Origin of the sequence: Hungatella hominis (genome assembly GCF_014288005.1) — a bacterium.
GTDB lineage: Bacteria > Bacillota > Clostridia > Lachnospirales > Lachnospiraceae > Hungatella > Hungatella effluvii.
In genome coordinates this window covers 346,028-403,698 of record NZ_JACOPB010000005.1, presented here as the reverse complement: position 1 = coordinate 403,698, position 57,671 = coordinate 346,028, and the positions used below count along the sequence as shown (strand labels likewise).

Annotated in this window: 54 protein-coding genes and 1 tRNA gene (1 of these 55 cut by a window edge); 40 read left to right on the top strand and 15 right to left on the bottom strand. The window is 49.1% G+C overall.

Annotated elements, in window-relative coordinates:
- The 8 genes from H8S75_RS14285 to H8S75_RS14250 all read left to right on the top strand — a co-directional run.
- A protein-coding gene (locus H8S75_RS14285) for a DNA gyrase/topoisomerase IV subunit A (RefSeq protein ID WP_187022195.1) crosses the window boundary here: on the top strand, positions 1 to 2,216 show its 3' portion. Its footprint begins 22 nt before the window's first position; 2,216 of the gene's 2,238 nt are visible here — the last part of the coding sequence; its start codon lies off the left edge, out of view; the stop codon is at positions 2,214 to 2,216.
- 36 nt (positions 2,217 to 2,252) lie between these two features.
- Positions 2,253 to 3,104 (top strand): DegV family protein, encoded by an 852-nt coding sequence (locus H8S75_RS14280; protein WP_187022194.1) that lies wholly within the window; start codon positions 2,253 to 2,255, stop codon positions 3,102 to 3,104.
- A 152-nt stretch (positions 3,105 to 3,256) separates the two neighbouring features.
- On the top strand, positions 3,257 to 4,342 hold the full coding sequence (gene asd, locus H8S75_RS14275; RefSeq protein ID WP_187022193.1) for an aspartate-semialdehyde dehydrogenase: 1,086 nt from the start codon (positions 3,257 to 3,259) through the stop codon (positions 4,340 to 4,342).
- A 34-nt stretch (positions 4,343 to 4,376) separates the two neighbouring features.
- The gene (locus H8S75_RS14270) at positions 4,377 to 5,435 is read left to right on the top strand and encodes an aldose epimerase family protein (protein WP_187022192.1); all 1,059 of its coding nucleotides are present in this window, start codon (positions 4,377 to 4,379) and stop codon (positions 5,433 to 5,435) included.
- 99 nt (positions 5,436 to 5,534) lie between these two features.
- Complete coding sequence (locus H8S75_RS14265) at positions 5,535 to 6,419, top strand: DMT family transporter (RefSeq protein ID WP_187022191.1); 885 nt, start codon at positions 5,535 to 5,537, stop codon at positions 6,417 to 6,419.
- 25 nt (positions 6,420 to 6,444) lie between these two features.
- A complete protein-coding gene (locus H8S75_RS14260) occupies positions 6,445 to 7,248 on the top strand; it encodes a nitroreductase family protein (protein ID WP_187022190.1) in 804 nt (267 codons plus the stop codon).
- A 449-nt stretch (positions 7,249 to 7,697) separates the two neighbouring features.
- Positions 7,698 to 9,086, top strand: a complete 1,389-nt coding sequence (locus H8S75_RS14255) for an ABC transporter ATP-binding protein (protein ID WP_187022189.1) — start codon at positions 7,698 to 7,700, stop codon at positions 9,084 to 9,086.
- Positions 9,076 to 10,854 (top strand): ABC transporter ATP-binding protein, encoded by a 1,779-nt coding sequence (locus H8S75_RS14250; protein ID WP_187022188.1) that lies wholly within the window; start codon positions 9,076 to 9,078, stop codon positions 10,852 to 10,854. Before H8S75_RS14255 ends, H8S75_RS14250 begins: the two co-directional genes overlap by 11 nt.
- Positions 10,855 to 10,985: 131 nt before the next feature.
- Here the strand turns inward: H8S75_RS14250 and H8S75_RS14245 are convergent, their stop codons facing one another.
- Positions 10,986 to 11,291, bottom strand: a complete 306-nt coding sequence (locus H8S75_RS14245) for a hypothetical protein (protein WP_187022187.1) — start codon at positions 11,289 to 11,291, stop codon at positions 10,986 to 10,988.
- 127 nt (positions 11,292 to 11,418) lie between these two features.
- Positions 11,419 to 11,907, bottom strand: coding sequence for a YbaK/EbsC family protein (locus H8S75_RS14240; RefSeq protein WP_187022186.1), 489 nt, complete (start codon positions 11,905 to 11,907; stop codon positions 11,419 to 11,421).
- Between the two features lie 124 nt (positions 11,908 to 12,031).
- Here H8S75_RS14240 and H8S75_RS14235 point away from each other — a divergent pair, with 124 nt between their 5' ends.
- The 3 genes from H8S75_RS14235 to H8S75_RS14225 all read left to right on the top strand — a co-directional run bounded on the left by H8S75_RS14235 (position 12,032) and on the right by H8S75_RS14225 (position 16,208).
- Positions 12,032 to 14,092, top strand: coding sequence for a DNA topoisomerase (locus H8S75_RS14235; RefSeq protein WP_187022185.1), 2,061 nt, complete (start codon positions 12,032 to 12,034; stop codon positions 14,090 to 14,092).
- A gap of 13 nt (positions 14,093 to 14,105) precedes the next feature.
- Complete coding sequence (locus H8S75_RS14230) at positions 14,106 to 14,792, top strand: acyltransferase (RefSeq protein ID WP_187022184.1); 687 nt, start codon at positions 14,106 to 14,108, stop codon at positions 14,790 to 14,792.
- An 84-nt stretch (positions 14,793 to 14,876) separates the two neighbouring features.
- A complete protein-coding gene (locus tag H8S75_RS14225) occupies positions 14,877 to 16,208 on the top strand; it encodes a sodium-dependent transporter (protein WP_187022183.1) in 1,332 nt (443 codons plus the stop codon).
- 103 nt (positions 16,209 to 16,311) lie between these two features.
- Here the strand turns inward: H8S75_RS14225 and upp are convergent, their stop codons facing one another.
- The 3 genes from upp to H8S75_RS14210 form a co-directional block, all read right to left on the bottom strand.
- Positions 16,312 to 16,941, bottom strand: a complete 630-nt coding sequence (upp, locus tag H8S75_RS14220; protein ID WP_055653124.1) for a uracil phosphoribosyltransferase — start codon at positions 16,939 to 16,941, stop codon at positions 16,312 to 16,314.
- A 30-nt stretch (positions 16,942 to 16,971) separates the two neighbouring features.
- On the bottom strand, positions 16,972 to 18,297 hold the full coding sequence (locus H8S75_RS14215) for a uracil-xanthine permease family protein (protein WP_432764186.1): 1,326 nt from the start codon (positions 18,295 to 18,297) through the stop codon (positions 16,972 to 16,974).
- Positions 18,298 to 18,374: 77 nt separating this feature from the next.
- Positions 18,375 to 19,253 (bottom strand): polysaccharide deacetylase family protein, encoded by an 879-nt coding sequence (locus H8S75_RS14210; protein WP_187022181.1) that lies wholly within the window; start codon positions 19,251 to 19,253, stop codon positions 18,375 to 18,377.
- 187 nt (positions 19,254 to 19,440) lie between these two features.
- On the opposite strand from H8S75_RS14210, the gene H8S75_RS14205 reads away from it, so the two are divergent.
- Positions 19,441 to 19,659, top strand: coding sequence for a hypothetical protein (locus H8S75_RS14205; protein WP_187022180.1), 219 nt, complete (start codon positions 19,441 to 19,443; stop codon positions 19,657 to 19,659).
- A gap of 110 nt (positions 19,660 to 19,769) precedes the next feature.
- On the top strand, positions 19,770 to 20,939 hold the full coding sequence (locus H8S75_RS14200) for an immunity 26/phosphotriesterase HocA family protein (protein ID WP_187022179.1): 1,170 nt from the start codon (positions 19,770 to 19,772) through the stop codon (positions 20,937 to 20,939).
- A 121-nt stretch (positions 20,940 to 21,060) separates the two neighbouring features.
- Here the strand turns inward: H8S75_RS14200 and H8S75_RS14195 are convergent, their stop codons facing one another.
- Positions 21,061 to 21,345 (bottom strand): helix-turn-helix domain-containing protein, encoded by a 285-nt coding sequence (locus H8S75_RS14195; RefSeq protein ID WP_002604265.1) that lies wholly within the window; start codon positions 21,343 to 21,345, stop codon positions 21,061 to 21,063.
- A gap of 156 nt (positions 21,346 to 21,501) precedes the next feature.
- On the opposite strand from H8S75_RS14195, the gene H8S75_RS14190 reads away from it, so the two are divergent.
- Positions 21,502 to 21,738, top strand: coding sequence for a hypothetical protein (locus H8S75_RS14190; RefSeq protein ID WP_002604264.1), 237 nt, complete (start codon positions 21,502 to 21,504; stop codon positions 21,736 to 21,738).
- Between the two features lie 138 nt (positions 21,739 to 21,876).
- Here H8S75_RS14190 and H8S75_RS14185 read toward each other — a convergent pair.
- Positions 21,877 to 21,959 (bottom strand) — tRNA-Leu (locus H8S75_RS14185).
- 132 nt (positions 21,960 to 22,091) lie between these two features.
- Between H8S75_RS14185 and H8S75_RS14180 the strand changes: the two genes are divergently transcribed.
- The 8 genes from H8S75_RS14180 (at position 22,092) to H8S75_RS14145 (ending at position 30,190) form a co-directional block, all read left to right on the top strand.
- Positions 22,092 to 22,439, top strand: a complete 348-nt coding sequence (locus H8S75_RS14180; RefSeq protein ID WP_002604263.1) for an anti-sigma factor family protein — start codon at positions 22,092 to 22,094, stop codon at positions 22,437 to 22,439.
- An 11-nt stretch (positions 22,440 to 22,450) separates the two neighbouring features.
- A complete protein-coding gene (gene polA / locus H8S75_RS14175; RefSeq protein WP_187022178.1) occupies positions 22,451 to 25,093 on the top strand; it encodes a DNA polymerase I in 2,643 nt (880 codons plus the stop codon).
- A gap of 42 nt (positions 25,094 to 25,135) precedes the next feature.
- Entirely contained in the window at positions 25,136 to 25,726 is a 591-nt protein-coding gene (coaE, locus tag H8S75_RS14170) for a dephospho-CoA kinase (RefSeq protein WP_187022177.1), read from the top strand.
- Complete coding sequence (locus tag H8S75_RS14165) at positions 25,723 to 26,520, top strand: MBL fold metallo-hydrolase (protein WP_187022176.1); 798 nt, start codon at positions 25,723 to 25,725, stop codon at positions 26,518 to 26,520. Before coaE ends, H8S75_RS14165 begins: the two co-directional genes overlap by 4 nt.
- 17 nt (positions 26,521 to 26,537) lie before the next feature.
- Positions 26,538 to 26,810, top strand: a complete 273-nt coding sequence (locus tag H8S75_RS14160) for an ACT domain-containing protein (RefSeq protein ID WP_002604259.1) — start codon at positions 26,538 to 26,540, stop codon at positions 26,808 to 26,810.
- 33 nt (positions 26,811 to 26,843) lie between these two features.
- Positions 26,844 to 28,208, top strand: a complete 1,365-nt coding sequence (locus tag H8S75_RS14155) for a PFL family protein (protein WP_187022175.1) — start codon at positions 26,844 to 26,846, stop codon at positions 28,206 to 28,208.
- 82 nt (positions 28,209 to 28,290) lie between these two features.
- Positions 28,291 to 28,932: a histidine phosphatase family protein gene (locus H8S75_RS14150; RefSeq protein ID WP_187022174.1), complete on the top strand. Its 642-nt coding sequence runs from the start codon at positions 28,291 to 28,293 to the stop codon at positions 28,930 to 28,932.
- Positions 28,933 to 28,999: 67 nt separating this feature from the next.
- Positions 29,000 to 30,190 (top strand): class I SAM-dependent methyltransferase, encoded by a 1,191-nt coding sequence (locus H8S75_RS14145; protein ID WP_187022217.1) that lies wholly within the window; start codon positions 29,000 to 29,002, stop codon positions 30,188 to 30,190.
- A 114-nt stretch (positions 30,191 to 30,304) separates the two neighbouring features.
- Here the strand turns inward: H8S75_RS14145 and H8S75_RS14140 are convergent, their stop codons facing one another.
- Both H8S75_RS14140 and H8S75_RS14135 read right to left on the bottom strand, forming a co-directional pair.
- Positions 30,305 to 31,897, bottom strand: coding sequence for a response regulator (locus H8S75_RS14140; protein WP_187022173.1), 1,593 nt, complete (start codon positions 31,895 to 31,897; stop codon positions 30,305 to 30,307).
- 11 nt (positions 31,898 to 31,908) lie between these two features.
- Complete coding sequence (locus tag H8S75_RS14135) at positions 31,909 to 33,723, bottom strand: sensor histidine kinase (protein WP_187022172.1); 1,815 nt, start codon at positions 33,721 to 33,723, stop codon at positions 31,909 to 31,911.
- Positions 33,724 to 33,937: 214 nt separating this feature from the next.
- Between H8S75_RS14135 and H8S75_RS14130 the strand changes: the two genes are divergently transcribed.
- The 8 genes from H8S75_RS14130 to H8S75_RS14095 all read left to right on the top strand — a co-directional run bounded on the left by H8S75_RS14130 (position 33,938) and on the right by H8S75_RS14095 (position 41,437).
- Complete coding sequence (locus tag H8S75_RS14130) at positions 33,938 to 35,224, top strand: ABC transporter substrate-binding protein (protein WP_187022171.1); 1,287 nt, start codon at positions 33,938 to 33,940, stop codon at positions 35,222 to 35,224.
- A 17-nt stretch (positions 35,225 to 35,241) separates the two neighbouring features.
- Positions 35,242 to 36,150 (top strand): carbohydrate ABC transporter permease, encoded by a 909-nt coding sequence (locus H8S75_RS14125; protein WP_187022170.1) that lies wholly within the window; start codon positions 35,242 to 35,244, stop codon positions 36,148 to 36,150.
- 10 nt (positions 36,151 to 36,160) lie between these two features.
- Positions 36,161 to 37,000, top strand: a complete 840-nt coding sequence (locus H8S75_RS14120) for a carbohydrate ABC transporter permease (RefSeq protein WP_187022169.1) — start codon at positions 36,161 to 36,163, stop codon at positions 36,998 to 37,000.
- A gap of 62 nt (positions 37,001 to 37,062) precedes the next feature.
- Positions 37,063 to 38,406 carry a cupin domain-containing protein gene (locus tag H8S75_RS14115; protein WP_187022168.1) on the top strand — a complete coding sequence of 448 codons (1,344 nt, stop codon included), beginning with the start codon at positions 37,063 to 37,065 and terminating at the stop codon, positions 38,404 to 38,406.
- On the top strand, positions 38,403 to 39,341 hold the full coding sequence (locus H8S75_RS14110; RefSeq protein WP_187022167.1) for a sugar phosphate isomerase/epimerase family protein: 939 nt from the start codon (positions 38,403 to 38,405) through the stop codon (positions 39,339 to 39,341). Before H8S75_RS14115 ends, H8S75_RS14110 begins: the two co-directional genes overlap by 4 nt.
- Complete coding sequence (locus H8S75_RS14105; RefSeq protein WP_187022166.1) at positions 39,329 to 40,477, top strand: Gfo/Idh/MocA family protein; 1,149 nt, start codon at positions 39,329 to 39,331, stop codon at positions 40,475 to 40,477. The genes H8S75_RS14110 and H8S75_RS14105 overlap by 13 nt, the downstream gene beginning before the upstream one ends.
- A gap of 99 nt (positions 40,478 to 40,576) precedes the next feature.
- Positions 40,577 to 40,921 (top strand): phenylpyruvate tautomerase MIF-related protein, encoded by a 345-nt coding sequence (locus H8S75_RS14100; RefSeq protein ID WP_187022165.1) that lies wholly within the window; start codon positions 40,577 to 40,579, stop codon positions 40,919 to 40,921.
- Positions 40,922 to 40,933: 12 nt separating this feature from the next.
- Positions 40,934 to 41,437: an NUDIX hydrolase gene (locus H8S75_RS14095; protein ID WP_187022164.1), complete on the top strand. Its 504-nt coding sequence runs from the start codon at positions 40,934 to 40,936 to the stop codon at positions 41,435 to 41,437.
- Here the strand turns inward: H8S75_RS14095 and H8S75_RS14090 are convergent.
- Positions 41,432 to 42,691, bottom strand: a complete 1,260-nt coding sequence (locus H8S75_RS14090; RefSeq protein ID WP_187022163.1) for a nucleotidyltransferase — start codon at positions 42,689 to 42,691, stop codon at positions 41,432 to 41,434. The two genes, H8S75_RS14095 and H8S75_RS14090, sit on opposite strands and share 6 nt — an antisense overlap.
- Positions 42,692 to 42,858: 167 nt before the next feature.
- Between H8S75_RS14090 and pduL the strand changes: the two genes are divergently transcribed.
- From pduL to H8S75_RS14060, 6 genes are all read left to right on the top strand, one after another.
- On the top strand, positions 42,859 to 43,428 hold the full coding sequence (gene pduL, locus H8S75_RS14085) for a phosphate propanoyltransferase (RefSeq protein ID WP_002604252.1): 570 nt from the start codon (positions 42,859 to 42,861) through the stop codon (positions 43,426 to 43,428).
- 21 nt (positions 43,429 to 43,449) lie between these two features.
- Positions 43,450 to 44,646 (top strand): acetate/propionate family kinase, encoded by a 1,197-nt coding sequence (locus H8S75_RS14080; protein WP_187022162.1) that lies wholly within the window; start codon positions 43,450 to 43,452, stop codon positions 44,644 to 44,646.
- Positions 44,647 to 44,732: 86 nt separating this feature from the next.
- Positions 44,733 to 45,260 (top strand): YceD family protein, encoded by a 528-nt coding sequence (locus H8S75_RS14075; RefSeq protein ID WP_187022161.1) that lies wholly within the window; start codon positions 44,733 to 44,735, stop codon positions 45,258 to 45,260.
- A gap of 2 nt (positions 45,261 to 45,262) precedes the next feature.
- Positions 45,263 to 45,445 carry a 50S ribosomal protein L32 gene (gene rpmF, locus H8S75_RS14070; protein WP_002604249.1) on the top strand — a complete coding sequence of 61 codons (183 nt, stop codon included), beginning with the start codon at positions 45,263 to 45,265 and terminating at the stop codon, positions 45,443 to 45,445.
- A 320-nt stretch (positions 45,446 to 45,765) separates the two neighbouring features.
- Positions 45,766 to 47,223: a Y-family DNA polymerase gene (locus H8S75_RS14065; protein ID WP_187022160.1), complete on the top strand. Its 1,458-nt coding sequence runs from the start codon at positions 45,766 to 45,768 to the stop codon at positions 47,221 to 47,223.
- A gap of 17 nt (positions 47,224 to 47,240) precedes the next feature.
- Positions 47,241 to 47,693, top strand: coding sequence for a YolD-like family protein (locus H8S75_RS14060; RefSeq protein WP_187022159.1), 453 nt, complete (start codon positions 47,241 to 47,243; stop codon positions 47,691 to 47,693).
- A 17-nt stretch (positions 47,694 to 47,710) separates the two neighbouring features.
- On the opposite strand, the gene H8S75_RS14055 is transcribed toward H8S75_RS14060, so the two are convergent.
- From H8S75_RS14055 to H8S75_RS14035, 5 genes are all read right to left on the bottom strand, one after another.
- Positions 47,711 to 48,457 carry a hypothetical protein gene (locus tag H8S75_RS14055; RefSeq protein WP_187022158.1) on the bottom strand — a complete coding sequence of 249 codons (747 nt, stop codon included), beginning with the start codon at positions 48,455 to 48,457 and terminating at the stop codon, positions 47,711 to 47,713.
- On the bottom strand, positions 48,450 to 50,639 hold the full coding sequence (locus H8S75_RS14050) for a M1 family aminopeptidase (RefSeq protein WP_187022157.1): 2,190 nt from the start codon (positions 50,637 to 50,639) through the stop codon (positions 48,450 to 48,452). The genes H8S75_RS14055 and H8S75_RS14050 overlap by 8 nt, the downstream gene beginning before the upstream one ends.
- Before the next feature lies 1 nt (position 50,640).
- Positions 50,641 to 51,501 (bottom strand): ABC transporter ATP-binding protein, encoded by an 861-nt coding sequence (locus H8S75_RS14045; RefSeq protein WP_187022156.1) that lies wholly within the window; start codon positions 51,499 to 51,501, stop codon positions 50,641 to 50,643.
- A 65-nt stretch (positions 51,502 to 51,566) separates the two neighbouring features.
- On the bottom strand, positions 51,567 to 53,078 hold the full coding sequence (locus tag H8S75_RS14040; protein WP_187022155.1) for a sensor histidine kinase: 1,512 nt from the start codon (positions 53,076 to 53,078) through the stop codon (positions 51,567 to 51,569).
- Positions 53,059 to 53,724, bottom strand: coding sequence for a response regulator transcription factor (locus tag H8S75_RS14035; protein ID WP_187022154.1), 666 nt, complete (start codon positions 53,722 to 53,724; stop codon positions 53,059 to 53,061). Before H8S75_RS14035 ends, H8S75_RS14040 begins: the two co-directional genes overlap by 20 nt.
- A 235-nt stretch (positions 53,725 to 53,959) precedes the next feature.
- Between H8S75_RS14035 and H8S75_RS14030 the strand changes: the two genes are divergently transcribed.
- The 4 genes from H8S75_RS14030 to bioA are packed head-to-tail and all read left to right on the top strand — an operon-like array spanning position 53,960 to position 57,396.
- On the top strand, positions 53,960 to 54,547 hold the full coding sequence (locus H8S75_RS14030) for a biotin transporter BioY (protein WP_187022153.1): 588 nt from the start codon (positions 53,960 to 53,962) through the stop codon (positions 54,545 to 54,547).
- The gene (gene bioB / locus H8S75_RS14025; RefSeq protein ID WP_187022152.1) at positions 54,544 to 55,512 is read left to right on the top strand and encodes a biotin synthase BioB; all 969 of its coding nucleotides are present in this window, start codon (positions 54,544 to 54,546) and stop codon (positions 55,510 to 55,512) included. Before H8S75_RS14030 ends, bioB begins: the two co-directional genes overlap by 4 nt.
- The gene (gene bioD / locus H8S75_RS14020) at positions 55,505 to 56,209 is read left to right on the top strand and encodes a dethiobiotin synthase (RefSeq protein WP_187022151.1); all 705 of its coding nucleotides are present in this window, start codon (positions 55,505 to 55,507) and stop codon (positions 56,207 to 56,209) included. The genes bioB and bioD overlap by 8 nt, the downstream gene beginning before the upstream one ends.
- Positions 56,206 to 57,396: an adenosylmethionine--8-amino-7-oxononanoate transaminase gene (bioA, locus tag H8S75_RS14015; protein WP_187022150.1), complete on the top strand. Its 1,191-nt coding sequence runs from the start codon at positions 56,206 to 56,208 to the stop codon at positions 57,394 to 57,396. The genes bioD and bioA overlap by 4 nt, the downstream gene beginning before the upstream one ends.
- Positions 57,397 to 57,671: the final 275 nt, after the last annotated feature.

Sequence of the window (57,671 nt, the reverse complement as noted above, 5' to 3'; positions counted from 1 at the left end):
CAGAATATTCCGAGGAAATGCAGAAGAGCTACATGAACTATTCCATGAGCGTTATCACTGCCAGGGCAATCCCGGATGCGAGAGACGGATTAAAGCCGGTACAGCGGCGTGTATTATATGATATGAGTGAGCTTCGGTTAAATCACGATAAGCCGCACCGAAAGTCGGCGCGTATCGTGGGCGATACCATGGGTAAGTACCATCCCCACGGCGACAGCTCCATCTATGAAACCCTGGTCGTGATGTCCCAGGTATTCAAGAAGGGAATGCCCCTTGTAAACGGACACGGCAACTTCGGTTCCATCGAGGGCGACGGCGCGGCTGCCATGCGTTACACGGAGGCCAGGCTGGAGAAGTTTGCAGAGGAAGTCTATTTAAAGGATCTGGATAAGACGGTTGAATTTATCCCCAACTACGACGAGACGGAAAAGGAGCCGGAGGTGCTTCCGGTCCGTGTGCCAAATCTTCTGATTAACGGCGCGGAGGGAATCGCGGTCGGTATGAGCACCAGCATTCCGCCTCATAACCTGGGGGAAGTCATCGACGTCGTCAGAGCCTACATTGACAATCCTGAGATTACGACAAGGGAACTGATGGAATATATGCCGGGCCCGGATTTCCCAACAGGCGGCATCATCGCCAATAAGAGCGGTCTCGCGGAGATATACGAGACGGGAAGCGGAAAGATCAAGCTTCGCGGAAAGATCGATATCGAACTGGGAAAACGGAAGGCCGACAAGGACAAGATGGTCATTACGGAGATTCCGTATACCATGATCGGCGCGGGTATCAACAAGTTCCTTGTGGATGTGGCGGAACTGGTGGAATCAAAGAAGCTGACCGATGTGGTGGACATTTCCAATCAGTCCAACAAGGATGGCATCCGCATCGTGCTGGAGTTGAAAAAAGACGCCGATGTGGAAAAGATCCGCAACATCCTCTATAAGAAGACGAAACTGGAGGATACGTACGGCGTCAACATGCTCGCCATCGCCGGCGGCCGGCCGGAGACCCTGAATTTAAAGGGAATCCTCAAAAATTACCTGGACTTCCAGTATCACAACGCAACGCGCAAATACCAGGCGCTGCTGGAGAAGGAACTGGAGAAAAAGGAGATCAAGGAAGGCTTAATCAAGGCCTGCGATATCATCGATCTGATTATCGCCGTGCTGAGAGGCTCCAAGAGCTTAAAGGATGCCAAGGCCTGCCTGATGACAGGAGATATCTCCAACATCAAATTTCGGACAGCCGGATTTGAAAAGGATGCGGAGAAGCTTCATTTTACGGAGAAGCAGGCCAGCGCCATTTTGGAGATGCGCTTATATAAGCTGATCGGTCTGGAGATTCTGGCCCTGGAGAAGGAGTATAAGGAGACTATGGTGAAGATCGCCGAGTACCAGCATATTCTGGAGAGCCGGACAAATATGGACGTCGTGATTAAGAAGGACTTAGAGGCTATCAAAGAGGAATTTGCCACACCGCGCCGCACGCTCATCGAGGATGGAAAAGAAGCTGTTTACGATGAGACAGCCGTGGCCGTCTCGGAGGTGGTGTTCGTCATGGACCGGTTCGGCTACTGCAAGCTGCTGGATAAGTCCACATACGACCGCAACAGAGAGACCATCGAGACGGAGAACGTTCACGTGGTATCGTGCTTTAATACAGACAAGATCTGTATTTTCACCAATACCGGCAACTTACATCAGGTGAAGGCCGCCGATATCCCTTACGGAAAGCTGAGGGACAAGGGCACGCCGATCGACAACTTAAGCAAGTATGACGGCACAAAAGAGCAGATTATCTATCTCTGCAGCGCGGAATCCATGAAGGGCAGCCGCTTCCTCTTCGCCACGAAGCAGGCGCTTGTGAAGAGAGTGCCGGGAGAGGAATTCGAGACAAACAACAGGACCGTAGCCGCTACCAAGCTTTTAGAAGGCGACGATGTGGTATCGATTCAGATTCTCCGGGCGGAGACCGAGGTGGTGCTTCAGACCTCAAGCGGCGTATTCCTGCGTTTTGCACTGGAAGAGATTCCTGAGATGAAGAAGAATTCCAGAGGCGTGCGGGGGATTAAGCTGGCCCAGGGAGAAGAACTGGAGACGGTCTACTTACTGGGAGAGGATCCGGTGATCGAATACAAAAAGAAGGAAGTTCATTTGAACCGCTTAAAGATCGGAAAGCGTGACGGAAAGGGCAGCAAGGTCCGTCTTTCGTAAGAAGGAGCCTGCGGCAGTCACGGGAAAGGAATCACGGTGAAGAGAATAGGGATATCTGCCGACAGCTCCTGCGATCTGTCGGCAGAAATTGCAGAACAGTATGGAATTACGGTAATCCCTCAGGCCATTATCATGGAGGGAAGGACATACCGGGATGGAATCGAACTGAAACCGGCCGATATCTTTCGCCATGTTTCGGCGGGAGGAGAGATCTGTAGTACGACCGCCATCAATACGGCGGAGTACTGCGGCGCTTTTACGGAGCTAAGGAAGGAGTGCGGCGCGCTGATTCATTTTACCATCGGTTCGGCGCTGTCCAGCTGCTATCAGAACGCAGTTCTGGCCGCCGAGGAAGTTCCTGGCGTCACGGTGGTAGACTCCATGAATCTTACCACCGGAATCGGTTATCTGGCAGTAGCCGCCGCAAAAATGGCGGAGGCAGGCATGGAAACGGAAGCGATTGAGGCAAAGCTGGAGAATTTGAAGACCCGCATGGATGTGAGCTTTGTCATCGACAAGCTGGACTATTTACGAAAGGGCGGACGCTGTTCGGCGGTTACCGCGTTCGGCGCCAATCTGCTGAACATCAGGCCCAGCATCAGCGTGAGGGACGGGGAACTGACGGTGGACAGAAAGTACCGCGGCGCGTTCCGGCAGTGTGTGAGAAAATACATCGGTGAACGGCTCGACGCGGTGCAGGGGCGCTGCATGCCGGACGTAATCTTTCTCACCCACGCGGCCTGCCCGGAGGCGGTGGTGGAGGAAGCCAGGGAGCTGATCCGGAGCCGGGGAATCTTTTCGGAGATACTGGTGACGGAGGCCGGATGCACCGTGTCCAGCCACTGCGGCCCAAACACGCTGGGAATTATATTTGCTGTAAAATCATAAAATAAAAGCGTGCGATTCTTTTCCAGGACGTACATTCCAGGAAAATGTCTTTCATAGACGCACAAATGTATTTTTGTGACGAATAAACCTTGATTTTTTTTTAACTTTGTTATAGGATAGTCTGAAAAAAGAAATGAAATGAGGAGAAAACTATGGAAAAGAAGTTAAAGGTTGGTGTGTTAGGTGCGACAGGTATGGTGGGACAGAGATTTCTTTCTCTGCTCGAGAATCATCCCTGGTACGAGGTGGTGACCGTGGCCGCCAGCCCCCGTTCTGCCGGAAAGACGTATGAGGAGGCTGTGGGAGACCGTTGGAAAATGACGACTCCGATGCCGGAAGCAGTAAAGAAGCTGACTGTGATGAACGTAAATGAGGTGGAGAAAGTTGCCGCCAGCGTGGATTTCGTATTCAGCGCCGTTGATATGACGAAAGAAGAGATCAAGTCGATCGAGGAAGCGTATGCGAAGACGGAGACACCGGTCGTTTCCAACAACAGCGCGCACAGATGGACACCGGATGTGCCGATGGTAGTACCGGAGATCAACCCGGAGCACTTCGAAGTGATTAAGGATCAGAGAAAGCGGCTTGGCACAGAGCGCGGCTTCATCGCTGTAAAACCGAACTGTTCTATCCAGAGTTACGCTCCCGTATTAACCGCCTGGAAAGAGTTTGAGCCGTACGAGGTTGTGGCTACAACGTACCAGGCAATCTCAGGCGCAGGCAAGACCTTTAAGGACTGGCCTGAGATGGAAGGCAACATCATCCCATACATAGGCGGTGAGGAAGAGAAGAGTGAGCAGGAACCGTTAAGACTCTGGGGAAAGGTAGAGAACGGAGAGATCGTCAAAGCGAGTGAGCCGGTTATCACCTGCCAGTGTATCCGTGTTCCGGTCTTAAACGGTCATACAGCCGCAGTTTTCGTGAAATTCCGCAGAAAACCGACCAGGGAGGAATTGATCGAGCGCCTCGTAAGCTTCAAGGGGCTTCCTCAGGAACTGGAGCTTCCAAGCGCTCCAAAGCAGTTTATCCAGTATCTGTATGAAGACAATCGTCCGCAGGTTACCATGGACGTGGATTTTGAAAATGGTATGGGTGTTTCCATCGGACGTCTCCGTGAGGACACGGTGTACGATTATAAATTTGTCGGCCTGTCCCACAACACGGTCCGAGGCGCGGCCGGCGGCGCGGTGCTCTGCGCAGAGCTTTTAACAGCGCAGGGATATATTCAGGCAAAATAGTGACACAAATAAGAGAAACACGGAGGTAGCTGAAATGGCTTACAGGAAAGAACAGTGGGGAGTTATGCCTTCCGGAGAAGCGGTCACTCTCTATACGCTGTCTAATGACAACGGCGTGTCGGCCTCTTTTACCGATTTGGGCGGCACATGGGTGACGATGAACGTGCCTGACAGGGACGGAAAACTCGTCGATGTGGTTCTGGGATATGACAGTGTGGAGGCGTACCTGGAGAATCCGCCCCACTTCGGAGCACCGATCGGCCGCAACGCCAACCGCATTGCAGGGGCGAAATTTACGCTGAACGGGAAAGAGTACCAGCTGGCGGCTAACGACGGAACGAATAATTTGCACAGCGCGCCGGATCTGTATCACGACCGTCTCTGGGAGGCCGAGACAGAGGAGGGCGCTCTCGGAACCGTCATCAGCTTTTCACTGTTCAGTCCCGACGGTGATCAGGGATACCCGGGAAACGCCAACATCACGGTGAGCTACACGCTGACACCGGATGACAGCCTGGTCATCGCTTACCATATGGTTTCCGACAGCGATACGGTTGCAAACTTTACGAATCACAGCTACTTTAATCTGGATGGCCAGGACAGCGGAAATGCCATGGGCCAGAGAGTATGGATCGACGCGGATACGTATACGGCGGCGGACGCAGGTTCCATTCCGACCGGAGAGATCGTGCCGGTGGCTGGTACGCCTATGGACTTCACTGTCATGAAGGTAATCGGCCGTGACATCGAAGAGGAGTATGAGGCTCTGATTCTCGGCAAAGGCTACGATCATAACTGGATCTTAAACCATGCTCCCGAAGAGACTGAACTTTCCGCGGCAGCTGAATCCGACAAAACGGGGATACGCATGGAGGTCTACACGGACCTTCCCGGAATGCAGTTCTACACCGGCAATTTCCTCGGCGCAGGACCGGCCGGCAAAAACGGCATGGTATATGCTCCGAGATACGGTTACTGCTTTGAGACACAGTACTATCCGAACGCAGTGAATATGCCGGAATTTCCTTCGCCGGTATTGAAAGCGGGAGAGGAATACCGGACTACTACGATATACCGGTTTACACGCTGGTAACGCTTTAAACACTGCAGCACCATAGAAAGCAAAGGGCTGCCACGGCCATAATCCGGCCTTGGCAGCCCATGTGTATGTGAAAGGACATTAGGGAGACCTATGAGTACGAAAGACGGAAAAGGAATCAAAATACTGGCGGCCATCGGGCTGATCATCACGACCATCATCTGGGGAAGCGCATTTGTTGTCATGAAAAATTCGGTGGACATCATTTCCCCCACCTACTTACTGGCGCTTCGCTTTACCATAGCGGCTATCGCACTGATCCTGGTATTCTGGAGAAAGGTGATGAAGATCAACAAATCGGATTTATTCTGCGGGGGACTGCTGGGCGTGTTTCTCTTTGTCAGCTATTTCTTTCAGACGTATGGATTAAAGTACACGACGGCCAGCAAAAATGCGTTTATCACCACACTATATGTGATCCTCGTACCTTTTCTTCACTGGTTCTTTAACCACAAGAAACCGAAGCGAAATAATATCATCGCCGCCTGTATCGCGGTTGTGGGCCTTACGCTGCTGTCGCTGGAAGGGGATTTATCCATCAACCTCGGAGATTTACTGACCCTGATCTGCGGCTTATTCTTCGCGGTCCACATTGTATTTATCGACCGCTATACGACGGATCATGACCCGGTCACGATGACGGTGCTGCAGATGGTGGTGGCAGCGGCCTTAAGCTGGATGATCGCGCCGATTCTGGAAGGGCCGTTTGACGGCGGGGTAATTGACAACACGATGATGATCGGTCTTTTGTATCTGGGAATTTTCAGCACAATGATCGGGTTCCTGCTCCAGAATGTGGGACAGAAATATTTAACGCCGAACACCTCATCCATTCTCTTATCGTTTGAATCGGTATTCGGTCTTATCTTTTCCGTGATCTTCCTGGGTGATCCGCTGACAGTCCGGCTGATGGCCGGCTGTGTATTCATGTTTGCGGCAGTGATTCTCTCCGAATACAGGAAAAAAACGGCATCTTAAAATGAAGTGGGAAAAGGAGAACTGAATGATGAACAGTGCAGTTATAATTGATGAAGAACAGTGTATCGGATGCGGTCTCTGCGTGCAGGACTGTCCGGGAAACGCGATTGTTTTAAACGAGAAAAAGGCCGCTGTCAAATGGCCCTGCATCACCTGCGGCCACTGTGTGGCAATCTGTCCCTCCGAGGCGGTTTCCATACCGGAGTATGATATGGCGGGGGTGGAAACGTATCAAAAGGATTCGTTCACCGTATCTCCGGAAAACTTTCTTCACGCGGTAAAATTCCGCCGGAGCATCCGCAGCTATAAGGATACACCAGTCAGCCGGGAAGTGCTGGAGCAGATCATCGAAGCGGGGCGCTATACGGCAACGGCGAAGAACGCACAGGCGTGTACCTTTGTGGCAGTACAGACACGTCTCCCCGAGTTCAAGGAACTGTTCTGGTCAGAATTTCCATACATTCTGGAGATTCTGCGGGAGACGAAACCAGACTACGTGCGCGCCTTTACACGTTTCTATGATAAATGGAAGAAGGACCCCAAGGAGGATACATTCTTCTTTAATGCGCCGTGCCTGCTGATTACGGCAGCAGATAATCCGCTGGATGGAGGTCTGGCGGCGGCCAATATGGAAAATATGGCGGTGGCCGAGGGCGCAGGCGCCCTATACAGCGGCTATCTGCAGAGAACAGTCAGCGTGAGCCCGAAACTGATGGAGTGGCTGGGACTTGAAGGCAGAACGCTTGCCTGCTGTATGCTTCTGGGATATCCGGCCGTGAAATATCAGAGAACAGCACCACGGAAGACGGGCGACATCCGGTTTTTATAATCTTCATAGAGCTTATAAGAGACGGTTTTAAAGGCTGGACCATTTCCCGGTATTAACGATTGAAAAGATTATAGGAAAGTGCTGCAAAGAACCTGTTTCCAATGAATTGAAACACTGGAAATGAGGCTTTTGCAGCACTTTTTTTCGTTCCTGACCATTTGGAAGTCAAGTACAGAACGATTTTTAAATAAAATTATCAGAATTTAGGACGATACATTGACAAGAGAGAGAATATCAGATATGATTAGTGAAATTTACCTAATGCTGGTAAAGGAGTGGGGAAAGATCATAAAAATAGTCTGATAGGAGTGAGAGTATGAAAAGAAAAAAGAAAAGCAGAGGGAACTTCCTTTATTTGCTGAAGGAAGCTGGAAGACCCCAAATACTTAAATGAATTCTGGCGTGTCACCTCGGCCACCTCCGATATCGAATTCGGGGTTCAGGGAATTTTGACCCAGTTATTTGTGCTGTCGGCAAATGGTGTCTCAGCCGTGTTTTATTTAAGCGTTTTAGGAAAACTTAATTTTCTGATCGTTCTCCTGCTGATCGCTGATATTTACATGGTCTATCTCTTAAGGGAAAAAGCCAGTAAGTATGAGGTGGAGATATCAAGGAAGGCATCACCGTTTGGAAGGCGTCAGCGCTACCTGACGAATGTTATGGGCAACCTGGCTTATGGAAAGGATTTGAGAATCTACGGCCTCTCCAACATTTTGCTGGAGAAGCTGATACTTAACCACAAATCCAGACGAAAGATTGATGTGGATATCCAGAAACACCATTATGGTGCAGACCTTGCAGAAAGCATCCTTTCCTGCGTCCGTGATATCATTATTTACAGCTATCTGATCTGCAGCGTCCTTGAGGGACGGATTTCCATTGCTGATTTTACTATGTGTTTTATGGCGGCAGCAACACTTACGGTTACGCTGGAAAAGGTATTTGAGGATATGGCATTTGTAAAGAGCGATTTATTCCGGATTGACGAGATGAGAACGTTTCTGGACCTTCCCAATGAGGATGAGGGCGGACCGAAAGAACCGGTACCCGTTCCGCAGGCGGATCACTATGAGATCACCTTTCGCCATGTGAGTTTTCATTATCCGGGGACGGATGAAAATGTGTATACAGATTTCAATTTTACGATAAAAGCTGGTAAGAAGCTGGCAATCGTCGGTATCAACGGTGCTGGAAAAACGACGCTGGTCAAGTTGGTTACACGGCTCTATGACCCGACGGAGGGGGAGATCCTTCTAAATGGAACCGACATCCGCCGTTTTGCACTTCAGGACTACAGAAATCTGCTGGCAGCTGTATTTCAGGACATCAACTTATTTGCCATGACCTTCCAGGAAAATATCACCTGTGAGGAGGGCGGTGCGGATGGAGAACGCCTTTTGGCCGCCATAGAGGAAGCCGGGCTTTCGGCGTTTTATGAACAGCACGGGAAGAATCCGGATCTTCCGCTGACAAAGTATCTCTACCATGACGGCGTTGATGTATCCGGAGGAGAAAAACAGAAGATTGGAATCGCCCGGGCACTTTACAAAAATGGAAAGATCCTGATTTTTGACGAGCCGACGGCGGCCCTCGACGCCCATGCGGAATATACTCTGTACCATGAGCTGGCGGAAATTTCAAAAGGCCGGACACTGCTGTTTATATCCCATCGACTGGCCTCCACCAGATTCTGTGATGAGATTGCACTGATCGACGGGGGACGTGTGGCGGAGCTGGGAACTCACGAGGAACTTCTGGAAAAGAAGGGAAAGTATTACCAGATGTTTATGGCTCAGAAGAAATATTATGAGGAGGGGGAGGCGGCGCATGAAGCATAACATAAAAAAAGAACTTTATAATTTGAAATTTCTGGCTAAAAAAGTAGTTCAGGCATCGCCAGGCTACGTTCTGGCCGCGTTTGTGGAATCCATGCTGGAGGCGGCGCTTCCATTTGTGGCAATACTCTTTCCCAAATACATGATCGATGAGATGATGGGAGAGAAACGTCTTTCCCTTCTGGCCGGGTATGTGGCGGCGGCCGCATTATCAGCGCTGTTTTTATCGATGGCGGCAGGCGCGCTGAAACGGTATATGAATGCGGTGACAAGGGATATTCTGGTTAAGATTGAGTATGACATCGGCAGCCACAACATGGGGGTGGCCTACGAGAATCTGGAGGATACGAAGTACATAGAGCAAAAGGATAAAGCCATGCTTCCCATCCGGGAACGAATGACTCATCTCTATATTGTGCGCCAGTTTCCCGAACTGATCCGCTGTGTCCTTACGGCAGCAGGGGCCGTTGGAATTCTCTTAAGCTTCGATGTGATCAGCCTGATAGTCATCATGATTCCCACAATTGTGATCGCCTGGCTTAACAAAGGATATCAGAAAAAGGAGATGGAGATTCACGAAGAATCCGTAAGTATGGAGCGCTTCTTTATCTATTACTATCAGATTCTCGAAGATTTTGGACCTGGAAAGGATATTCGGCTGTTTCGCCTCCATGAACTGCTGATGAAGCGCAATAACGAATGTGACGACAACATATTCAGGTTCAAGAAGCAGACCATGGAGCTGAAACGGAGGTTTGAAGGGATTTCCAGGATTTTAGAGGCGTTCCGCAGTGCGTTTGTGTACGGATACATCGGCGTGAAGGCTTTGCTGACCGGTATCACCATTGGCAGCTTCAGTATGTATACGGGAGCGGCGGCGACATTTTCCAGTTCCACAGCAAATCTGCTGAATATTATCGTGCGTTTGAGACAGGACTGCCGTTACCTGGAAGAATTCGTGAAACTGGAGGAGATTCCGGTGGAAACGGAGATGGAAGGCCAAAAGGACATTGACACCAGCCAGCTAACTCTGGAATTTCGTCATGTGTCGTTCCGGTATCCGGGAACAGACCACGACATCTTAAGTGATGTGAACTTCGAACTGAAGCCGGGCGAGAGCCTGTCTGTCGTGGGCAGAAACGGCGCTGGAAAAACCACCATGATCAAGCTGCTGTCCAGATTGTTCAAACCGACTGACGGTCAGATCCTGATCGGCGGCGTGGATATCCATACGATTGATTCTATAGTGTACCGGAAGCTTTTATCCGTGGTATTTCAGGATTTTAAGATATTTGAATTTAGCATTGAAGAAAATGTGGCTGCCGGAACGGCTGTCTCAGAGAAACGCCTGGAATCGGCGCTTAAGAATGCAGGGATCTTTGAAAAAGTTCAGACTCTTCCGAATGGAAGCAAGACATTCGTTGGAAAGCAGTTCGAGGAAAGCGGGACGGAATTTTCAGGTGGAGAGCTTCAGAAGCTGGCGATTGCCAGAGCGCTGTATAAGGATTCCCCGGTTATTGTGCTGGATGAACCGACAGCGGCTCTGGATCCGTACGCGGAGGAAGAGGTGTATGAGCGTTTCAGTGAACTGACGGGAGGACGCACTGCCGTATACATCTCACACCGCCTTTCCAGCTGCAAGTTCTGCAGACGGATTATCTTTCTGGAAGACGGAAGGATCACAGAGGATGGAAATCATGAGGAGCTGATGCGCTTAAACGGGAAGTACGCGGAGATGTTTCAGATGCAGGCAAGCCAGTATACAGGATAAAGATGTGTTTAAAATGACGAATTGTGATAGGAGCGGAAGAGGCAGATAAAAAATGGAGTTAGATAACTCTTTTTCACTGCCTCTTCTTTTACTTGCTTTTGCCAGGAATGCAATACTTTCATTTGGAATCTTTATGCGATTTTCATTTTGAGTTCATTCACTTCTTTTTTGATTTCCTGAATCATCTGAAGGAAAAGGGCGTTGTTTTCATGATCTAGTTTTACCGTCCGATAATACTGTGTCAACTCATCCATATTTTTTTTGAGCTGTTCCATCTTCGTTTCAAGATTCTCCTGTACTCTGTCAACCTCATTTAATACAAGATTTTCTGATCTGCCGATCTCGGTCTTTATAATATCCTTGAGAAGATTTTCTGACCTTCCGATTTCTTCTTTCATGATGTCCCTGATTGCCTGCAAATCACTATGTTCTAACATATGAATACCTCCTGATATGGATTACTTGTATCACGTTACCATCTTCAGCCAATGTTAGTATATCATTGTTCATAGAAAGAAACAAGCAATTATATCATAAGTTCAACCTGGATAACCAGGAAATTTTTTATATGGCCTGAACATCTTTTGCCTTGCAGACATCGATCCATTCCTTTGCCTGTGAATACTTGAAGAGCTCCTCACAGGTAAGCTCAATCGCGGAGCTGGCGCTTCCGGCCGCCGGAAATACGGAAGGGAACCGCTGCATGGAGATATCCAGATAAGTAGTCACGTGTTCCGGATTGGCAAACGGGCAGACGCCGCCCACCTCATGGCCGGTCAGCATGGCGACTTCCTCGGCGCCCAGCATCCGGGCCTTAAAACCGAACTGTTTCTTAAACTTGGCGTTGTCGATCTTCATGTCTCCGGCTGTGACAATCAGGATACAGCCGTTTGTTTCATCTCCATGAAAAGAAAGGGTTTTAGCGATGCGGGCAGGTTCTACGGACAGCGCTTTGGCCGCTAATTCCACCGTGGCACTGGAAACTGGAAACTCCTGTACGTCACAGTCTCTGCCATAATCTCTCAGATATTCTTTTACTTTTGCAATAGACATAATAGGACTCCTTCACTTTAACGTAATAAAATAGAAATAGAATTGTTTATAATTGTATCATTGATATTCCGGATTTTCAATGGTATAATAGACGGGTTATGAATAGAAATCAGTGGGGATATACATGTCAAAATCTTTATACATTGCAGAAAAACCAAGTGTAGCACAGGAATTTGCCAACGCGCTTAAGATAAACGGAAGGCGCAGCGATGGTTATATTGAATCGGAACAGGCAATTGTCACATGGTGCGTAGGCCATTTAGTTACTATGAGCTATCCGGAATGCTACGATCCAAAATACAAGAGATGGAGTCTCGAGACTCTGCCTTTTTTACCGAAGGAATTTAAGTACGAAGTGATTCCCAGCGTCGAAAAACAGTTTAAGATCGTGAGCGGTCTTTTAAACCGGCCGGACGTGGATACGATATATGTCTGCACCGACTCGGGACGCGAGGGAGAATATATTTACCGTCTGGTGGCCCAGATGGCTGATGTGAAGGATAAGGCCCAGAAGCGGGTATGGATCGATTCCCAGACAGAGGAAGAGATTTTAAGAGGAATCAGGGAGGCAAAAGATGAGACGGAATACGATAATCTTTCCGCCTCAGCCTATTTAAGGGCAAAAGAAGATTATTTGATGGGAATTAATTTTTCCCGTCTGCTTACACTAAAGTATGGACAGAATATTTCGAATTACTTAAGAACCGGAAAGAACACGGTGATTTCCGTGGGACGCGTTATGACGTGTGTCATGGGCATGGTAATCCGGCGGGAGCGGGAGATCAGGGACTTTGTCAAGACACCGTTTTACCGGGTGATTGGTACGTTCTCTCCTCAGGATATGGATTTTGACGGAGAGTGGAAGAGCGCCCCGGGCTCCAGGTATTTCGAATCCCCGTATCTCTATAAGGAGAACGGATTTAAAGAGAGAAAGACAGCGGAAGCCTTAATCGAAGCACTTTCCGCGGTTCAGCCCATGAATGCGGTGCTGCAGGCCATTGAGAAGAAGAAGGAGACGAAGAATCCTCCGCTTCTTTACAACCTGGCGGAGCTTCAGAATGACTGCTCCAAGATGTTTAAGATCAGTCCGGATGAGACCTTGAAGGTCGTCCAGGAACTGTATGAGAAGAAGCTGGTAACGTATCCGAGAACCGATGCCAGAGTCCTTTCCACAGCAGTGGCGAAGGAGATATACAAGAACATCGGAGGCTTAAAGAATTTTGAACCGCTGGCCGGATTCGCGGCCGAAGCGCTGGAGTCCGGTTCCTTTAAAGGGATTGCAAAAACGCGGTACGTGAATGATAAACAGATTACGGACCATTACGCGATCATACCGACCGGACAGGGCATGGGGGCCTTGCGAAGCTTGTCGCCGCTTTCCGCAAAGGTTTATGAGGTAATAGCCAGACGATTTTTAAGCATCTTTTATCCTCCGGCCATCTACCAGAAATACGCGCTGGAGCTGGTTATCGATAAGGAACACTTTTTTGCTAACTTCCGCGTCATGCTGGAGGCGGGCTACTTAAAGGTGGCGGATGTTCCGGGAAGCAAGAAAAAACCGGATGCCAAACCAAAGGACGGACAGGCGGAGAATGGTTCCGGAGACTCCGAGGAGGGCAGCGCAGATTCCACACAGAAAAACATGGATAATCCGGAATTTATCGCCATGCTGGGGACTCTGAAGAAGGGCGCCGTAGTCCCGCTTAAGAGTCTGGCCATCAAGGAGGGAGAGACATCACCGCCCAAGCGCTATACCTCCGGTTCCATGATTCTGGCCATGGAGAATGCGGGCCAGCTGATCGAGGATGACGAGCTGCGGGCCCAGATCAAGGGAAGCGGTATCGGTACCAGTGCGACCCGTGCCGAGATTTTAAAGAAGCTGTTCAATATTAAATATCTGGCCTTGAACCAGAAGACCCAGGTTATTACCCCGACACTCTTAGGGGAGATGATCTTTGACGTGGTAAACGCCTCGATCCGCCAGCTTTTGAATCCGGAACTGACGGCCAGCTGGGAAAAAGGGCTTACCTACGTGGCGGAGGGAAGCATTACCTCCGACGAATACATGCAGAAACTCGAGAATTTTGTCGCTGGACGCACGGCCAATGTATTAAGGCTGAACAATCAATACGGCCTTCGGGGCGCATTTGATGCGGCGGCGGCTAATTATAAAAAAACAAAATAGGAGACTTAAGACCATGAAAAAAGAAGATATGCAAATCCAGGACTTATTTGATACCAGCCATACCATAGCAAAACTTTTATTTGAAAGAAACACGTATCCGTGGGAGATCCTCCCCAAGATCGGTGAGTATATTACCTCCCTCGGCGAGCTGCTTCCGGAAGACGAATACAACCGCATGGGTAAATCCATCTGGATTCACAAATCCGTCAAGATGCCGCCGACCGCGTGTCTGGCCGATAATGTAATCATCTGTAAGGGCGCATCTATCCGTCACTGCGCATTTATCCGCGGCAACGTCATCGTTGGTGAAGGCGCTGTTGTGGGAAACTCCTGTGAGTTAAAGAACGTTATCCTGTTTGACGGCGTTCAGGTACCGCATTACAACTACGTAGGCGACTCCATCCTGGGCTATAAGTCACACATGGGCGCCGGTTCCATCACCTCCAACGTGAAGTCTGACAAGACTCTGGTCAAGGTTCACGCAGAGGATGGAGATATCGAAACCGGGTTAAAGAAATTCGGCGCGATCCTGGGTGACTTCGTGGAAGTCGGCTGCGGCTCAGTCTTAAATCCGGGAACCGTAATCGGACCGAAATCCAATATCTATCCGCTTTCCAGCGTGAGAGGCTGTGTTGACGGCGGCTGCATCTACAAGAAGCAGGGCGAAGTGGCAGAGAAACGCGAAACAGAGGAAGCATAAGAAAGAAGGCCGAAAAAGGCCGGGAAAGAGGCCGCCCAATGAGGAAGGCCAGCGATAAAATCAAGGAGTAAGGTACAAAGAGACATGTCAGAAAAAACACATACTGCGGGGAAGAACGGCAAGTTCGGCTCGCGGCTTGGATTTATACTGGCCTCCGTGGGCTCTGCAGTCGGAATGGGGAACATCTGGATGTTCCCCTACCGCGTGGGGCAGTACGGAGGCGCAGCTTTTTTACTCGTTTATTTCGGATTTATCTTTCTATTCGGCCTGGTAGGGCTGTCGGGGGAATTTGCATTCGGAAGACTGACTGGGACCGGACCCATCGGTTCTTACAGCTATGCGCTGAAGAGCAGAGGGAGAAGGGGCGGGGGACTTCTCGGCGCCATCCCTCTGATCGGTTCTCTGGGTATCGCGATCGGTTATGCGATTATCGTGGGCTGGGTGCTCCGATACCTGTTTGGCTCTCTGTCGGGAGTTATGATGGGGATGGAGGCAGAGGTCTATTTCTCCCAGGCGACCGGCCATTTCGGCAGCGTACCGTGGCATTTCATGGTGGTGGTAATCACCATGGCGGTGCTGGTGGGCGGTGTCCTGAAGGGGATCGAGAAGGTCAACCGCATTATGATGCCTGCATTTTTCATCCTGTTCGTGATTATCGCGGTGCGGGTGTTCTTCCTGGACGGCGCCCTTGCCGGGTATGAGTATCTGCTGATTCCGCACTGGGAGCTATTGCTTAAGCCGGAGACGTGGGTGATGGCCATGGGACAGGCATTCTTCTCCCTGTCGATTACCGGATCAGGAATGATCATTTACGGCAGTTATTTAGACAAGAAGGAAGATATACCGAAGGCGGCCATGACGACCGCTCTGCTCGATACGGTGGCGGCTCTGCTCGCAGGCTTTGCCATCATTCCGGCGGTGTTTGCGTTTCAGATGGATCCGGCCAGCGGTCCGCCGCTCATGTTCATCACGCTTCCTAAGGTTTTCGCGCAGATACCGGCCGGAAGATGGGTGGCCGTTCTGTTTTTCTTATCCGTGCTGTTTGCAGGAATCACGTCCCTCGTCAACATGTTCGAGGTGTGTGCGGAAGCGGTTCAGACTCATCTGCATTTCGACCGGAAGAAGGCGGTTCTTCTCGTGGGCTGTCTCGTGTTCCTGATCGGACTTTTCATCGAGTATGAGCCGTATATGGGTTCCTGGATGGATATGATAACGATCTACGTCGTGCCGTTCGGAGCCGTGCTCTGTGCGATCATGATCTACTGGGTTCTGGGAATAAACAGGATCGGAGAGGAGCTGAATACCGGCCGGAAAAAGCCGGTTGGGAAGCTGTTTTGCTTTGCTGCAAAATATATTTACGTGGGACTCGCCGTCCTGGTGTTTATTATGAGCATTGTATACAAAGGAATTGGATAAGAGAAGATAAAAAAGAAACGCCAGAACCGGCATTTGCCGGAACTGGCATTTCTTTTTTAGAAACTTATTTTACAGCTCCTGTCAGCTTTACAGTTTCATTGTCTTATTTCGTACCGAAAATTCTGTCTCCGGCATCTCCCAGACCTGGGCAGATGTAGGCGTTTTCGTTTAACTGGCGGTCGAGATGGCCGACATAGATCTGAATGTCCGGATGAGTTTTGTGAAGGCGTTCCAGACCTTCCGGAGCGGCGATGATGGCCATGAACTTGATGTTCTTTCCGCCGTGTTCCTTGATGAAATCCACGGCTGCAACGGCAGAACCGCCTGTAGCCAGCATAGGATCGGTTACCACGATGGTTCTCTGTTCAATGGGGTTCGGAAGCTTGCAGTAGTATTCGTGAGGCTCGTGTGTGACTTCGTCGCGGTAAAGACCGATGTGACCGACTTTGGCAGAGGGAACGAGAGCGAGGATTCCGTTCACCATGCCGAGGCCGGCACGAAGGATAGGAACGATGGCCAGCTTCTTCCCCGCGATCATGGGAGTCATACAGGTCTCGATCGGAGTCTCGACCTCAACCTCCTTTAAGGGAAGGTCTCTTAAGGCCTCGTAGCCCATAAGCATGGCGATCTCTTCGATCAGAGCACGGAACTCATTGGTACCGGTTCTCTTATCCCTCAGGATAGAGATCTTGTGCTGGATTAACGGGTGGCTGAAGACAGTTACATTTTCAATTGGATATTCCATGGTATATGAATCCTTTCTTTAGTTTTTTACAGTATCGGCTGCCTGAGGCAGTATGATATTCATGAGGACTCCGATCACAACGGCGATGAAAAGGCCGGAGATGTTAAGCGTTATGGAGCCTGCGTGGACATTGAGTCCTCCCAGTTGTGCGAAACCGAGGCCAAATACAAGGATCAGGCCGACGATGGTTAAATTGCGGCTGTGAGTGAAATCAAGATCCGATTCCGCGAGAGAGCGGATTCCGACTGCGGCGATCATACCAAACAGCATAACTTCTACGCCGCCTTTGACCGGGCCCGGAATAGTCTGAAGAATTGCGCCTACCTTACCAAAAAGGCCGAGGATGATCGCGAAGATGGCGGTCACACGCAGAAGACGCGGGTTGTAATTCTTCGTAGTGGCCAGAACACCGGTATTCTCCGAATACGTGGTGTTGGCAGGTCCGCCGACGAATCCGGCGAATAAGGTTGCGAGTCCGTCGCCCATCAGGGTTCTGTGGAGACCCGGATCCTTTAAGAAATCTTTTCCGACAACCGTACCATTGGTGGTAACATCACCGATGTGTTCCATAAAGGTAACACAGGCGATCGGTGCGATGGAGAGAATGGCGCCCAGCTCAAATTTCGGAAGAGACATAAAGGAAACTCCATTCATATCCTTTGTCACAAAGGGGATATTAATCCATGCTGCGGACGTAATGGCGGAATAATCCATATGGAAGACTCCGACCGCGCCCAGAATAATACACAGAACGTATCCTGCGGCGATTCCGATTAGGATCGGGACCAGTTTGAAAAAACCGTGTGCGAATATGGAACAGAGGATTACCACGAAGAGCGTAAACAGGGCGATGCCCAGGTTTAAGGCGATCTCAGAGGTAAGGCCGTCCGCCAGGCTTAAGCCGCCGGTCGCATCACCGATCGCGGTGCTCGCCAGGTTAATACCGATGACCACGATTACGGGCCCTGTTACAACCGGAGGAAATACCCTCTTGATCTTGTCCGCTCCGATTAAAAACGCAATCAGTGCAAACAGCAGATAGATCAGACCGGCAAAAATAATTCCACCCTGTGCTAAAGGAATGTTTTCTGCAACCACAGCACCTTCCGGTCGAATGATGGCGCTTAATGCGGCCAGAAATGCGAAGGAAGAACCGAGAAAAACAGGAACCTTAAACTTAGTACAGCAGTGGAATATTAAGGTGCCCACACCTGCGGAAAACAGTGCGAGCGATGGATTGAGACCGGTCAGCAAAGGAACCAGAACCGTCGCGCCAAACATGGCAAACAGGTGTTGGATGCTGAGCAGATAGTCTCGTGTTGTCAGTTGCGTTTTTTCACTCATTTTGCTACCCCATTTCATATCTTTGTATTTTTCCGTACTATTTTATCAAATATGGGGTTAAATAGCAACTATTTTCACTATTTTGTGTCAGGAGTGTACTTTATCAGAGCATAATCGCCAAGAGCATGAGGTACCGGTATGGAAACATAGATGGTTCCCTGCTCCTCGTAGCTGAACACTTCCGGAAATTTTACGGCTTCGTCAGAGTCCTTGGAGGTGTTTTTCGGCGCCTTCCATGGGAAATCTGCGCGGCGGAACATCTCGGTATACGTCTCAATGTCCGTGTCATTCTTAACCTTCATCAATTCTTTTTCCAAAGCGGCATCCGCGTCCGCAAACTGGCAGTCACCGGACAGCACATAACCGGCCAGTGTATAGGGGTCCGCATAGTTTGTGAGACCCATGTCTTCGCCGAGTGCGGTGTCAATGGTATTCGTATAGAAGAGACTGACTGGATGCGCGCCGCCCTCCGGCATGTAGGACCCTGTATAAACAGCAGTCAGGCGTCTGCGGTCCGCAGAGACAACCCTGCATTTCACGGTGAGGGAATCCTTGCTTTCATTCACGCCATAGGCTTTGATGAATTCCAGCGCATGTTCGTTTAGCAGCTTGTTGATCTTTTCCTGCACGGCAGCCTTGCTCAAATTAGAGACAACCGGGTATTCGACGGAAATGTTTCCGGTGGCGTAGGTGTGTATGGATGTGGTGACGCTGGAAGCGCTGTCTGCCTTCTTCGAGTCATCTTTTTTCGTTTCGCCGCCAGCCGCATCTGTGGTCTCTTTGTCCGCGGCTGTCGTCTCTTTCGTCTCTGCCGCTGTCGTGGTGGGAGACATGGTCTCGGCCGCCGTGGTGTGGGTGCTTGTCAAATCTGTTTTGTCCTGATTCTTCTTACCGCATCCGGCAAGTGAAAGGGCACAGACGAGTGAAAGGGTGAGAATAACTGTATATCGCTTCATAAAAAGCCTCCTTTATCATTTGAATTCGATAGGAACAGTATACCATAATGGTGGGGAAATGTATTGCAGAATTGCTTAAGATTTTGTTTCGATGTAATTAGTTTCTTATGAAGTGTATGCGGAATGAGGTTTGCCGTGTTATAATGAGCTGGATAAGTAGCCTGATACGTATCAGGGGAGCAATCTGGTGTTTTATAATTTTAATTTTATTATTCTGGCAGGAATAAGCTTTGTGCTTCTGCCGGGAGGCGATGCATTTATAAAGTCTTATGTCGATCCGGTTTACAGTGGAATTGCGGCTCTTGCGGCCATTGTTATTGTCTGCACCTGCATGATTATGAAGAAACTGGATGAGGTATTGAGAGAGTTAAAAAAAGAAAAGGACGAGGAAAGTGAAACCGTCTGAGAGAAAATAAGGAGGGAGAACAGAGGAGGATTGAGGATGAGACGTATTATGGGTGATTATGTGGCTTACTATCCCCTGACAACGGAAAATGAAATGGAGTGGGACTGATTGTGGATGACAAATTTATATTAACCAACGAACAAAGAAAATATTTAGGTTTAAACCCCATCGAAGAGCATTGGGAAGTACTGGATATCAAAGGAACCTCCTATTATTTTGACGGAAACGTGATTAAAAAAGAGATTTCCTCCTCCGGCTGTCAGGAGGAAAACTTTCGGTACAGAGAATGCGAGCTGGAGGTTGAAACGGCGGATAACAGAACGATGGTGCTGCCGAAGACAGCGAAGGGAAAGCCGAAGAAATTAAATTTTACGGCTACCCAGTCCTTTCGGCCTGTGAATGTCTATTTTTCCTATGAGGGGGGCTGGATCACGATTGCCAGTTATACGACACAAAAGACTTTTTATTCCGAAAAAACAGGGAGTGAAGAGAGTGGTGCTGTGTTGGAAAACTGGATCGAGAACTGGATCAGGGAAACGACGCAGGCAGATTTCGCAGAACTGGAAACCTTTAAAAATGAAAAAAGAGTGCATCAGAGCTATAAAGAAGGCGATATTTTTGCTTTTAAAATCGGAAGAAGACAGTATGGCTTTGGAAAGATTTTAATCGATATCGTGAAACGGAGGAAGACGGAGGAGTTTAAACAAAATAAAAATTACGGTCTCACAAATTTAATGGGAACGGCTCTGGTGGTAAAAGTTTACCATAAAATCAGTGACAGCATGGAGGTGAACCTGGATGAATTAGAACAGGGGCTGTCTCTGCCGCCGCAGGCTTTCATGGACAACCGCATTTATTACGGTGAGTATAAGATCATCGGAAACCGGGCAGTTACATATCGGGATTTGGATAACGGTCCCATTTCGACGAGTAAAAGCATTAATTATCAGGATCGGGAGATCGCATATCTTCAATACGGTTTCATATACAGGGAACTGTCGCTTTTTGAATATAAAATGTATGAAGATGAGGGATGGTACCATACCGATTACAGGGATGAAGGAATTGGTTTTTCTTTAGATTTAGATCATCTGGAGGAATGCATCGCAGCGCATTCCAATGAACCTTATTATGGCAGTGATGTCAGAAATAGTGTCAGGGGGAGACTCAGTCATCCATTGAATAAAAAGGATAAGAATGCAATTTTTGAAGCCTTTGGTTTAGATGGGAATATGGATTATGAGGGGAATTTGAAATTACACAGAGCCTCAAAAGAATAAGCGCATTGAAGCTTTCGCCGTGAAATTACGGCAGTCAGACAGGCTGCAGCGTTTCTCTGTGGGACATGCAGCCTGGTTATTAACAGCAGCCCATAGTAGAGTCTGCGTATCATTTGGAGTCTTATCTGCTTTTCATAGCCTTGATCAGTGCCAACAGTGCGGACTTTTCATTCTGCGTCAGCCCGGACAGATCCAGACTGTCCTTCTGCTCTACGCCTAAGAGGTAATCCGTGGATACTTTAAAAATCTGTGCAATGTGAATTAAAACATCGTAAGACGGCAGGCGCAGGCCGGTTTCGTAGGCACTGATTACGGATTTTGTCAGCCCTAATTTCTGGGATAATTGGGCTTGTGTCATTTCTTCATGTAATCGTAATGTTTTTAAGGTGTTTCCAAAGTCAACCATATCAATTCTCCTTTTTCAGTAGTTTACTACATATGGTATGTTTATATGGTGGATTAAATATTCATATAGTTGACCGGATTTAAGAAAAGCTGTATACTTTTTATACCAGGAGCCGGTCGGGATAAGATAATTGACAATGGAGGGGGAGTACATACAGTGATAAAAAAGCAAATTTATAATTTAGAGTTTACCGAAGAAGAATTACAGATGATCTATATGGTTTTCAGCAAGCTGGAGAATAAATGTTTTGCAAAATGGCGTTCCATGTGGCCGGATGACGGCGAAAGAGCAAGCGCAGAATGCACAAAGCAATGGCTGATGCTGGGGAAAGTGGAGAGTATAAAGGACCGTGTGGCAAAGCCGCTGGGGTTAAGCGTCCGGAAAGAATTATAGAACGGTATCATAGAACGGTATCGCGTTTCAAGTAAAAGGGAATCTGCTGCATTCGGCGGGTCCCCTTTTTAATAGAAAAAAGGACCAAAAATAACGCAGATACGTTATTTTTAGTCCAATTCCCTGCCAAGGGTGTAGTGCCGGCTGCGGGACTTGAACCCGCACGGTGTTGCCACCAATGGATTTTGAGTCCACCTCGTCTGCCATTCCGACAAGCCGGCGTAACAATCACAGCGTTGATTATTTTATCACAGGATTTTCCATTTGGCAAGTGTTTTTTATGATTATTAAATTGAAAATGGTGGAAATATATTGTATGATAGATAGAGATTTGTGGAAGGAGGTGTCCGGAGGTGACATGTAAAGAAGCGGAAAGCCTTGTAATGCCTTATATTAAGAACGAACTGACTGATGAAGAACTCTTTGAATTTCTGGAGCATATTGAACATTGCCCGGAATGCAGGGAAGAGCTGGAGATATATTTTACTGTTGACGTGGGAATCCGGCAGCTGGACTCCGAGACGGGCAATTACAACATCAAGGGAGCGCTTGAGACAGCGATCGAACAGTCCAGGGAAAGACTGGAAGCCGTTCGGCTCGTTAAGATCGTGCGCTATGCGGTATCCACACTCAGCGTTATGGCATTAATTATTACGGTCCTTCTGCAGTGCCGCATCTGGCTGCAGTCGGGACTCATCTGACAGGAGAGAACATGGACAAAGAGAAATTAGTATTAATAGACGGACATAGTATCATGAGCAGGGCATTTTACGGAATTCCCGAGCTGACAAATTCAGAGGGGCTCCATACCAACGCCGTATACGGATTTTTGAACATTATGTTTAAGATTCTGGAAGAAGAGCAGGCAGACCATGTGGCGGTGGCCTTTGACCGAAAGGAACCCACATTCCGCCATAAGATGTTCGAACCGTATAAGGGAACGCGAAAACCCATGCCGGAGGAGCTTCACGAGCAGGTGGATTTGATGAAAGAAGTCCTCGGCGCCATGGAGGTGCCCATCCTTACGATGGCAGGCTACGAGGCCGATGATATACTGGGAACTGTGGCGAAAGAAAGCCAGGCGAAGGGCGTGGAGGTGGTCGTGGTATCAGGTGACCGCGATCTGCTCCAGTTGGCCGACGAGCATATAAAGATCCGGATTCCAAAGACCAGCAGGGGCGGTACGGAGATTAAAGACTACTATCCGGAGGATGTGAAGAATGAGTACCATGTGACTCCAACGGAATTTATCGATATGAAGGCCCTGATGGGAGATTCCTCCGACAACATTCCAGGAGTACCGTCCATCGGAGAGAAGACGGCCGCTGCCATTATAGAGGCATACGGAAGTATTGAGAACGCTTACGCCCATATAGAGGAGATCAAACCGCCAAGAGCGAAGAAGTCACTGGAAGAGAATTACAGTCTTGCACAGCTGAGCAAGGAGCTGGCAACGATCAATATAAACTGCGGAATAGAATTTTCCTATGACGATGCCAAAGCGGACAACTTATATACACCGGCCGCTTACCAGTATATGAAGCGTCTGGAGTTTAAATCACTCCTTTCCCGTTTCTCGGATACGCCGGTAGAGAGTCCGTCGGCGGAGGCACATTTTCAGATGGTCACCGATTTTGGAGAAGCGGAAGCCATCTTTGCCGCCTGCAAAGCCGGGGCGAAGATTGGCCTGGAACTTGTGACCCTGGACCATGAGCTGACTGCCATGGCGCTCTGCACAGGAGAGGAAGCCACCTACTGTTTCGTCCCCCAGGGCTTTATGCGGGCGGAATATCTGGTGGAAAAGGCAAGGGATTTGTGCAGATCATGCGAACGGGTATCCGTGCTTAAGCTAAAGCCGCTGCTTCCATTTTTGAAAGCTGAATCAGACAGCCCGCTGTTTGACGCCGGTGTGGCCGGTTACCTTTTAAATCCGCTTAAGGATACGTATGATTACGATGATCTTGCCCGTGATTATCTGGGCATGACCGTCCCGTCCAGAGCCGACTTATTAGGAAAACAGACGATTAAAAAGGCACTTGAGACCGATGAGAAGAAGGCGTTTACATGCATCTGCTACATGGGCTATATCGCCTTTATGTGTGCGGACCGTCTGACCGAGGAGCTTAAGAAGGCCGAAATGTACAGCCTCTTTACCGATATTGAGATGCCGCTGATCTACAGCCTTTTCCACATGGAGCAGGTGGGAATCAAGGCGGAGAGAGAGCGGCTGAAGGAGTACGGAGACCGCTTAAAGGTGCAGATTGTCGCGCTGGAGCAGAAGATTTATGAAGAAACAGGGGAAACCTTTAATATCAATTCTCCCAAGCAGCTGGGCGAGGTTCTGTTTGACCATATGAAGCTGCCCAATGGGAAAAAGACGAAATCCGGTTACTCCACGGCAGCCGATGTGCTGGACAAACTGGCTCCCGATTATCCGGTGGTACAGATGATTCTCGACTACCGTCAGCTCACCAAGCTGAATTCCACCTATGCGGAAGGTCTGGCCGTCTATATCGGGCCGGATGAGAGAATTCACGGGACTTTTAACCAGACCATCACGGCTACGGGAAGAATCAGCAGTACGGAGCCGAATCTTCAGAACATCCCGGTTCGTATGGAACTGGGACGTGAGATTCGGAAGATATTTGTTCCGGAGGAGGGCTGCGTCTTCATCGACGCCGACTATTCCCAGATCGAGCTTCGTGTCCTGGCGCATATGTCCGGAGATAAGAGGCTGATTGGAGCCTACCGCCATGCGGATGACATTCATGCCATCACGGCTTCCGAGGTCTTCCATACGCCTCTGGACGAGGTGACGCCGCTGCAGAGAAGAAATGCCAAGGCGGTAAACTTCGGAATCGTGTATGGTATCAGTTCCTTCGGACTGAGCGAGGGCTTAAGCATATCCAGGAAAGAGGCGACGGAGTATATCAATAAGTATTTTGAGACGTATCCTGGCGTTAAGGAATTCTTAGACAGGCTTGTGGCGGATGCCAAAGAGACCGGCTATGCGGTCAGCATGTTTGGCAGAAGACGTCCGGTGCCGGAACTGAAATCTACTAATTTTATGCAGCGCTCCTTTGGGGAGCGTGTGGCCATGAACTCCCCGATTCAGGGAACGGCGGCCGATATCATGAAGATCGCAATGATACGTGTGGATCGTGCATTGAAGGCGAAAGGCCTTAAATCGCGCATTGTTTTACAGGTTCACGATGAGCTTCTGATCGAGACGCAGAAGGACGAAGTGGAAGCGGTAAGGACGCTTTTGGTGGACGAGATGAAGCATGCAGCGGATTTATCAGTTTCTCTTGAGGTGGAAGCGAACGTCGGAGATTCCTGGTTTGACGCCAAATAGGACCAGGGCGTATATTTGCCTTACAGGAGAGAGGGAGAAAAAGTGAGAGTGATAGGAGTGACAGGCGGAGTCGGCGCCGGGAAGAGCCGGATTCTCGATATCCTGCAAACAGAGTACGGAGCAGAAATCATAGTCGCCGATCAGGTGGCGCATGAGCTGATGGAACCAGGGCACGAGGGCTACGAGATGGTCGTCCGTGCCCTGGGGAACAGCTTCTTGAAACCGGATGGCACAATTGACCGTCCGCTGCTTTCCGCACTCATTTTTCATGACCAAAATGCGCTTGAGACGATGAACGGAATCATCCATCCGATGGTATGGAAAACGATCAAAGATAAAATTTCTTCTTCACAAGCGGACTTAATTGTGGTAGAATCTGCAATTATGGGCAGGGAACAGAATGACATCTACGATGAAATGTGGTATGTTTATACATCGGAAGAGAATCGCATCAGGCGCCTGAAAGAAAACAGGGGATACAGCAGAGAGCGTACCCTAAGCATTATGAAGAATCAGCTTTCGGATGAGGAATTCCGGGAACTGGCGGACCGGGTGATTGATAACAACGGGACCGTGGAAGAGGTAAAAGCCGGGCTGGAGGCCCTATTGAAAGATAAAGGACGGAAAACATGAGACTGGTAAGTATAGCGAGCGGAAGCAGTGGAAACTGCATCTATGTTGGTTCGGACAACTCCCATATTCTGGTGGATGCCGGCATCAGCAATAAGAGGATTGAGCAGGGCTTAAATGAAATTGGTTTAAAAGGCAGCGAGCTCGACGGAATCGTCATCACACACGAGCATTCTGACCATACAAAGGGACTGGGAGTCCTGGCAAGAAAATACGGTGTTCCTCTTTATGGGACAAAGGAAACGCTGGAAGAGGTATCGAAACAGAAGTATCTGGGAGAGTATCCCAGAGAGCTGTACCATCCGATCTGTCCGGATGTGGACTTTTTTATCGGAGATCTGGAGGTAAAGCCTTTCTCGATCGATCACGACGCGGCAAATCCGGTGGCATACCGGATTCAGCATGACCACAAATCGGTGGCGGTAGCCACGGACATGGGACACTATGACCAGTACATAATCGATCATTTACAGGGACTCGATGCGCTTTTGCTGGAATCAAATCACGATGTCAACATGCTGCAGGCAGGACCGTATCCTTACTACCTGAAGCGCCGTATTTTAGGGGATCACGGCCATCTCTCCAATGAGAACGCCGGACGCCTTCTGTGCTGCATTCTGCACGATAATTTAAAACGGATTCTGCTTGGCCATTTGAGCAAAGAAAATAATTATGAAGAGCTGGCTTACGAGACCGTAAAGCTGGAGATTACAGACGGAGATAATCCATTTAAGGCGTCCGATTTTTCGATCGCGGTTGCGGGAAGAGACAGGATGTCGGAAATTATCACTATATAAAAGAGGAGAAAAGCAGCATGAAGAAAACCATTATCACAGTAGTTGGAAAAGACACCGTAGGGATCATTGCAAAGATTTGCACATACCTGGCGAACAACCGGGTGAATATCCTGGATATCTCACAGACCATCGTACAGGATTTCTTTAATATGATGATGATTGTCGACACGAACGACGCCACAAAACCTTTTGGAGAGCTTGCCGATGAACTGGAACAGATCGGAGACGAGATCGGCGTTAAGGTAAAATGCCAGCGCGAGGATATTTTTACCAAGATGCACCGTATCTGACAGCAGCGAAAAAGAAAAAGGATGGTCATTGATATGTTGAATATGTTTGAAGTAAATGAAACAAATAAAATGATAGAACAGGAGAAGCTGGATGTCAGAACGATTACCCTGGGCATCAGCCTTCTGGACTGCAGCGACAGCGATTTAGATGCGGTCAATGAGAAGATCTATAACAAGATCACCACTACAGCTAAAAATCTCGTCGCAGTCGGCCGAGAGATTGAGCGCGATTTCGGCATCCCAATCGTAAATAAGAGAATTTCCGTCACCCCGATCGCCATGGTTGGCGCGGCGGCCTGCAAGAGTCCGGAGGACTATGTGACCATTGCAAAGACCCTCGACCGGGCGGCTCACGAGGTTTCAGTAAATTTTATCGGCGGTTATTCCGCTCTGGTGAGCAAGGGTATGACCGATGCGGACGAAAGGCTGATCCGTTCCATTCCGCAGGCGCTTGCCGTTACGGAGCGTGTGTGCAGCTCTGTCAACGTGGGTTCCACAAAGACGGGCATCAACATGGATGCCGTGAAGCTGATGGGCGAGATCGTGCTGGCGACGGCGGAAGCGACGAAGGAGTCTGATTCTCTGGGCTGCGCCAAACTGGTCGTCTTCTGTAATGCGCCTGACGACAATCCGTTTATGGCGGGCGCGTTCCACGGAGTGACGGAGGCCGAGTCCATCATTAACGTGGGTGTCAGCGGACCTGGTGTTGTAAAGACTGCCATCGAGACGGCGAGAGGAAAGGATTTTGAGGTCCTCTGCGAGACTATCAAGAAGACGGCGTTTAAGATCACGAGAGTCGGACAGTTGGTGGCTCAGGAGGCCTCCAGACGCTTAAATATTCCGTTCGGCATCATTGATCTGTCCCTTGCTCCGACTCCGGCTGTAGGCGACAGTGTCGCTGAGATTCTGGAAGAGATCGGTCTGGAGCGTGTAGGCGCTCCGGGAACGACAGCGGCTCTCGCCATGTTAAACGATCAGGTGAAGAAGGGCGGCGTTATGGCTTCTTCCTATGTAGGCGGCTTAAGCGGCGCATTTATCCCGGTCAGCGAGGATCAGGGGATGATCGATGCGGTTTCCATGGGAGCTTTGACGATCGAAAAGCTGGAAGCGATGACGTGCGTCTGCTCCGTAGGCCTCGATATGATCGCGATTCCAGGCGACACGCCTTCGACGACCATAGCAGGCATTATTGCGGATGAGGCAGCTATCGGTATGATCAACCAGAAGACGACCGCTGTCAGACTTATACCGGTGATCGGAAAGACCATTGGGGATACGGTGGAATTTGGCGGACTGCTTGGCTACGCTCCGGTTATGCCGGTCAATCCCTATTCCTGTGAGAAGTTGGTGACCCGCGGAGGCAGAATTCCGGCTCCGATCCACAGTTTCAAAAATTAGGATTAAATAAAGAAAGGCCCAGATGAATGAACACCCATCTGGGCCGTACTTAACAGAGAAGAGAAATTGGGAGGAAGATCGGATGAGACTGTATCTGATTCGTCATGGCCGCCAGTGCAGCCGGCTGTGCAACGTCAATGTGGATTTGGCTGAGGAGGGCTTCCGACAGGCGGAGCTTTTGGGAGAACGTCTGGCAGGAGAGAAGATTGAAGCTGTATATTCCAGCCATTTGCTGCGGGCGTTTCAGACTGCGGAGACGGCAAACCGCTTCTGGAATGTGGAACACATTGTAAAAGAGGAGCTGCGCGAGATCTCCTTCGGCGAGATGGAAGGAATGTGCGACGAGGATATTGCGGTAAAATTTGCCGCATTTAAGAAGGAACAGGAAAAGATGGAAGCCGACTTACCGTATCCGGGCGGAGAGTGTGCGGGAGACGTGATCCGGCGGGTGATGCCGGTATTTCATAAGATTGCTGAGAGCGGTTATCAGACGGTTGCGGTAGTCACTCACGGCGGTGTAATCCGAAGCATGACCTCCGCATTTTTAGGCATGGAACCGGCCAGACACCGGCTCCTCGGCAATTCACTGGAAAACTGCAGCATTACCGAGGTGGCCTATAACCCAGGCAATAATCGCTTTACCGTGGAACGTTTTAATGATTACGCGCATTTGGAGCCGCATCCGGAGCTCTTAAGAAGCAGCTGGGTATCGGCGGAGAATTAGTACTGCGTTGCATAATTACACAACGCAGTACTAGAGGACAGGGGAATATTTTATGGAGCAGAGCAGTATGGTTCTGGAAAAAAGAGAAGAGGTTAAGAAGATCTTTGAGGACTTTTTAGACGACAGCCTGCTCAGGATCATCCTGAGCAATCCGGCCCTAAAGGATGGGGCAGGCCCGTACAAAGCACTGAAGGTTCGGGTGCGCCCGGTTATGCTGAAAGGCGGCATGGTGTTCCAGGCGGAAGAACTGACGGAGAAACAGGCATTTCACCGAAATCTGACGAGAGAAGAAGGCGTATCCTACTTGCTGGGACTGATGGAGAGCGGTTTTAAGCAGGCAGAGGTGGAATCGTCCAGGGGACAGGCCCGTGTGTTGGTTGGCAAGAAAGGGACTGTCACGATTAAAGTTAAGAAAAATCAGCAGAAGATGGCAGCGGCTCCGAACGTGGCCTCCCACAACCGGCAGAAGCGCTACATCCTGGAGGAAGGAAAGCCTGTTGCATTTCTGGAGGACTTAGGCGTCATGACGGCCGATGGTAAGGTCGTCCGTTCCCGCTACGATAAGTTCCGCCAGATCAACCGTTTTCTGGAATTTATTGAGGACATTCTCCCAAGACTGGACAAGAGCAGGGAAAATGTAATCATCGATTTTGGATGCGGAAAATCATACCTGACATTTGCCATGTATTATTATCTCCATGAGCTGAAGGGCTATGAAGTGCGCATTATCGGACTGGATTTAAAGCAGGATGTGATCGACCACTGCAACCGCCTAAGCGTGGTCTATGGCTTCGACAAGCTGAAGTTTTATCACGGGGATATTGCTTCCTACGACGGCGTGGACCATGTGGACATGGTTGTGACGCTTCACGCCTGCGACACGGCTACGGATTACGCCCTGGAAAAGGCGGTAAAATGGGATGCCTCCGTGATTCTCTCCGTTCCCTGCTGTCAGCATGAGCTGAATAAACAGATGGACAACGAGCTGCTGCGCCCGGTGCTCCAGTACGGGCTGATCAAGGAGCGTATGGCAGCCTTATACACCGATGCCCTCCGGGCGGAGATCCTGGAAAACAGGGGCTACCGGACTCAGATCCTGGAATTTATCGATATGGAACACACTCCGAAGAATATTCTGATCCGCGCGGTGAAACAGGGCGGGCCGAAGGACAACCGGAAAGAGATCGAGGATATCCTGCAGTTTTTGGGGACGGAACAGACGCTGGCCAGGCTGCTGCTGGAAGAGTATAATGGATAGTTGTGTGGTATGGAATGATAAAGACGGCTGGAGCGAAAGACAGATATTGCCTTTTGCTCCGGCCGTTTAATTCATTAGGCGGCAGGGATTTGACTTGGGATAAAGACAGTGTTTTCAGTGGTTGGGATTTCGAAACCCCGTCGGCGCCATGCCGGTTATTTTTTTGAAACAGGCGCTAAAGTAATACTGGTTGGAAAAACCGGTTTTTTCACTGATTTCCCGTATGGAGAGTTCGGTGTTCATTAACAGCTCCTTCGCTGCCATAATCCGGGTGCTTCCGATTAAATCCACAATATTACCGCCGGTTGTTTCCTTAAATGCGGCGCTTAAGTGTGTAGGGCTGACATTTACGCTGGCAGCTATTTCATTCAGTCCAAGATCAGGATTGGCATAATTTAACTGAATATAGTTTTCTACCAGAGAGGCAAGCCGTTTTTGGTAACCGGATACAGAGGTGTCAAGCAGGCTTCCGGCCATGGCACAAAGCCTGAAGAACCATTGAAAGACCTCCTGTCCGGTAGAAAAACGCTTTAGATTACCCCAGTATTTCATTAAATCTTCGTCGAGAGAGGCAAGATCCACTCCCATTTTATAGAGAAAATTCAGCACTTTACCAGCCATATCGGAGATAAAAAAGAACAGACTGTCTCTGGATATGTGCAGCTTTAAGTACTCCTCATAGAGAGAGTCCAGATACTGCTCCAAACGGGGAACATCATTTTTACAGATCATGTTTATAATATATTTGCATTTTGATTCCAGATTCAGATCAGGAGTGGAATTTTCTGGGGGCAGATCCTGATAGCGGAGTATTGTCTCCTCTGGAAAAAAGAAACGGTATTCCAGCGCCAGTTTTGCGTTTTCGTAAGATTCCCGGATATCCCAGAAGGAGGCAACCGTATTACCAATGCCGACTGCCAGCTTGAACAGTGAAGCGCGTTCCAGGATGGGGGATATCCGTTCCTCAGCAGCCGTCAGAAGCTGTACGGCCGAAGCTCTGCCTTTTCCTATAACCAAAACCAGAGAGTTTCCTTTGTGCAGGAGGTATGCGAGAGGAAAGTCTGCAAATTGCAGACCGATGTCATTTTCAAGAGACAGCAGATCCATATGATAGCGCTGAAGGCCTAACGCATTTTTTAACTGGTTGGCATTTGTATTTTTAATCACGATGCATAAATGAAAATGGGATTCAATTGTAAGCGACAGAAAAACGGGATAGTCGCCGTAATTGTACTTTGCCTCCGCCGGCGCATGGTGCAGCACATCGTAGAAGAATTTTTCAACCATGGCCGGTTTACTGGCTTCCAGCTGACGCTTTGTCTGAAGGTCCAGATCGATCTGAGCCGCTGCTTTTGCAATGATACTGCTCAAATAAGCCAGATCGATGGGTTTTTCTATAAAATCGTAGGCCCCCAGTCGTATTGCTTCCTGGACATACTGAAAATCTTCATAGGCACTGATTAAGATTATCTTTATGGCCGGGTTCTGTTTCAACACTTCTTTAGCCATTTTCAGGCCTGACAGACCAGGCATTCGAATATCGGAAATAATGATGTCCACCGTCTCCGATGCGACGACTTCCTCTATCTGCAGTGCATCATAAAAAACGTGAGTCACAACGACATCAAGCTTGTGCCAGTCGATATTCTCTTTTAGAGATTCCGTTACAAGTTTATTATCGTCTATAATCAAAGCGTATTTAGACACAGTATTCCTCCTTATAAAATCTGTTTTAAATGAATGGTGAATGAGGTGCCGCAGCCAGGATGGCTTTCCAGCTGAATCGTATCACTGCCGGGGGCGAAATAGGGCGTGAGACGTACGTTTACGTTGCTGATTCCATAATTTTTGTCGTAGTCAGCCTGATGCTTTTGGAGTGTTTGCCGGATGTCTGCCAAACGCTCTTTATCCATTCCGATTCCGTTGTCAGAAATCCGGATCAGTATGGTATCCTCATCATAGTGAATCGAAATTACAATATGGAGAGAACTGTTGGAATCCGGAATCGCATGAATGATGGCGTTTTCCATAAAAGGCTGAAATATGAATTTACAGATTAAAAAATGTTCAATGCCATCTTCCGTCTCGAAGCTCCATGTGATTCGATTGGGTTTTGATACACAGATCAACTTTAAATACAACTCCGTTACTAAAAGCTCTTCGCGGATCGGTATTAAATGATCCGGATCATGTAGAAGGTGCCGGTAAAACTGAGACAGATTGGTAATCGTCTGACTGGCCAATTCCACTTTTCCGAGTGACTGACAGGAAACGATGGTGTTTAAGGTATTAAAAAGAAAATGAGGATTTATCTGGGACTGTAATAGCTGATACTTCAGCTTTTCTGTCTGCAGCGACATCTCCAGTATCTGTTTAAAGTATTCATCGTGTTCCAGTACCATGGTCTCGTAAGTGCCGGCCAGTTGATCAAGCTCATCTCTGTCACAGGCTGGGCGGCTGGTCATGGGGCGAAGAAGCTTTAGTATATCACGATTTTCACTGGCTTTTATGGATTCCATCACCTGGGAAAGTGTATGGAATCGGCGTGTAAATGTTTTCGATGCAGCAATTGATAAGCAGACAGTGCAGATAATTATCGAGCATATCGCCAATAGAAGAAAGGTAAGAATAAAATTACCATTTTGCCGGACATAGGAGAGCGGGATTTGTGTGATAAGCATCATGGAAGGATTGTCCAAGGGCTGTGCAACGAGGAGGGTGTCCCCTACGATAAAGGAATCTCTTGTTTCGTCCCACAGATTTACTTGGTCTGCGGCCAGCAGGCTTCCTATTTTCTTTTCATCACTGTGCATCAGGATCCGGTTGTCCTGATCGATGACGTAGCTTCTGCTGTCTGATGTATCGATAGGGGAACTCAGTAATTCCGAGAATTCCGACAGTCGTAAATGGCAGGCAAAGGCATAATTTAAAGATCCTGTGTAAATATTACGGTATGCATTCCAACAGGTCATGACACTTTTGGGGATGGCTGAAAAGGCCGCAGGAAACTGTAAGTCCTTATTGGTGCGCCAAAAGGAGCGGGAACCGGCGTCAAAAAGCTCCTGTTCCGTCATGTTATAATCAGACAGCCGGTTTAACGGAAAAAAGTTAATTCCATTGCCGTTGGGATTGATGAAGCAATCCTCCGGAAGAAAGACGGTTATCTGCAGGAGCTTAAACGTGCTCTTTATGGAGCCGATGCTGTTCCTGCTCTGCGAAAAGGCGGACAGGTATTCAGACAGGGGATAGAGCGGAGTCTTCTGCAGATGATACAGATAGAAGGATATCGAGTTAGAGAGGCTTTCTATCTGAGACAGCCGGTTGTTAATATTGATGGCGATCTGTCGGTTGGCAGCGCGGAGGGAATCAATGGTCCTGTTTTTTGACATGGAATAAGCCATATAGTAAGAGATCGAACTGGTTAAGAGCAGCGGAACGAGGCTGCATACTAAAGTAAGGCATACGAGTTTCTTATATACGGTGTTTAATTTCAAGTGGAACGAACTCAGAAATCTTTTTATGTTTTTTTTCATGGGAATCGGGAACCATCCTTACTGTTATGAACTGTGAATAAAAGCGTGATTTCATTATATCCAGCCCTATAATATAAGTCAATAATCACAACAATATTGGAGAAAACAGGTAAAAAATCTTAAAATCAGCATAAAAAAACATATTTCCACAGTCATATTTTTTGTCTATAATGTGCTTGTCTGACAAAACAAAACAAACAAGGAGGTATAGACTATGAAAAAGAGAGTCTTAAGCATTCTGCTGTGTGCAAGCATGACAGCCGGTTCTCTTGCAGGGTGTGCAGGGAAAACAAATGAAATAGGGGAAACCACAGGAAAGGAAGAACACGTTACCGAAGCTTCATCTGCAAAAGGGGAGACGTCTGGGGCGCAAATCACACTTTTCTGCGACGATGCGGCCACACAGGAGAACTTTCAGGATTATGTGGAGGCGGCGGAGCGTGCAACGGGTCTGAAGATTGAAGTACTTGCCATGCCGACTAATACAGACGACCGGACGGCTAAGGTTATGACAATACTTTCTTCCGGTGATGATACGGTCGATATCCTTTCCGTGGATCAGGAAATGATTCTCTCATTATCCGGAACCAATTATCTGGAACCGCTTAATGATGTGCTCACTCCGGAGGTTAAGGCAGTATATCCGGAATCATTCATTGAGATGAGTGATGGGAAAGGTGTTCCCATGTTTATGGAAATATTCTGTTTCTGGCTGAATTCCAAATACGTAAAGGAAGCCGGAATGGAATCCGTAAAGACGAGCGAGGAGTTTACGAAATTTTTAAAGGCGGTATCGAAGGAGGGTGTGTATGGCTACGGGGGCGGCTGGGAACAGACCTATGTATGGAACGATATAGGTGAGTTTGTAAACCTGTTCGGCGGTGATATGTACGACTGGTCCAATGAAAACACACAGGCAGCCGTAAAATTTATGAAAGAGATGGTTGACCAGGGGTATACACCTCTTTCACAGCTGGCGGATCAGTATACGGAATTGAATCAGCGTATTATGGACGGTTCATCCGCATCAATGCTGAATTACTCCAGCTTTATGCCAACGTATGATGCAGCCGGCAGATACGGAGAGGATGACATTTACATTGCCCCCATGCTGAATCTTGGGCAGGAGAAGACCTATGCCAATGGCTGGCAGTATGTGCTGAACGCTGCGTCACCGAATAAGGAAGCGGCAAAGGTTTTCTTAAGCTGGGCTGCAAGCCTGGAGGGACAGGAGACGTATGGCCGGACGTTTTCCAGACTTCCTGCAAGGACCGATGTCGTGGATGACCCGGATTTTACGGTACCGGGAATGGAGCAGCTAAAATCGTATCTGAAAACTACAACTCTGGTTCCTCGTCCGCTTCCGGTCAACTCGATGGAATATATCAACGATGTGGGTGCGCTGTTCCAAAAATATGTAAGTGATGAACTCAGCTTTGACGATTATATTGCAGGAATGCAGAAATGTATAAAAACGTATTTTCCAGATAAAGCAAAATAGTTCTGAGGAGGTAATGAATGAAGACAGAAAAAATAAAGAGTCCGGTAAAACGGACTCTTGGTGTAATAGGCTGGCTTCCATGGCTGATGATCCTTCCGGTGATCATAATCCGGTGTCTTACGACCCTTTATCCGGTCCTTATGACATTTATTAACAGTTTTCGTGATTTACATATTATTGGCGGAGGAACTGGAGCGTTTGCCGGCCTGAAAAATTATGCAAAGCTGCTGTCAGATGAAAAAATTGCCTCTTCCATGCAGTTTACCATTCTGTTTACCATTGTTTCCATGACATTTCATATCGTGCTCGGCGTGATTCTTGCCATGATGCTGAATATGAAATTCAAAGGAAAAAAGTTTCTGAGAACGATTGTGCTGATTCCCTGGGCTATGCCGATGATCGTAGCGGGGCGCGCCGCCAGATGGGGATTCAATGGAACGTACGGATTCGTGAATGATTTGATTGGACGGCTGGTTTCGGGATTTCATTATGACTGGTTGATCCACGTGGATGCGGCAAGGCTTGCAGTGATTATCGTTGACTTATGGAAAGATATCCCTTTCTTCGCCATCCTCGTGCTGGCCTCCCTGCAATTCGTCTCTGCAGACATCTATGAAGCAGCCAAAATAGACGGGGCTGGAGCAGTCAAAAGTTTTTTCTATATCACGATTCCGAGTATTCTGAAAACAGTGATGACCATATCCATATTTTTTACAATGTGGCGTATTACAAGCTTTGAACTGGTTTATGCCATGACTTCAGGCGGACCGTATGATGGAACCTCTGTACTGTCTTATCGGATTTTGATTGAAGCGTTTAATAATCTTAATCTGGGATATGCATCGGCAATCGCTGTGGTACTGTTTCTTATAATGCTGGTATTGACCGGAATCAATCTGTTTGCAATCAAGAAAATATCGGATTAGGGGGATGGAAATGGGACAACATTTGAAAAAGAAAATTTTTAAAGTATTTCAATGGGTTTTGACGGTATTGACAGCGGCGATTATACTGATACCGCTTTACTGGATTTTTATTTCTTCCGTCAAACCGTCAACGGAGCTTTTTACCAATCCCATCCAATGGATTCCCCGTCATGTCACGTTAAAGAGCTACCAGACACTAATCCATACCGTGGGTATCTTCCCTCAAATCAAGAACACTCTGATCATAACGGGGGTAACCCTGATTCTGTCAACGGTCATCTGTATACTCGCTTCGTATGCCTTTGAGCGTTATCCTTCCAAGGGACTGTCCATGGCTTACGGACTGATCGTATTTTCAGCTCTGATCCCTGGGATCGTGACGGCAAGGCCGCTTTATGACTATCTGAGGAGTTTAAAACTGGTAGATACGTATCCGGGACTGATTCTGCTCTATACCAGCTCCCTGATTCCGTTTACCATATTGATCCTTCGAAATTATTTGGGAAGCATTCCCATTGACATCGAGGAAGCGGCTGAGATCGACGGGGCAAATCATATGCAGAAACTTATGTTTGTGACTCTGCCGCTTATGAGGCCGGCTGTGGCAACTGTATGTATTATAAATTTTATAAGCTGTCTGAATGAGTTTTTTATCCCTCTGTTTTTCTCACAGAAGATCAAAGTACTGACTATTGGTATCTCAACCCTGCCAAGGGCCAATGCTTATGATGTGCCATGGGATTTATTAAGTGCCATGGGATGTGTGATTCTGGCGCCCATCATTATCTTTGTTATGATCTTCGAAGAAAATATTATGGATGGAATTATGGCAGGCGGCGTAAAGGCCTGAGCGCGGCGGAAAGCAATTTTCATGCACACTCGGAGCGGCATGAAAGAAAGGGAAATGAAACGATGTATAAGATTGATATGAGTCCTGCGAGACAGGAAAAAGACCGGAAAGAATTTGCAGGGGACATGCGGGAATCGGCCAGAAATCCGCTGGTTCCCGGGGCAAGAATCATCAGAGGAGGAGCGGCCGTCTCTGTTTATGACAACGAGACTGCCTGCAGAGAATGGAATTATCCTCTGAGCGAAGTGAATGACCTGGGTATCTTTTCCTACATGGAAAAAGAGGATGTGACGGATAACTGTCGGCCATGGGCGGTCCGGATGCATCCGGATATTACGGTTTATTACTATATACTGGAAGGCCGCGGAACCCTGATTCTGGGAAATGCCATGGGTGCGGCGGAGGAGCGTTTTGAATTCGGGGAACTTGAACTCGTCATTGTTCCGCGTGAAGTGCCTTACCGCATGGAAGGAGAATGGAAAGCCATCTGTTTTCATGCCAGGACAAGCGTTTATGGAAGTATGGCCGGTACCGTGCGTTTTCCCCATCCGGTCGTAACGCTTGACCGGCCGGAGAGGCCGGAAGAGGGGGAGGCGGCACATTTAAAGACACCAGGTACATATACGTGTTACAACCAGACAAAGACGATGGAAAGATCCTTTGGAAGAATCCTGGAAGCAGAGGAAATCCATAGGGAACAGACGGAGCCGGAGGCAGTAAACCGGCTGTACCGGGAAATTACCCCGGTGGATCCGCAGACTTCTGTGATGGATAACCGCAAAGAAGCGGAAAAAAATGGATCTGTCCTGGGGGCCAGGGTATTAAAACGAGTGGATGCTCCCCCGGTCTACAATGCCAATGCGGGGCTTAAACAGTCCAGCTATCCCCTCACATGGACCGATGATATTGCCATCTGCAATCTCGCTGAAAAATCAGCGGATTCTGACAGGGACAGGCCGTTTGATTCCCATTCCCATCCGGACATCGAAGAGTACAAGTTTATTCTGTCAGGCTCCGGCAGTGTCACGATCGGTGAAGGGGATGAAACCTGTGAGAGGGAATACTATGAGTTTAAAGCGGGGGATTTAGTGATCTTGCCAAGGGGGCTTGCTCATGCAGATGCCGGAGGCTACACCGCGCTCTACTTCCATGCGAAACAGAGCGTCTTTGGAAAAACACCGGGAGACAGTCTGTATCCCCATATTGCATACGTCTATACAAGGCCGCCGCGCCCCACAAAGGAAGAGGAAGAGGCGCTTAATGATCCGGGAACATTTATCAAGATGAATTCAAGAGAGACTTATAATGTATACTGTCCGAATCCGATTGTAAGAGTAGAGAAAAATCCTACGGATATGACTCATTTAAGGCCGGATTTATTTCCGCATACGGAGGAAAAAAGATGAAGCTGGGATTTGTCAGTGCGATATTAGCGGATTATACGTTTGAGGAGGTTATAGATTTTGCTTCTGAACATGGGTTCTCCTGCGTAGAGCTGGCATGCTGGCCGAAAGGGAACGTCTCCAGACGGTATGCCGGGGTAACGCATATTGACGTGGATAAGCTGGAGGAGCAGAATATTAACGCAGTCAGAGAGTACTGCAGGGAGAAAAAGGTAAGACTCTCTTCTATGGCTTATTATCCCAATCCGCTGGCGGAGAACAGGGAAGAAGCAAAGATTGCCGTCGCCCATCTGGAAAAGGTGATCGAGGCTTCGGCCAGACTGGGCATTTTAATGGTTACGACCTTTATTGGACGAAATCCTTCCAAGTCCCTGTCTGAAAACTTGGCCCTGTTCGAAGAGGTGTGGCGTCCGATCATCCGGTTGGCCGAAGACTGCGGCGTAAAAATTGGAATAGAAAACTGCCCCATGTTATTTACAGAGGATGAATGGCCGGGCGGACAGAATCTGGCGGTATCACCGGCAGTCTGGAGGGAAATGTTCCGGCGGATTGACAGTCCCTGCTTCGGCTTAAATTATGACCCGTCCCATCTGGTGTGGCAGCAGATGGATTATTTAAAACCAATATACGAGTTTCGGGATAAACTGTTTCATGTACATATCAAGGATATAAAAATATGGAAGGACCGCCTGGATGACAACGGCATACTGGCGGCGCCTCTTTCCTATATGACACCGAAACTTCCGGGACTTGGAGATGTGGAATGGGGGCGTTTCCTGTCGGCTCTGACGGATATCCGCTACGACGGAAGTCTCTGTCTTGAAATTGAAGACAAGTCATTTGAGGGATCGAAGGAATCCATCGAAGAAGCGATTCTGTTAAGTAAACGGTATATCAGTCAATTTGTATACGGAGGAAGGGAAGAATGGAGCAGATAAAGATTGGAATTATAGGAGCCGGATTTATCGGAAAACAGCATATCGAGGCAGTGCGGAGAATTCCGGGCCTTACGGTCCTGGCACTCTGTGATACAAATGAAAAAGCGGGCAGAGAAATCGCGCAGAATCTGGGCATCCCTGAGTTTTACAGCGATTACCATGAAATGATGAAGAACCCGGAGCTTGTATCCATACACAACTGCACACCAACCAATATGCATTTCGAGATTAACAGGGCGGCTCTGGAAGCTGGTAAACACATATACTGCGAAAAACCGCTGACAATGACTGTGGAAGAAGCGACGGAACTGATCAGACTGGCAAAGGAAAAGCACGTGTGTACAGGCGTCAATTTTAATTATCGGAACAATGTGATGGTTCACGAGATGAAGGACCGTGTCTGCAGACAGGCCATTGGGAAGGCTTTCATGGTATATGGGGAGTATTTACAGGACTGGCTGCTGTTCGATACGGATTATGACTGGCGGATGAATCCGGAGACCGGAGGAGTAAGCCGCGCAGTTGCCGATATTGGTTCCCATTGCTTTGATACCGCTCAATATGTGCTGGGCAGGCGGATTAAATCCGTATATGCAAATCTGATTCATCTGTATCCGGTCAGGAAAAAAACGGAAGAAGCTGCTGGTACTTTTGAAAAACCGGGACGGAACGGAAGACAGTATACGGAAATAGCCGTGCCTTCTGAAGACGCAGCCTTCGTCATGGCAGAGTTTGAAGACGGAATCCAGGGCCTTTTTTTTATTTCACAGGTATCAGCCGGAAAGAAAAACGGATTGGCCCTTACGGTTAATGGGACAGAAGCTTCTCTCACCTGGCAGCAGGAGCGGGCGGATCATCTGTTCATAGGGGAACGCGAAAACGGAAATGACGATATCTATGCGTCAGTTCAGAATGTCGGGAGCTATGCGGCGCCGTGGATTGCTCTTCCGGCTGGCCATTCTGTTGGCTGGGCTGATGCATTCTGCAATGGCATCACATCGTTTTACGGGCATATAAAGAAGCCGGAGCTGCCGTTTGTGCACGCCGGTTTTGAAGATGGGCGCCAGATCATGAGAGTGGTTGATGCGTGCATTCGAAGCAATGCAGAAAAACGCTGGGTAACAATAGAATCATAGTGCATTGGAACAAAAACCAGGCTGGAATTACGGAAATCTGAATGGCATTTTATCTTTGACTGTGGTATGATAGAGAAAATTATAGGAAGGAGTAAAATTATGCCATTTATTAATTCCAAGGTAAGTGTGCCGCTTACGGACAGTGATAAGGAAACGCTGAAGGGTAAGCTGGGACAGGCAATATCCCTGATTCCGGGAAAATCAGAAAGCTGGCTTATGGTTGGCTTTGAGGACAATTATTCTCTTTATTTCAAGGGGAAGAACGATACGAAACTGGCTTATGTGGAGGTGAAGATTTTCGGCGGAACTACGGATGAAGCTTACGATAAGCTTACGGCCAGACTGTGTCAGATCTATGAGGAGGTGCTGGGGATTCCTCAGGATAAGATTTACATCAAATACGAGGAAGTGGAACACTGGGGCTGGAACGGCGCTAATTTCTAGGAGGAAAAACCTATGGAATTGTGGGATGTTTACGACGAGAACAGGAAACTGACCGGTAAGACACATGAGCGGGGCGTGCCGCTGGGACCTGGAGAGTACCATATTATAGCCGATGTCTGGACCGTGAACCAGAAATCGGAGATACTGCTCACCAGAAGGCACCCGGATAAGCCGTACGGCCTTTTGTGGGAGTGTACCGGAGGATCTGTGCTGACGGGTGAGAACAGCGTGGAAGGGGCGCTCCGTGAGCTCTCAGAGGAGGTTGGAATCCACGCATCAAAGGACGAGCTTCATCTGATCCATTCCATCTGTTTAAAGGAGCGGTTCGTGGATACGTATATTACCCGCCAGAATGTGAATCTGGAAGATTTAGCGCTTCAGACGGAGGAAGTGGTAGATGCGAAGTTTGTCGTATTTGATGAGCTGATGGAGATGTGGCGTCAGGGAATCGTGGTTCCGAAATCCAGATTTCCGCTCTATAAAGATAAGATAGAGAGTTTCATCCGGCCGTCATGACTTCATGACGACCGAATGTGTATATTCATTTTTCAAACGAGTATGATATTTTCCGGAAACGACGGCCTGGTAGAGGTGAGAACAGAACAGATCCTTCTGAAACATCTTCCACGCCGTTCCTTCCAGAAGATTGCCGGCGTCGGCCGTTTTCGTAATGAGAGGGATGGTCCCTCTTTTTTTGATGTCTGAAAGGACCGCGGAAGCACCGCGGTTAAAGCCGAGGACACGGGCGTAAGGCGCATAATCTGCGGCGCGGCCGGCCATAATCTCCTGATCCGTGATGCCGAGCAGAAGATGAAGCAGGGCGCGGCTGATTCTGGTATAGGTGTACTGCCGGGTCTTCAGCGCGCCTATCCGGTCTTCAAAAGAAGAGAAGGAGAGAATCTCCTTCCTGATTCTGGCCGCTAAGTCATCCGAGACATCGAGATACTGCTCAAAGGGATCCGATGCCGCCGTCATGCGCAGCAGCGCCGTATTAAGCAGCGTCGAGAAATCATTTAAAAAGACTGGATAAGCCTGTTCCAGGAAGTGCCCGGCAAATGAAGGCATACCCTGGAGAACGGAGGTGGGAAGCCCCTCGCCGCTGTTTGATGCGTTTGCTTCCAGCTCTTTTCGAATCGCAGAGGCGGAGCAGAAGACGTTGGAAAATCCGGTGTCGTGATATCCGCTTCCCTGACGCAGGACCGTGATGGGCCGGATGGGGCTTTTTCGTCTTATGAGGGCCTTTGCATATTCGATTCCCAATATGTTGTTGGGAGAATCCAGGAGCTCTTTATCGAAGTCGCCGGTTAAAGAGAGTGCGTGCGCCCGAGCCTGGGGCCAGGTGAAGCCTTTTTTAAGCTGTTCCTTCAGTGCCGCCGTATAAAGGTCCGGTTCTGAGGCTAAAATAGAAGCAGCACGGGAAATTTCTTCCATATTGCCGCATTCGCTTCCAAAACAGACGGAACCGACAACGCCCAAGCGGTCCAGGAGCGCGATCCCACAGGCAGCGAAATCTTCCGCACTGCTGGCGGCGAAGATGGACGGCATCTCCAATACAAGATCGGCACCGGCTTCCAGGGCCATGGCTGTTCTTGTGTATTTGTCGAAAATCGCCGGGGCGCCTCTCTGAACAAAGTCACCGCTCATGACGGCGACACAGTATTTAGCGCCGGCCAGTTCTTTGGCTTTTTGTATGTGCCAGGCATGTCCCTTGTGGAGCGGATTGTATTCCGCTATAATGCCGACGATGTAAGCATTTTCATTTTTCGTCATAAATTACGTCCTTTTTTTGCTGTTTTCCACTCTATTATGCAATTGTTTCATAAAAAATGCAAATTATTTCGAGACAGCACTTGAAAATTTTAATCAAAGCACATAGAATAGAAGCAGAATTGTAATATTCATTCATATTATTAAAAAGAACAGGAGAGAATATAGGTATGAAATTCTTGGTAGAAACGTCAGCGCGTCATGTACATTTAACTCAGGAACATCTTGAGATTTTATTTGGTAAGGGATATGAACTCACAAGAAAGAAAGATTTATCCCAGCCAGGACAGTATGCATGCGAAGAGAGAGTTACCATTGTAGGTTCCAAAAAAGAATTAGCCGGCGTATCCATCTTAGGACCGGTCAGAAAGGCAACTCAGGTAGAGCTTTCTTTAACGGATGCCCGTGCCATTGGCGTAGCGGCACCGATTAAGGAATCCGGAGACATCGCTGGAAGCGGAGCATGTAAGATCGTCGGACCATGCGGAGAGATTGAGATCGCAGAGGGCGTAATCGCTGCAAAGCGTCATATACATGCAACCAACGCAGATGCCGAGGCACTGGGCGTTAAGAACGGCGATATTGTCTCCGTTAAGGTTGATACAGACGGCAGAAGCCTTGTATTCGGCGACGTAGTAGTTCGTGTAAGCGACAGCTATGCGCTGGCTATGCATATTGACACGGATGAATCCAATGCCGCTGCCTGTGGCAGAGAACAGTACGGCGAAATCGTAAAATAATAAAAGGAGAAATACTGTAAAATGAAGATTTTAGTTATCAACTGTGGAAGTTCTTCCTTAAAATATCAGTTAATCGATATGGAGAACGAAGAGGTTTTAGCAAAAGGATTGTGTGAAAGAATCGGTATCGAAGGCTCCAATTTATCCCACAAGGCAGCAGGCAAGGAAGAACTGGAAGTTAAAAAAGAGATGCCGAATCACACGGTAGCGATCAAAATGGTCATGGACGCTCTGGTAGATCCGGAATACGGCGTGATCAAGGATACCAGCGAAATCTCTGCAGTCGGACACCGCGTACTGCACGCAGGGACTGTCTACAGCGACTCCATCGTTGTTAATGAGGATGTAAAGAAAGTAATCCGCGACTGCTTCGATTTAGGACCTCTTCACAATCCTGCAAACTTAATGGGAATTGAAGCGTGTGAGGAAGCGATGCCGGGAACACCGAACGTAGCCGTATTCGATACTGCATTTGGTATGAAGATGCCGGAGAAGGCAAGCTTATATGCGATTCCTTACGAATATTATGAGAAGTACAGCATTCGCCGTTACGGCTTCCACGGGACAAGCCACAGCTACGTATCCAAGGAAGCGATCAAGTACTGTGAATTAGACCCTGAGACAGCAAAAGTTATTGTCTGCCATTTAGGAAACGGCGCCAGCGTATCTGCTTCCATCGGCGGCAAGTGCGTTGATACCAGCATGGGCTTAACTCCGTTAGAGGGCCTGATCATGGGTACCAGAAGCGGTGATATCGATCCGGCTGTCGTACAGTTTATCTGCAACAAAGAGGGCAAGGATGTCAATGAAGTCCTGAATATCCTGAATAAGAAATCCGGTATTCTCGGAATGTCTGGCGGCGTATCCAGTGATTTCAGAGATGTTCAGAAGGCACAGGGCGAAGGAAACCATAAGGCAGATGTTGCGATCCAGGCATTCATCTACCGTGTGGCTAAATACATCGGCGCATATGTAGCTGCTATGAACGGCGTTGACGCCATCGTATTTACCGCTGGTGTCGGTGAAAACGATAAGCCGATCAGAGGCGCTGTGTGCGAATATTTAGGATATCTCGGCATCGAGATCGATCCTGAAATCAACAAGGCAAGAGGAAAGAGAGTGACCATTTCCACTCCGGAATCCAAGGTAAAGGTATGCGTAATCCCGACCAACGAGGAGCTGTCCATCGCCAGAGAAACCTTAGCTCTTGTGAAATAACTGGTTGTTTAATATTGGAAATATTATGTTGACAAATGATGCGCGCCTGTGTATAATAGCATAGGTGCGTATTAATGGAGATTAATATGCTTATTAATTTGTCAGAGTTGTTTACCCTGGAAGGGAAAGAGAAAACTTATACACCCGATATTGAAATGGACATCTATCATTGCCCTAACGGCGATTATGAGGTGGCCTCCAAGGATAAGGTGGTTCTGCGAATTATGAATCTGGGAAACCGGAAGCTGGAAATTGAGGGGAAGGCAAAGCTTACTCTGAAAGTTCCGTGTGACCGCTGCCTCGATCCGGTGGAAGTACCGTTGGAATTTGATATTATCCGCACTCTGGATTTGAATGAATCCGAGGAAGAGCGTGTAGAAGATCTCGATGAACAACCATATTTAAGTGGTTATAATCTGGATGTGGACCAGTTGGTTTGTGATGAACTCATACTGAATCTGCCTATGAAGGTTCTCTGCAGTGAAGACTGTAAGGGGATTTGTAATAGATGTGGAACAAATCTCAACCATGAGACTTGCGACTGCGATACAAGGTCTTTGGACCCCAGAATGGCGGTCATCCAGGATATTTTTAAACAGTTTAAGGAGGTGTAACCATGTCTATCTGTCCAAAGAACAAATCTTCTAAAGCTAGAAGAGACAAACGTAGAGCAAACTGGAAGATGAGTGCTCCGAACTTAGTTAAGTGCAGCAAGTGCGGCGAACTTATGATGCCTCACAGAGTTTGCAAGGCTTGCGGTTCTTATAACAAGAAAGAAATCATCAGCGTTGAAGACTAATTTTCAACAATCTCTATGACATGAACATGAAGTGCAATGAAGACCCCCGGAGGATTTCCTCCGGGGGTTTTTGTTTGTGGATTTGTATTATTGTTACGCTGTCGGTTATGATCGGACGGTACTCTGGTTATAAGCTGCAGACAGAAACAGGGGAGAACTTAACCGATATGGAAGGCCGCCAGCTCACTTGTCTCCGATGGAAGTTACAGAATCGATTGCAGTACTATTTTTTCCCAACTATCATTTCACTGGATATTTTTCAGCAATTGTGGTATTCTATTCTTAACAAGAACATATGTTTGTATTGGAGGCATCCAGCTATGAAAACATCTGAAAATCGAATCTATGCGGCCATCGACTTAAAGTCGTTTTACGCCTCTGTGGAATGCATCGAACGCGGGCTTGATCCGCTGACCACCAACCTTGTCGTGGCAGATGCAAGCCGGACGAGCAAGACGATCTGTCTCGCGGTTTCCCCGGCGCTCAAGTCCTATGGTATTCCGGGGCGTGCCAGATTGTTTGAGGTGATTCAGAAGGTGAAAGAGGCGGATCCGGCCCATTCCATCGACTATATCGTAGCACCACCCCGCATGGCGCTGTATATGGAATACAGTACAAGGATTTATAATATTTATCTGCGCTACATTGCGCCGGAAGATATCCACGTTTATTCCATAGATGAGGTGTTCGTGGATATGACCGACTATCTGCATACCTACAGGCTTACAGCCCGTGAGCTTGTCAGAAGGATGATCATGGATGTGTTAAAGGAGACTGGTATTACGGCCACGGCAGGCATAGGGACGAACCTGTACTTAGGGAAAGTCGCCATGGATATCGTAGCCAAACACATCGCGCCGGATGAGAATGGGGTCAGAATCGCGGAACTGGATGAGGATTCCTACCGCCGCATATTATGGACACACAGACCGCTTATGGATTTTTGGCGAGTGGGGCGTGGGTATGCAAGGAAGCTGGAGGCCGCCGGTTTGTATACCATGGGGGACATTGCCAGATGCTCCCTGGGGAAGCCGACGGATTACCATAATGAGGAGCTGCTCTACAAGCTGTTCGGCATCAACGCAGAGCTTCTCATAGACCATGCGTGGGGCTGGGAGCCCTGTACGATGGCAGACGTGAAGGCTTATAAACCGGAGACGAACAGCACCGGCGCCGGCCAGGTGCTGCAGTGTCCCTACGACTATGCGAAGGCGAGACTGATCGTCCAGGAGATGACAGATCTGCTGGTGCTGGATTTGGTTGATAAGGGCCTTGTAACAGATCAGGTGGTGCTGACTGTGGGCTACGATATTGAGAATCTGACGAGGCCTGAGATCAGTAAAAAGTATAAGGGAGCTGTCACCACAGACCACTACGGCCGCAGGGTTCCGAAACACGCACATGGAACGGTGAATCTAAACCGGCAGACTTCTTCCACAAAACTGATCATGGATGCCGCCATGGATATGTTCGACAGGATCGTTGATCAGGATCTGCTGGTCCGCAGGATTTACATTACCGTGAATCATGTGGTGGAGGAAAGCAGCATTTCAAGGCAGGAGAGCTTTGAACAGATGGATCTGTTTACCGATTACGAGGCTCTTCAAAAGCAGAGGGAGCGGGAAGAGCAGGAGCTGGAACGGGAAAGACAGCTTCAGAAGGCTGTCCTGGATATTAAGAAGAAATTCGGGAAAAATGCCCTCTTAAAAGGTATGAACCTCGAAGAGGGGGCCATGACAATCGAACGCAACCACCAGATCGGCGGTCATAAGGCATAATTATACAGGAGGTATCCATGCAGAGAGAGACGGATCGACCAGATCGCTATGACGACATCATTCATTTGCCCCATCATGTTTCCACTATACATCCCAGCATGGCGGTATCTGACCGCGCGGCGCAGTTTTCTCCGTTTGCGGCCCTGACCGGCCATGATGCGGCCATTCAGGAAACGGCGCGGCTGACTGACCAGAAGATTGAACTTGATGAAAACGGCAAGGAGATTTTGAATGATAAACTGCTGCTGTTGATAGAAAAAATAAAGGAACAGCCAGCCGTAACGGTCATCTTTTTCGTTGCAGACGAGCGAAAAGCCGGCGGTTCCTATGTCACTGTCCATGGCCGTGTCAGGAAAGTGGATCGTTACAGGGAAGTACTGATTTTGCTGGATGGAACGGTAATTCCCCTCGATGATATTATTGAAATAGAGGGCGAGGCGTTATGTCCTGTGGACTTTAGATTTTATTGATAAATTCTATCACCGTTTCAAGCCGACCATGGAACATTCCGTTTATGAATATGAAACAGTTCCGGCCTTTGCATATAAATAAATGCCGCAGCGCCAATGAGAACCATGGCACATTTTCCTGCTACGGACGAGAGCGGCATGGAAAACGCGGGATCCAGGTATTCCAGTGTCAGTGGGTAATGTGAGAAAAGAGCGCCGCTGTAGAGATCGAGGCTTTCGGGAAGCGGGAGAAAGCCTATCCCGAATACCAGTGCCATCAAAGGGAAAAGGAGGGAGGCGTGAATTTGTCCCGCCAGCATACCGATTCCCAGCAGAAGGATCATCGGAGGCAGGACCGCCGTCAGCGCCGGCACCACGTACTCACCGACAGGGACGTCCCCGCCGAATAAGGCCAGCAGGAATCCGATTCCCAGGGTTGCCAGAAGAAGAACCAGCAAAAGCCAGGCCGCGGCCGCAGCGCCGCATTTTATGAGCCGGTAGACACCCGGATTCTGCGCCGCCGTGGTGGTCAGCACAGCTGTGCGGCGAGCCGTATTGCTGCACTGGTTCCACACAAGGAACAGCAGGGCCACACAGAGCAGGGGCAGTAGCTGTGACAGATAGCTGCCAAAACTCCAGGGGGAAAAGGGCGCGGTATGGGCTGTGCCCAGAATCGTTGTGGTATTTAATATCTGCCATCCATACCAGATGGTTACGGCGCCTAAGCCGAGGTAAAATTTGCTGAACACCATACGGCGCAGCTCATATCGGAATATCTTATTCACGTTCCACCTCCCCTTTCTTTAAGCCACAGGCATCTAAAAAATCCTTCAGCGTGATCATATCGGACGATCCAGAGGCCTGCCTGGTGTAGAGTTCGGACCAGATTTCATCAATTTTCTGCGGACCTGCCTTCTCGGCGGCGCGGTAGATCATCAGGGCGTTGCCGTCATACCAGTTAGCGCTGCTTTCGGAGGCCAGAATCTCATTTGAGTAGCGTTTTGGAAGGCGGTCTAAGTATTCCGGATGGCGCTGATAAAAGGACGCGTGCTGATCCTCCATGACAGCCTTCCATTTGTCTGTATAGTTTTCCCGGGCATAGTCTTCGCCCATAATTTCTCTCATAAGACGGTAGGTGGTATAGACGGTGATTCCCTCGTCATTCCAGTCCTCGTCCTCCGGATCATACAGCGTTGCGCCTAAGCCCCACCACTGGTGGATGATTTCATGGGCCAGGACCTCGGCGCTGGCCGGTCCTTTGTCCGGATTGCCCAGATTCTCGTCGCTGAAGTACGTTTCCCCCATGCCGCTGATGCTGCGGTTAGCAAAACCACCGAATTGAAATGCAGTCAGCTGGACGATCTTAAACGGTTTGTCTTCGGTAAAGGAACGGGGACCATAGTGACTGGTGCAGTAGGCGATGGCCTGTTCCATCAGCTCCAGGGCTCCGTTTTCCAGGCGTGACTGGTATTTTTTGCTGTAGTAAAACTGGATAGGCATACCGCTGCCTGTAGCCAGCTCTTTATAGACATAGTCTCCGGCAAACAGCTGGATCCGCTCGGTTCCCTGATCGGTAATGACCCAGCTGACGGTCCCGTCACGATTATCGGAAAGCTGCTTTGGAGAACCGGTAGAGACGGGAGTCATAGCAGCCGGCAGCGTGATGGTTAAGGTGACAGGCGTATCTTCATCCTCCACGGGGGCGCAGCCTGCTACCGTGGGAGCGAGATGGTGGCTTGCAAGATAAATGCCTCTGCTGCTGATGTAGTTTCCGGACAGCTCCCGTTCCTGCGCATTCCAGATGCGGGGCATGCCTCCGTATGTAATCACAAGGCTGATTTCCTCATCCGCAGGCAGCGTACACCGCAGCTCTCTGGAAGCGATATAGTCATTTTTCAGATCCTCGAAAGGAAGCGGCTCCCCATTTGCAGTGATGGAACGGACACGATAGCCACTGTTTAAATTAAAGTAAAGCTCCTGTGGACTGCCGGAATTGTTGCGAATCTGCCAGGAGGCTTCCCCCGATAGAGTCCCCATCAGGAAGCTGTCGATGGTCACGCTCAGGGATGTACTCTCTGTGGTCAGATGTTCATGAAAACGATCGGCTGTCTCCATGGAAATCCAGTCCTCGGGACAGTGGTCTATAAAGGGCTGCCTGTTCCATAAGACAGCACCCAGAAGCAGAAGCAGTATGGAGAAAATAGGGAGTACCGGTCTTTTGATTCTGTGAATCAGGGAACCGGCTGCCCCTTTTCCGTACTGCCGGACACACAGAAGAGAGAGAAGCCAGCCGCCGCCCAGCAGGCACAGCCAGACCAGACGGCTGTAGAACGCGGTGCGCCATACGACAGCGCTCCCGAAGGCGTCGGACAGGGTGGAAACCAGAGGAATATTCCAGTGAGCGAGAAAATACTGGCTGCACCAGCGGCTGCGCGAAAAGATCACAGCGGCCAGCAGTGCAAGAACGCTCACATCCAGCCGTCCGGTTATCTGAATCGCCATGGCAGCAGCCAGAGTCCCCATGACAGGACCTGACAGCAGAAATAAGAGAACGGCCAGCCAGTAATCTGAGAAGGAGAACACGATATTTAATTTCCACATGGTGTACGGAAGGTAGAGAATCCCGACAGCCAGGGACGTCAGGACAGCCAGACTCAACACAGCCAGCAGCCGTATGGCGTGCATCTTCACAGGCGGGATAATCGTCTCTATGAGGGCTGCAGTGCCGCTCCGGGCGGGCTGATCCAGGGCCGCAAGGATCAGCAGGGCGAATAGAAGCGTCCCTGCCATTCCGCCGGTCAGCATCGGATTCGCCAGATAGAGCGCGCCCATGGAATCTCCGAAGGTAGGATGATAAAAGGAATAGCCGGCAATTGGGGCCAGCGCGGTCAGTGCGGCGGCCAGCCAGGCCAGACGGTTCCGCATGAGACGGCCGAATTCCACACGAAAGAGTGAGGATGCATTCATATTATTGCCCCTCCTTTGTGATGAGGTAGAGATAAGCGTCCTCCAGTGTGGGTTCTGCCGCCTCGGCCTCCGGTGGAAGAGTCTTTGCCACGCCGCGGCAGAGCACACCCTTTGCCGTATTGATCCGGGAGGTGATGTGAAGGCCAGAATCTCTGCGTATACTGGCAGCGCAGGGAAACACGCCCACATGCCCGGAAGCCTGACGGATCAGCTCCTCGGGAGTACCTGTGAAAAGGATACGGCCATGGTCGATGATGATGAGACGGTTGCACACAGACTGTACATCGTCGATGATATGAGTGGACAACAGCACCAGTTTGTTCTGCGCCGTTTCTGAAAATAAGTTCCGAAAACGAATACGTTCCTCGGGATCCAGGCCTACGGTAGGCTCATCGAATATCAGGAATTCAGGCATTCCCAACAGAGCCTGTGCGATTCCTACCCGCTGGCGCTGTCCGCCGGACAGAGTCCGTATACGGGTTTTGCGCAGTTCCTTTAAGCCAGTGGCAGCGAGCGCCTCGTCAATAGCGGCTCTGCTGTCAGAACAGCCCTTGAGAGCAGCCATATAGTCCAGAAACTGCCAGACCGTAAGCTCGTCGTAAAGTCCGAAATGCTGGGGCAGGCAGCCGAGTTTTGCCTTTAAAGCTTGTTCACATTTCACCAGGGGCTCGCCGTCAACGGTTATATCTCCTGAGGACGGCAGAAGCCCTGCGACCAGCAGCTTCATCAGCGTTGATTTTCCGGCGCCGTTGGGGCCGAGAAGGCCAATGAGGCTTGGACTTTCCATCGTCAGGCTGATATCGTGAAGCGCCTGCTTTCCTGTTGGATAGATCATGTTTACATGTTCAATAGTGATCCGCATATTGTTTTTCCTCCTGCGTTTATTCCCATTGATTATAAATGATCCATTTGGAGGTGAGGTGGATTTTATGTGTAGTTTTCATGGAGACTGTCGATTTTTTGATAACTGAAATTCACCGTCACCCGGACTCCGATTCCGGTATTCATGACCGTGCACACGGCCTCATGACGGTCCAGAATCATCCTGGCAAGATAGAGCCCGAGACCGCTGCCTCCGGTTTCACGGCTACGGGATGCTTCTACCCGGTAAAAGGGTTCAAAGAGGCGGGGGAGTGATTCTGGTGGGATGTGGACTCCGCTGTTCTCTATGTCCAGGATAAACCCCGTGTCCTTTTCGGAGAGAGTGACTGAAATAAGAGCCGCGTCCGGTGAGTATTTCAGCGCATTGGTCAGCAGGTTGGATATGGCGCAGCTCAACAGGACCCGGTCTCCCTGGATCACGGCTTTTGGCGGTAAAGAGACGGATATCTGTTGTTCTTTCAACTGTGCGAAATCTTCGGCCAGGTCAAGCTGTTCCTGAATCAGTTCCGTCAAGCTGACCGGATCGCTGCGGACAGCGGAGTCGTCCTGTTCCATACGGAAAATCGTCAGCATTTCCTGAATCAGCTTCTCCATGCGGCCGGTTACAGCGAGAGAACGGGCCAGATATTTATCCCGGTCCTGATAGATGTCCACCCCGGCCAGCATACCGGAAAGCTGTCCTTTCAGGACTGTAATCGGTGTTTTCAGTTCGTGGGAAGCGGCGGCAAAAAAGGCGGACCGGCGGCGTTCCATCTCGCGTTCGCGGTCGATGTCCTGCTGAAGAGAATCGTTCGCGTCCCGGAGTTCGGACAATGCCTCTCTGAGATGGTCGGAGAGTTCATTTAAATTTCTGCCAAGCATACCGATTTCATCTTTTCGTGTCTCCGGACATTTCCAGTCGAAATCGAGGGACGCCAGCTTTCGGGAGATAACGCTGAGCCTGACAATGGGCCGGGTGATGCAGCGGGAGTAAAAAAGAGCCCCCAGCAGGGAAATGACAAGCATGATCAGAATAAGACAGGGCAGCACGCGCCGCATGGCCTCGGAGGTCTCATTGACAGCGGAAACGCGGATAACGACGCTTAAATCATACGGCTTGCCGCTTCCCTTAAACGTTACGGCCGCATTCCAGTCTGTACTCGTATATTCCACTTCCGAGGAATCGGCAAAGACTGCGGTAGCAGTGGAACGGCATGTGGATACGGAAGAGCCATCGTCTTCTATGATGACTGAATCCACAGCATCCTCCTCCGGTGCATTGCCGGGCAGGAGGGACGTTTCTCCGTCCCTGGCCGTAATCCGAATCTCCGCGTTGTTCTCCTTCTCAAAACGGGAGATCAGCGGACCGCTTTCCTCAAAGGGCGTTTCCGCCAAATCACTGATCAGCCGGTCCACCTTTTCGTTTAAATTATCGGCAATGATGGAGCGGTAGGATATCGGCGTCGCCCATGCGAGGAAGAGATAGGTTACACTGCTGGATATGAGCAGAATCATGATCGTCATCAAGAAAATGCGCGCAGTCAGACTTGTCCGGATATCAATGAATCTTTTCAACACGGTATCCCACCCCCCTTACCGTTTCAATATAGTCACGGTTCAGCTTCTTTCGCAGATTTTTGATATGGCTGTCCACGATGCGCTCATCACCGATAAAATCGTAATTCCACAGTTGTCCCAACAGCACAGAACGGGTCAGAACGCGCCCCTGATTCTGTAAAAGCTCTTTTAAAAGTTCAAATTCCCGGGTGGTCAGATCGAGCAATACTCCATCTACGGTTACCCGGTACGCGTCTAAGTCCATGACGATGTCACGGTAGATGAGCTGACGGCTTTCTGCATCAGACCCGGTCCGGCGCAGGACCGCGGCAATTTTTCTCAAAAGTATGGGCATGGAAAATGGTTTTGTCACGTAGTCATCGATCTGCAGATCGAATCCGCGGATCTGGTTTTCCTCTGTATCCAGAGCCGTCACCATGATGACCGGCACATCAGATTCCCTGCGGATGAGCTCGCATACGCCGTAGCCGTCGATCTTGGGAAGCATTAAGTCCAGCAGGATCAAATCCCAGCTTTCCCGGTGGAAACAGTCCATCGCCTGGATTCCGTCACTGGCCGCAGACACGCTGTAACCGGCATCACGCAGATATGCACAAAGCATTTCCTGAATATCGGGTTCGTCTTCAATAACTAAAATTCGTTTCATAGGTTACTCCTCCTGTAAGCCAGTATATCATGGCTCTTTGAATTTTGCGTGGAGTTTTCTGAGATTCTTACTTTAAATTATTTGTTTAAATACAGTTATATTGGCAGGAATAGAATGTAAACTTTATAATGATACAAGTTGACATTTGCGTTATTTATTGGTAATATCTATATTATTACAATTGTAAACTTAATATATATTATAGTTTACAATCAAAAAAGCAACAGGAGGAACTATGGCAGAAAGAGCAGAAAAGAAACTACAATACACCTCGGCGATAAACCTTACATACACCGCCATGTTTACAACGCTGATTGCCGCCGGAGCGTTTATCAAAATTCCGGTGCCCGTGGTGCCGTTTACGCTTCAGTTTTTATTTACCATGCTGGCGGGGCTGCTGTTAGGCGGAAAGGGCGGAGCGCTCAGCGTAGCCCTCTATATGATATTAGGCTTGGCCGGGCTTCCGATTTTTGCGGAAGGAGGCGGGCTCTGGTACCTTTTAAAACCCAGCTTCGGTTATATCATCGGTTTCTGTCTGGCAAGCTATGTAACTGGAAAAATGGTTGAAAAGCAGTATCCACTGACGATTAAAAATCTGCTGACCGCAAATTTCACCGGCCTGTTCATCGTTTACGGTGTGGGGATGATTTATTACTATATCATCTGCAATTTCATCATCAATACGCCGATCGGACTGTGGCCTCTGTTTTTGTACTGCTTTATTCTGGCAGTTCCGGGTGATCTCTGTTTGTGCGTTCTGGCCGCGTATCTTGTAAGGCGCATTCAGCCTGTTATGAGGAAAATGAGGGGAATGGGAATATGATTGAAGAATTAAAGGAACGGGTATTGGCAGGAGGACAGATTAATCGGGCAGAAGCGCTGCGTCTGGCGGAGGCGCCGTTAAAGGAGCTGACCGAAGCTGCGGATGAAATCCGTATCCGCTTTTGCGGCCGCACATTTGACCTGTGCACAATTATCAATGGAAAATGCGGCAGATGTTCGGAGGACTGTAAGTACTGCGCCCAGAGTGTCCATTACCAAACCGCCTGCACCGGGGCGTATGAGCTCCTGTCAACGGAAAAGCTTGTGGAACAGGCGAAATATAACGCGGAACAGGGCGTCCTTCGTTATTCCATTGTGACCTCCGGTAAAAGGCTTTCTGACCGGGAAGTGGATGCAGTTTGTGAAAGCATACGCGAAATAAGAGCACAGACCGGAATTTTGGTATGCGTTTCTTTCGGACTCTTATCAGAAATGCAGTTTGAGAAACTGAAACGTGCCGGGGCATCACGGGTACACTGTAATCTGGAGACGTCTGAGCGTTATTTCCCCCAGGTCTGCACCACGCACACCTACCGCGATAAGATTGAGACCTTAAAGGCCGCCGTAAGAGCCGGACTTGACGTCTGTTCCGGCGGCATCATTGGCCTGGGGGAGACTATGGAGGATCGTATTGATATGGTCCTGACTGCCAGGGAACTGGGAGTTAAATCGATACCGGTAAATCTGCTGAATCCGATTCCGGGAACCCCTTATGAACATAATCCGGTTCTCACCAACGAAGAATTATGCCGAACGGCGGCCGTATTCCGTTTTCTGATCCCGGATGCCTCCATACGCCTGGCAGGCGGCCGGGGGCTGGTAGGGGATAAAGGGAAGATGTGTTTTAAGAGCGGGGCTAACGCAGCCATAAGCGGAGATATGCTGACCACCGCAGGGATTACGGTACAGACGGATATGGAACTGCTGAAAAACATTGGATACGAGGTAAAATTGAACGATGAGTAAAAGTATTTTTATCACCGGGACAGGGACGGATATCGGAAAAACGTTTGTGACTGGTCTGATTATCAAAAAACTGCATGAGAGCGGACACAGCGCTGCCTACTATAAAGCTGCCATGAGCGGAAATGAACGCAGGGAAGACGGGAGCCTGATACCGGGGGATGCGCTGTATGTAAAAACAGTCTCCGGCATCGGACAGCCTTTGGAGGAAATGTGTCCGTACATCTATGAAAATGCCTTTTCTCCTCACCTTGCCTCGCGGCTTGAGGGAAATCCGGTGCAGATGCAGGTGGTGAAAGAGGGCTTCGAGGTCGTAGGCCGGAAGTATGAGTTCGTCACTATGGAGGGCAGCGGCGGCATCCTCTGTCCCCTCTGCTACGACAAAGCAAAGATTCAGCTGGAGGATGTAATCAGAGAACTGGGACTGGCCTGCCTGATTGTCGCAGACGCGGGGCTCGGCACAATTAACGATGTGGTTCTCACGGCCGGGTACATGCGCGCTCGGAATATTCCCGTGAAAGGAATTATTTTCAACCATTTCCACCCCGGAGATGTGATGGAAGAGGACAATCGGATCATGTGTGAATCACTGACAGGCCTTACCGTGCTGGCCTGTGTCAAAGACGGCGATACGGAGCTGGCCATGGAGGCAGAAGCACTGGCGTCGTTATATGAGCCGGGAGAGGAGGTATCCGTATGATCTGGTATCCATATCAGCAGATGAAGACGATGAAACCTCCTTATAGGATTGTCAACGCGGAGGGCGTCTGTCTTTATACGGAGGAGCGGAAATTGATAGATTCTGTATCGTCCTGGTGGAGCGTGATTCACGGTTATAAGCATCCGGTGCTGACCGAGGCGGTCAAGTCTCAGGCGGACTGCTTTTCCCATGTCATGCTAGGGGGACTGACCCATGAACCGGTGGAAAAGCTGTCGGCCAAACTGCAGGAATGGCTGCCGGGAGATTTAGACTACTGCTTCTTTTCGGACTCCGGAAGCGTGGCGGTGGAGGTGGCCCTGAAAATGGCGCTGCAATTCTATACAAACCGGAATATCAGACGGGAGAAAATCCTGTCTCTGACTCATTCTTACCACGGCGATACCTTTAAAGCGATGGAAGTAGGAGACGATGAGGATTACCACTTCGCCTTCGGGGAGAAAAAGAATGTTATTCATATACCGACGGAAATACCGGCTCTGGAGGAAGCATTTCACCTTCATCACGACGAACTGAACTGCCTGATCGTCGAACCGCTTCTGCAGGGAGCCGGTGGCATGCTCATGTATGACATATCTTTCTTAAAGCGGGCCAGAGAACTGTGCGATGCGTATGACGTGCTTCTGATCTTTGATGAGGTGGCCACCGGCTTTGGCCGGACAGGGCACCGGTTTGTGGCCGATCTGGTATGCCCCGATATTCTGGTGCTGGGAAAGGCGCTGACCGGCGGCTATATCGGGCATGCGGTGACGGTTGCGAACCACAAGGTATACCAGGGCTTTTACGGGGATGATCCCTCCCTAGCGCTGATGCATGGCCCTACTTTTATGGGAAATGCCCTGGCCTGCAGTGTGGCGTTAAAATCGATTGAACTTTTCGAGTCGGAAGACTATATGGCGAAAATCAGCCGAATTGCGGCGATTACCAGGAGAGAGATGGAGGGCTTCGAGGACAGCCGCATAAAAGAGGTGCGCATGATGGGTGGCTGCGTCTGTGTGGAGGTCTTCGATCCGGCTGTATTGGAAGGATACCAGCAGTTCGCATTTGAACGTGGGGTATTCAGCCGTCCGTTTTTGAGATATCTGTACGCGATGGTTCCGTATGTGATCGAGGAGGCGGAACTGGTAATGGTATTGGATACGATGAAGACCTGGTTTCTGAGGCGTTAATCAGGGCATTGCATGCCTGATCAGGTTTTCGGACGGGATAAGCCTGTAATCTGATAAATAAAACGGTAATTTGATAAAAGAGATGGGCTGACGGTTAAAAAATATATTAAACGTCAGCCCATTTTGTATGTTCTTGATTCATTGATAACGGGATCTGTTCCTTAAATGCAGCGGTTGGCTGACAAATATTGTTGTCAAAATGTGTTGACAAAGAAAGTTGTCAATGCTATACTAAGGTGACAAGAATAGTTGTCAAATTGCAAATGGTAATTGTC

Excerpts from the sequence above, each read along its gene's own strand:
- asd (WP_187022193.1), top strand. The coding sequence starts at position 3,257 with ATGGAAAAGAAGTTAAAGGTTGGTGTGTTAGGTGCGACAGGTATGGTG.
- H8S75_RS14270 (WP_187022192.1), top strand. The coding sequence starts at position 4,377 with ATGGCTTACAGGAAAGAACAGTGGGGAGTTATGCCTTCCGGAGAAGCG.
- H8S75_RS14265 (WP_187022191.1), top strand. The coding sequence starts at position 5,535 with ATGAGTACGAAAGACGGAAAAGGAATCAAAATACTGGCGGCCATCGGG.
- H8S75_RS14260 (WP_187022190.1), top strand. The coding sequence starts at position 6,445 with ATGATGAACAGTGCAGTTATAATTGATGAAGAACAGTGTATCGGATGC.
- H8S75_RS14250 (WP_187022188.1), top strand. The coding sequence starts at position 9,076 with ATGAAGCATAACATAAAAAAAGAACTTTATAATTTGAAATTTCTGGCT.
- H8S75_RS14245 (WP_187022187.1), bottom strand. The coding sequence starts at position 11,291 with ATGTTAGAACATAGTGATTTGCAGGCAATCAGGGACATCATGAAAGAA.
- H8S75_RS14240 (WP_187022186.1), bottom strand. The coding sequence starts at position 11,907 with ATGTCTATTGCAAAAGTAAAAGAATATCTGAGAGATTATGGCAGAGAC.
- H8S75_RS14235 (WP_187022185.1), top strand. The coding sequence starts at position 12,032 with ATGTCAAAATCTTTATACATTGCAGAAAAACCAAGTGTAGCACAGGAA.
- H8S75_RS14230 (WP_187022184.1), top strand. The coding sequence starts at position 14,106 with ATGAAAAAAGAAGATATGCAAATCCAGGACTTATTTGATACCAGCCAT.
- H8S75_RS14225 (WP_187022183.1), top strand. The coding sequence starts at position 14,877 with ATGTCAGAAAAAACACATACTGCGGGGAAGAACGGCAAGTTCGGCTCG.
- H8S75_RS14215 (WP_432764186.1), bottom strand. The coding sequence starts at position 18,297 with ATGAGTGAAAAAACGCAACTGACAACACGAGACTATCTGCTCAGCATC.
- H8S75_RS14210 (WP_187022181.1), bottom strand. The coding sequence starts at position 19,253 with ATGAAGCGATATACAGTTATTCTCACCCTTTCACTCGTCTGTGCCCTT.
- H8S75_RS14195 (WP_002604265.1), bottom strand. The coding sequence starts at position 21,345 with ATGGTTGACTTTGGAAACACCTTAAAAACATTACGATTACATGAAGAA.
- polA (WP_187022178.1), top strand. The coding sequence starts at position 22,451 with ATGGACAAAGAGAAATTAGTATTAATAGACGGACATAGTATCATGAGC.
- H8S75_RS14165 (WP_187022176.1), top strand. The coding sequence starts at position 25,723 with ATGAGACTGGTAAGTATAGCGAGCGGAAGCAGTGGAAACTGCATCTAT.
- H8S75_RS14160 (WP_002604259.1), top strand. The coding sequence starts at position 26,538 with ATGAAGAAAACCATTATCACAGTAGTTGGAAAAGACACCGTAGGGATC.
- H8S75_RS14155 (WP_187022175.1), top strand. The coding sequence starts at position 26,844 with ATGTTGAATATGTTTGAAGTAAATGAAACAAATAAAATGATAGAACAG.
- H8S75_RS14150 (WP_187022174.1), top strand. The coding sequence starts at position 28,291 with ATGAGACTGTATCTGATTCGTCATGGCCGCCAGTGCAGCCGGCTGTGC.
- H8S75_RS14145 (WP_187022217.1), top strand. The coding sequence starts at position 29,000 with ATGGTTCTGGAAAAAAGAGAAGAGGTTAAGAAGATCTTTGAGGACTTT.
- H8S75_RS14135 (WP_187022172.1), bottom strand. The coding sequence starts at position 33,723 with ATGAAAAAAAACATAAAAAGATTTCTGAGTTCGTTCCACTTGAAATTA.
- H8S75_RS14130 (WP_187022171.1), top strand. The coding sequence starts at position 33,938 with ATGAAAAAGAGAGTCTTAAGCATTCTGCTGTGTGCAAGCATGACAGCC.
- H8S75_RS14125 (WP_187022170.1), top strand. The coding sequence starts at position 35,242 with ATGAAGACAGAAAAAATAAAGAGTCCGGTAAAACGGACTCTTGGTGTA.
- H8S75_RS14120 (WP_187022169.1), top strand. The coding sequence starts at position 36,161 with ATGGGACAACATTTGAAAAAGAAAATTTTTAAAGTATTTCAATGGGTT.
- H8S75_RS14115 (WP_187022168.1), top strand. The coding sequence starts at position 37,063 with ATGTATAAGATTGATATGAGTCCTGCGAGACAGGAAAAAGACCGGAAA.
- H8S75_RS14110 (WP_187022167.1), top strand. The coding sequence starts at position 38,403 with ATGAAGCTGGGATTTGTCAGTGCGATATTAGCGGATTATACGTTTGAG.
- H8S75_RS14105 (WP_187022166.1), top strand. The coding sequence starts at position 39,329 with ATGGAGCAGATAAAGATTGGAATTATAGGAGCCGGATTTATCGGAAAA.
- H8S75_RS14100 (WP_187022165.1), top strand. The coding sequence starts at position 40,577 with ATGCCATTTATTAATTCCAAGGTAAGTGTGCCGCTTACGGACAGTGAT.
- H8S75_RS14095 (WP_187022164.1), top strand. The coding sequence starts at position 40,934 with ATGGAATTGTGGGATGTTTACGACGAGAACAGGAAACTGACCGGTAAG.
- H8S75_RS14090 (WP_187022163.1), bottom strand. The coding sequence starts at position 42,691 with ATGACGAAAAATGAAAATGCTTACATCGTCGGCATTATAGCGGAATAC.
- pduL (WP_002604252.1), top strand. The coding sequence starts at position 42,859 with ATGAAATTCTTGGTAGAAACGTCAGCGCGTCATGTACATTTAACTCAG.
- H8S75_RS14080 (WP_187022162.1), top strand. The coding sequence starts at position 43,450 with ATGAAGATTTTAGTTATCAACTGTGGAAGTTCTTCCTTAAAATATCAG.
- H8S75_RS14075 (WP_187022161.1), top strand. The coding sequence starts at position 44,733 with ATGCTTATTAATTTGTCAGAGTTGTTTACCCTGGAAGGGAAAGAGAAA.
- rpmF (WP_002604249.1), top strand. The coding sequence starts at position 45,263 with ATGTCTATCTGTCCAAAGAACAAATCTTCTAAAGCTAGAAGAGACAAA.
- H8S75_RS14065 (WP_187022160.1), top strand. The coding sequence starts at position 45,766 with ATGAAAACATCTGAAAATCGAATCTATGCGGCCATCGACTTAAAGTCG.
- H8S75_RS14060 (WP_187022159.1), top strand. The coding sequence starts at position 47,241 with ATGCAGAGAGAGACGGATCGACCAGATCGCTATGACGACATCATTCAT.
- H8S75_RS14050 (WP_187022157.1), bottom strand. The coding sequence starts at position 50,639 with ATGAATGCATCCTCACTCTTTCGTGTGGAATTCGGCCGTCTCATGCGG.
- H8S75_RS14045 (WP_187022156.1), bottom strand. The coding sequence starts at position 51,501 with ATGCGGATCACTATTGAACATGTAAACATGATCTATCCAACAGGAAAG.
- H8S75_RS14035 (WP_187022154.1), bottom strand. The coding sequence starts at position 53,724 with ATGAAACGAATTTTAGTTATTGAAGACGAACCCGATATTCAGGAAATG.
- H8S75_RS14030 (WP_187022153.1), top strand. The coding sequence starts at position 53,960 with ATGGCAGAAAGAGCAGAAAAGAAACTACAATACACCTCGGCGATAAAC.
- bioB (WP_187022152.1), top strand. The coding sequence starts at position 54,544 with ATGATTGAAGAATTAAAGGAACGGGTATTGGCAGGAGGACAGATTAAT.
- bioD (WP_187022151.1), top strand. The coding sequence starts at position 55,505 with ATGAGTAAAAGTATTTTTATCACCGGGACAGGGACGGATATCGGAAAA.
- bioA (WP_187022150.1), top strand. The coding sequence starts at position 56,206 with ATGATCTGGTATCCATATCAGCAGATGAAGACGATGAAACCTCCTTAT.